This is a genomic window from Lentibacter sp. XHP0401 (assembly GCF_025751535.1).
GTDB lineage: Bacteria > Pseudomonadota > Alphaproteobacteria > Rhodobacterales > Rhodobacteraceae > Lentibacter.
On sequence record NZ_JAOWLC010000011.1, the window covers coordinates 1 to 55,942 of the forward strand.

60 protein-coding genes and 1 tRNA gene (1 of these 61 cut by a window edge) are annotated in these 55,942 nt (G+C 55.3%); 28 read left to right on the forward strand and 33 right to left on the reverse strand.

From position 1 onward, the window contains the following. Nucleotides 1-168 precede the first annotated feature (168 nt). The 4 genes from OE750_RS13870 to OE750_RS13885 all read right to left on the reverse strand — a co-directional run bounded on the left by OE750_RS13870 (nt 169) and on the right by OE750_RS13885 (nt 7,866). Nucleotides 169-1,806 (reverse strand): ABC transporter substrate-binding protein, encoded by a 1,638-nt coding sequence (locus tag OE750_RS13870; RefSeq protein WP_263764872.1) that lies wholly within the window; start codon nt 1,804-1,806, stop codon nt 169-171. A gap of 187 nt (nt 1,807-1,993) precedes the next feature. Next, complete coding sequence (locus OE750_RS13875; protein WP_263764873.1) at nt 1,994-2,899, reverse strand: LysR family transcriptional regulator; 906 nt, start codon at nt 2,897-2,899, stop codon at nt 1,994-1,996. Nucleotides 2,900-3,302: 403 nt separating this feature from the next. Then, a complete protein-coding gene (smc, locus tag OE750_RS13880; protein WP_263764874.1) occupies nt 3,303-6,758 on the reverse strand; it encodes a chromosome segregation protein SMC in 3,456 nt (1,151 codons plus the stop codon). A gap of 133 nt (nt 6,759-6,891) precedes the next feature. Continuing rightward, nucleotides 6,892-7,866 carry a glutathione S-transferase family protein gene (locus OE750_RS13885; RefSeq protein WP_263764875.1) on the reverse strand — a complete coding sequence of 325 codons (975 nt, stop codon included), beginning with the start codon at nt 7,864-7,866 and terminating at the stop codon, nt 6,892-6,894. Nucleotides 7,867-8,064: 198 nt separating this feature from the next. Between OE750_RS13885 and OE750_RS13890 the strand changes: the two genes are divergently transcribed. Then, the gene (locus tag OE750_RS13890; RefSeq protein ID WP_263764876.1) at nt 8,065-8,430 is read left to right on the forward strand and encodes a hypothetical protein; all 366 of its coding nucleotides are present in this window, start codon (nt 8,065-8,067) and stop codon (nt 8,428-8,430) included. Here OE750_RS13890 and OE750_RS13895 read toward each other — a convergent pair whose 3' ends face one another. Further along, nucleotides 8,431-9,600, reverse strand: coding sequence for a MalY/PatB family protein (locus tag OE750_RS13895; RefSeq protein WP_263764877.1), 1,170 nt, complete (start codon nt 9,598-9,600; stop codon nt 8,431-8,433). A gap of 99 nt (nt 9,601-9,699) precedes the next feature. Between OE750_RS13895 and def (OE750_RS13900) the strand changes: the two genes are divergently transcribed. Genes def (OE750_RS13900) through OE750_RS13925 form a run of 6 tightly spaced genes read left to right on the forward strand, consistent with a single transcriptional unit; the run spans nt 9,700 to nt 12,588 of the window. Beyond that, a complete protein-coding gene (def, locus tag OE750_RS13900) occupies nt 9,700-10,218 on the forward strand; it encodes a peptide deformylase (RefSeq protein ID WP_263765033.1) in 519 nt (172 codons plus the stop codon). After that, entirely contained in the window at nt 10,215-10,709 is a 495-nt protein-coding gene (gene def, locus OE750_RS13905) for a peptide deformylase (RefSeq protein WP_263764878.1), read from the forward strand. The genes def (OE750_RS13900) and def (OE750_RS13905) overlap by 4 nt, the downstream gene beginning before the upstream one ends. Then, nucleotides 10,706-11,200, forward strand: a complete 495-nt coding sequence (gene def, locus OE750_RS13910) for a peptide deformylase (protein WP_263764879.1) — start codon at nt 10,706-10,708, stop codon at nt 11,198-11,200. Before def (OE750_RS13905) ends, def (OE750_RS13910) begins: the two co-directional genes overlap by 4 nt. Then, entirely contained in the window at nt 11,197-12,105 is a 909-nt protein-coding gene (fmt, locus tag OE750_RS13915) for a methionyl-tRNA formyltransferase (protein ID WP_263764880.1), read from the forward strand. Before def (OE750_RS13910) ends, fmt begins: the two co-directional genes overlap by 4 nt. A gap of 11 nt (nt 12,106-12,116) precedes the next feature. Beyond that, nucleotides 12,117-12,353: a hypothetical protein gene (locus tag OE750_RS13920; protein WP_263764881.1), complete on the forward strand. Its 237-nt coding sequence runs from the start codon at nt 12,117-12,119 to the stop codon at nt 12,351-12,353. A 1-nt stretch (nt 12,354) separates the two neighbouring features. After that, complete coding sequence (locus OE750_RS13925; protein ID WP_263764882.1) at nt 12,355-12,588, forward strand: GlsB/YeaQ/YmgE family stress response membrane protein; 234 nt, start codon at nt 12,355-12,357, stop codon at nt 12,586-12,588. Here the strand turns inward: OE750_RS13925 and OE750_RS13930 are convergent. From OE750_RS13930 to OE750_RS13950, 5 genes are all read right to left on the reverse strand, one after another. Then, nucleotides 12,585-13,208 (reverse strand): trimeric intracellular cation channel family protein, encoded by a 624-nt coding sequence (locus OE750_RS13930; protein ID WP_263764883.1) that lies wholly within the window; start codon nt 13,206-13,208, stop codon nt 12,585-12,587. The two genes, OE750_RS13925 and OE750_RS13930, sit on opposite strands and share 4 nt — an antisense overlap. Beyond that, nucleotides 13,205-13,672 carry a ribonuclease HI gene (gene rnhA / locus OE750_RS13935; protein WP_263764884.1) on the reverse strand — a complete coding sequence of 156 codons (468 nt, stop codon included), beginning with the start codon at nt 13,670-13,672 and terminating at the stop codon, nt 13,205-13,207. The genes OE750_RS13930 and rnhA overlap by 4 nt, the downstream gene beginning before the upstream one ends. Beyond that, nucleotides 13,665-14,258, reverse strand: a complete 594-nt coding sequence (locus tag OE750_RS13940) for a class I SAM-dependent DNA methyltransferase (RefSeq protein WP_263764885.1) — start codon at nt 14,256-14,258, stop codon at nt 13,665-13,667. The genes rnhA and OE750_RS13940 overlap by 8 nt, the downstream gene beginning before the upstream one ends. Beyond that, the gene (ispH, locus tag OE750_RS13945) at nt 14,255-15,205 is read right to left on the reverse strand and encodes a 4-hydroxy-3-methylbut-2-enyl diphosphate reductase (RefSeq protein WP_263764886.1); all 951 of its coding nucleotides are present in this window, start codon (nt 15,203-15,205) and stop codon (nt 14,255-14,257) included. The genes OE750_RS13940 and ispH overlap by 4 nt, the downstream gene beginning before the upstream one ends. A gap of 116 nt (nt 15,206-15,321) precedes the next feature. Next, nucleotides 15,322-15,894 carry an NYN domain-containing protein gene (locus tag OE750_RS13950; protein WP_263764887.1) on the reverse strand — a complete coding sequence of 191 codons (573 nt, stop codon included), beginning with the start codon at nt 15,892-15,894 and terminating at the stop codon, nt 15,322-15,324. A gap of 141 nt (nt 15,895-16,035) precedes the next feature. On the opposite strand from OE750_RS13950, the gene folK reads away from it, so the two are divergent. From folK to OE750_RS14010, 12 genes are all read left to right on the forward strand, one after another. After that, entirely contained in the window at nt 16,036-16,605 is a 570-nt protein-coding gene (folK, locus tag OE750_RS13955; RefSeq protein ID WP_263764888.1) for a 2-amino-4-hydroxy-6-hydroxymethyldihydropteridine diphosphokinase, read from the forward strand. A gap of 75 nt (nt 16,606-16,680) precedes the next feature. Further along, on the forward strand, nt 16,681-17,034 hold the full coding sequence (rpoZ, locus tag OE750_RS13960) for a DNA-directed RNA polymerase subunit omega (RefSeq protein ID WP_263764889.1): 354 nt from the start codon (nt 16,681-16,683) through the stop codon (nt 17,032-17,034). 24 nt (nt 17,035-17,058) lie between these two features. Then, nucleotides 17,059-19,227, forward strand: coding sequence for a RelA/SpoT family protein (locus OE750_RS13965; protein WP_263764890.1), 2,169 nt, complete (start codon nt 17,059-17,061; stop codon nt 19,225-19,227). 3 nt (nt 19,228-19,230) lie between these two features. Further along, nucleotides 19,231-19,866, forward strand: a complete 636-nt coding sequence (locus OE750_RS13970; RefSeq protein ID WP_263764891.1) for a DUF2062 domain-containing protein — start codon at nt 19,231-19,233, stop codon at nt 19,864-19,866. Nucleotides 19,867-20,024: 158 nt separating this feature from the next. Then, a complete protein-coding gene (locus OE750_RS13975; RefSeq protein ID WP_263764892.1) occupies nt 20,025-20,777 on the forward strand; it encodes a pyridoxine 5'-phosphate synthase in 753 nt (250 codons plus the stop codon). A gap of 9 nt (nt 20,778-20,786) precedes the next feature. After that, nucleotides 20,787-21,197 carry a holo-ACP synthase gene (acpS, locus tag OE750_RS13980; RefSeq protein ID WP_263764893.1) on the forward strand — a complete coding sequence of 137 codons (411 nt, stop codon included), beginning with the start codon at nt 20,787-20,789 and terminating at the stop codon, nt 21,195-21,197. A gap of 86 nt (nt 21,198-21,283) precedes the next feature. After that, entirely contained in the window at nt 21,284-22,123 is an 840-nt protein-coding gene (gene lepB, locus OE750_RS13985; protein WP_263764894.1) for a signal peptidase I, read from the forward strand. Next, the gene (gene rnc, locus OE750_RS13990; RefSeq protein WP_263764895.1) at nt 22,120-22,806 is read left to right on the forward strand and encodes a ribonuclease III; all 687 of its coding nucleotides are present in this window, start codon (nt 22,120-22,122) and stop codon (nt 22,804-22,806) included. Before lepB ends, rnc begins: the two co-directional genes overlap by 4 nt. Continuing rightward, nucleotides 22,803-23,669, forward strand: coding sequence for a DMT family transporter (locus OE750_RS13995; protein ID WP_263764896.1), 867 nt, complete (start codon nt 22,803-22,805; stop codon nt 23,667-23,669). Before rnc ends, OE750_RS13995 begins: the two co-directional genes overlap by 4 nt. A 47-nt stretch (nt 23,670-23,716) precedes the next feature. After that, complete coding sequence (era, locus tag OE750_RS14000) at nt 23,717-24,625, forward strand: GTPase Era (RefSeq protein WP_263764897.1); 909 nt, start codon at nt 23,717-23,719, stop codon at nt 24,623-24,625. Next, on the forward strand, nt 24,622-24,954 hold the full coding sequence (locus tag OE750_RS14005; protein ID WP_263764899.1) for a DUF1491 family protein: 333 nt from the start codon (nt 24,622-24,624) through the stop codon (nt 24,952-24,954). Before era ends, OE750_RS14005 begins: the two co-directional genes overlap by 4 nt. A 24-nt stretch (nt 24,955-24,978) precedes the next feature. After that, complete coding sequence (locus OE750_RS14010; protein ID WP_263764900.1) at nt 24,979-26,382, forward strand: FAD-binding oxidoreductase; 1,404 nt, start codon at nt 24,979-24,981, stop codon at nt 26,380-26,382. Between the two features lie 10 nt (nt 26,383-26,392). Here the strand turns inward: OE750_RS14010 and OE750_RS14015 are convergent, their stop codons facing one another. Genes OE750_RS14015 through OE750_RS14025 form a run of 3 tightly spaced genes read right to left on the reverse strand, consistent with a single transcriptional unit; the run spans nt 26,393 to nt 27,742 of the window. Beyond that, nucleotides 26,393-26,809: a VOC family protein gene (locus OE750_RS14015; protein ID WP_263765034.1), complete on the reverse strand. Its 417-nt coding sequence runs from the start codon at nt 26,807-26,809 to the stop codon at nt 26,393-26,395. 1 nt (nt 26,810) lies between these two features. After that, the gene (locus OE750_RS14020) at nt 26,811-27,440 is read right to left on the reverse strand and encodes a class I SAM-dependent DNA methyltransferase (protein WP_263764901.1); all 630 of its coding nucleotides are present in this window, start codon (nt 27,438-27,440) and stop codon (nt 26,811-26,813) included. 38 nt (nt 27,441-27,478) lie between these two features. Further along, the gene (locus OE750_RS14025; RefSeq protein ID WP_263764902.1) at nt 27,479-27,742 is read right to left on the reverse strand and encodes an accessory factor UbiK family protein; all 264 of its coding nucleotides are present in this window, start codon (nt 27,740-27,742) and stop codon (nt 27,479-27,481) included. 100 nt (nt 27,743-27,842) lie between these two features. Between OE750_RS14025 and lgt the strand changes: the two genes are divergently transcribed. The 4 genes from lgt to OE750_RS14045 all read left to right on the forward strand — a co-directional run bounded on the left by lgt (nt 27,843) and on the right by OE750_RS14045 (nt 30,855). Next, the gene (lgt, locus tag OE750_RS14030) at nt 27,843-28,748 is read left to right on the forward strand and encodes a prolipoprotein diacylglyceryl transferase (protein ID WP_263764903.1); all 906 of its coding nucleotides are present in this window, start codon (nt 27,843-27,845) and stop codon (nt 28,746-28,748) included. Next, nucleotides 28,745-29,812 (forward strand): class I SAM-dependent methyltransferase, encoded by a 1,068-nt coding sequence (locus OE750_RS14035; protein ID WP_263764904.1) that lies wholly within the window; start codon nt 28,745-28,747, stop codon nt 29,810-29,812. Before lgt ends, OE750_RS14035 begins: the two co-directional genes overlap by 4 nt. Next, nucleotides 29,802-30,560 (forward strand): peptidoglycan editing factor PgeF, encoded by a 759-nt coding sequence (pgeF, locus tag OE750_RS14040; protein WP_263764905.1) that lies wholly within the window; start codon nt 29,802-29,804, stop codon nt 30,558-30,560. Before OE750_RS14035 ends, pgeF begins: the two co-directional genes overlap by 11 nt. Nucleotides 30,561-30,711: 151 nt before the next feature. Next, on the forward strand, nt 30,712-30,855 hold the full coding sequence (locus OE750_RS14045; protein ID WP_263764906.1) for a hypothetical protein: 144 nt from the start codon (nt 30,712-30,714) through the stop codon (nt 30,853-30,855). On the opposite strand, the gene OE750_RS14050 is transcribed toward OE750_RS14045, so the two are convergent. From OE750_RS14050 to OE750_RS14080, 7 genes are read right to left on the reverse strand one after another with little or no spacing between them, the layout of a single operon-like run. Next, complete coding sequence (locus OE750_RS14050) at nt 30,852-31,787, reverse strand: AEC family transporter (RefSeq protein WP_263764907.1); 936 nt, start codon at nt 31,785-31,787, stop codon at nt 30,852-30,854. The genes OE750_RS14045 and OE750_RS14050 overlap by 4 nt on opposite strands. 1 nt (nt 31,788) lies before the next feature. Continuing rightward, the gene (locus OE750_RS14055) at nt 31,789-32,589 is read right to left on the reverse strand and encodes an MBL fold metallo-hydrolase (protein WP_263764908.1); all 801 of its coding nucleotides are present in this window, start codon (nt 32,587-32,589) and stop codon (nt 31,789-31,791) included. Continuing rightward, nucleotides 32,586-33,380, reverse strand: coding sequence for a TatD family hydrolase (locus OE750_RS14060; protein WP_263764909.1), 795 nt, complete (start codon nt 33,378-33,380; stop codon nt 32,586-32,588). The genes OE750_RS14055 and OE750_RS14060 overlap by 4 nt, the downstream gene beginning before the upstream one ends. After that, nucleotides 33,377-34,522 carry a DNA polymerase III subunit delta' gene (locus OE750_RS14065; RefSeq protein WP_263764910.1) on the reverse strand — a complete coding sequence of 382 codons (1,146 nt, stop codon included), beginning with the start codon at nt 34,520-34,522 and terminating at the stop codon, nt 33,377-33,379. The genes OE750_RS14060 and OE750_RS14065 overlap by 4 nt, the downstream gene beginning before the upstream one ends. After that, on the reverse strand, nt 34,522-35,148 hold the full coding sequence (gene tmk / locus OE750_RS14070; protein WP_263764911.1) for a dTMP kinase: 627 nt from the start codon (nt 35,146-35,148) through the stop codon (nt 34,522-34,524). The genes OE750_RS14065 and tmk overlap by 1 nt, the downstream gene beginning before the upstream one ends. Further along, nucleotides 35,145-36,317, reverse strand: coding sequence for a D-alanyl-D-alanine carboxypeptidase family protein (locus OE750_RS14075; RefSeq protein WP_412176231.1), 1,173 nt, complete (start codon nt 36,315-36,317; stop codon nt 35,145-35,147). The genes tmk and OE750_RS14075 overlap by 4 nt, the downstream gene beginning before the upstream one ends. 25 nt (nt 36,318-36,342) lie before the next feature. Continuing rightward, nucleotides 36,343-37,209 carry an SPOR domain-containing protein gene (locus OE750_RS14080; protein ID WP_263764912.1) on the reverse strand — a complete coding sequence of 289 codons (867 nt, stop codon included), beginning with the start codon at nt 37,207-37,209 and terminating at the stop codon, nt 36,343-36,345. Nucleotides 37,210-37,457: 248 nt separating this feature from the next. Between OE750_RS14080 and OE750_RS14085 the strand changes: the two genes are divergently transcribed. Beyond that, nucleotides 37,458-37,547, forward strand: a tRNA-Ser gene (locus tag OE750_RS14085). 73 nt (nt 37,548-37,620) lie between these two features. Here the strand turns inward: OE750_RS14085 and OE750_RS14090 are convergent. Continuing rightward, entirely contained in the window at nt 37,621-38,994 is a 1,374-nt protein-coding gene (locus OE750_RS14090) for a sensor histidine kinase (protein ID WP_263764913.1), read from the reverse strand. A gap of 160 nt (nt 38,995-39,154) precedes the next feature. Between OE750_RS14090 and OE750_RS14095 the strand changes: the two genes are divergently transcribed. Further along, nucleotides 39,155-39,895 (forward strand): acyl-homoserine-lactone synthase, encoded by a 741-nt coding sequence (locus OE750_RS14095; RefSeq protein ID WP_263764914.1) that lies wholly within the window; start codon nt 39,155-39,157, stop codon nt 39,893-39,895. 105 nt (nt 39,896-40,000) lie between these two features. On the opposite strand, the gene OE750_RS14100 is transcribed toward OE750_RS14095, so the two are convergent. Then, nucleotides 40,001-40,990 carry a response regulator gene (locus OE750_RS14100; RefSeq protein ID WP_263764915.1) on the reverse strand — a complete coding sequence of 330 codons (990 nt, stop codon included), beginning with the start codon at nt 40,988-40,990 and terminating at the stop codon, nt 40,001-40,003. A gap of 367 nt (nt 40,991-41,357) precedes the next feature. Between OE750_RS14100 and OE750_RS14105 the strand changes: the two genes are divergently transcribed. From OE750_RS14105 to OE750_RS14115, 3 genes are all read left to right on the forward strand, one after another. Next, nucleotides 41,358-42,404, forward strand: a complete 1,047-nt coding sequence (locus OE750_RS14105) for a response regulator (protein ID WP_263764916.1) — start codon at nt 41,358-41,360, stop codon at nt 42,402-42,404. A 369-nt stretch (nt 42,405-42,773) separates the two neighbouring features. Continuing rightward, a complete protein-coding gene (locus OE750_RS14110) occupies nt 42,774-43,754 on the forward strand; it encodes a response regulator (RefSeq protein ID WP_263764917.1) in 981 nt (326 codons plus the stop codon). Further along, nucleotides 43,754-44,077, forward strand: coding sequence for an Hpt domain-containing protein (locus OE750_RS14115; RefSeq protein ID WP_263764918.1), 324 nt, complete (start codon nt 43,754-43,756; stop codon nt 44,075-44,077). Before OE750_RS14110 ends, OE750_RS14115 begins: the two co-directional genes overlap by 1 nt. 44 nt (nt 44,078-44,121) lie before the next feature. Here OE750_RS14115 and OE750_RS14120 read toward each other — a convergent pair whose 3' ends face one another. The 11 genes from OE750_RS14120 to OE750_RS14170 all read right to left on the reverse strand — a co-directional run. Beyond that, the gene (locus OE750_RS14120; RefSeq protein WP_263764919.1) at nt 44,122-44,499 is read right to left on the reverse strand and encodes a response regulator; all 378 of its coding nucleotides are present in this window, start codon (nt 44,497-44,499) and stop codon (nt 44,122-44,124) included. Continuing rightward, the gene (locus tag OE750_RS14125; protein WP_263764920.1) at nt 44,496-45,608 is read right to left on the reverse strand and encodes a sensor histidine kinase; all 1,113 of its coding nucleotides are present in this window, start codon (nt 45,606-45,608) and stop codon (nt 44,496-44,498) included. The genes OE750_RS14120 and OE750_RS14125 overlap by 4 nt, the downstream gene beginning before the upstream one ends. A gap of 200 nt (nt 45,609-45,808) precedes the next feature. Then, entirely contained in the window at nt 45,809-48,847 is a 3,039-nt protein-coding gene (locus tag OE750_RS14130; protein ID WP_263764921.1) for a CHASE domain-containing protein, read from the reverse strand. Between the two features lie 70 nt (nt 48,848-48,917). Beyond that, nucleotides 48,918-50,000, reverse strand: coding sequence for a DUF1513 domain-containing protein (locus OE750_RS14135; RefSeq protein WP_263764922.1), 1,083 nt, complete (start codon nt 49,998-50,000; stop codon nt 48,918-48,920). A 1-nt stretch (nt 50,001) separates the two neighbouring features. Next, nucleotides 50,002-51,018 (reverse strand): imelysin family protein, encoded by a 1,017-nt coding sequence (locus OE750_RS14140; protein WP_263764923.1) that lies wholly within the window; start codon nt 51,016-51,018, stop codon nt 50,002-50,004. Next, the gene (locus OE750_RS14145; RefSeq protein WP_263765037.1) at nt 51,019-52,536 is read right to left on the reverse strand and encodes a di-heme oxidoredictase family protein; all 1,518 of its coding nucleotides are present in this window, start codon (nt 52,534-52,536) and stop codon (nt 51,019-51,021) included. It lies immediately after the preceding gene. Continuing rightward, nucleotides 52,523-53,008 carry a bacterioferritin gene (bfr, locus tag OE750_RS14150; protein WP_263764924.1) on the reverse strand — a complete coding sequence of 162 codons (486 nt, stop codon included), beginning with the start codon at nt 53,006-53,008 and terminating at the stop codon, nt 52,523-52,525. The genes OE750_RS14145 and bfr overlap by 14 nt, the downstream gene beginning before the upstream one ends. After that, nucleotides 52,983-53,249: a bacterioferritin-associated ferredoxin gene (locus OE750_RS14155; protein WP_263764925.1), complete on the reverse strand. Its 267-nt coding sequence runs from the start codon at nt 53,247-53,249 to the stop codon at nt 52,983-52,985. Before OE750_RS14155 ends, bfr begins: the two co-directional genes overlap by 26 nt. Nucleotides 53,250-53,253: 4 nt before the next feature. Then, the gene (locus OE750_RS14160) at nt 53,254-54,264 is read right to left on the reverse strand and encodes a porin (protein ID WP_263764926.1); all 1,011 of its coding nucleotides are present in this window, start codon (nt 54,262-54,264) and stop codon (nt 53,254-53,256) included. A 76-nt stretch (nt 54,265-54,340) separates the two neighbouring features. Beyond that, nucleotides 54,341-55,603, reverse strand: a complete 1,263-nt coding sequence (locus OE750_RS14165; RefSeq protein WP_263764927.1) for an imelysin family protein — start codon at nt 55,601-55,603, stop codon at nt 54,341-54,343. Between the two features lie 11 nt (nt 55,604-55,614). Beyond that, a protein-coding gene (locus tag OE750_RS14170) for a hypothetical protein (protein WP_263764929.1) crosses the window boundary here: on the reverse strand, nt 55,615-55,942 show its 3' portion. It continues 152 nt past the right edge of the window; only the last 328 of its 480 coding nucleotides appear in the window; its start codon lies beyond the right edge, outside the window — the gene reads right to left on this strand; its stop codon occupies nt 55,615-55,617.

The following is a 55,942-nucleotide window of genomic DNA, read 5'->3' on the forward strand; positions in this document are numbered from 1 at the left end:
CGGATACATATCAGCGACTTCCTGAAGACGTGCAATTGAACACTTGCGAACAGCAGCCGGTACATACATCTGGGCTCAAACCCGCCCTTCGCCGCAGTAGCGCCCGCCCCCAAAAGCAAAAGCCGCCGAAGTCTCCCTCGGCGGCTCTCTCTACTTTCAAGTCAAGGCTTACTCGTCCAGCCAGACATTTTCCAAATGCATCTCGCGGAACTGGTGGCGCTCGAGGTTCTTCACTTCGGCCACATGATGCAGGCTCGTGTTATACCAATACGGCTGTACGATCGCTCCGCTGTCTTGCAAGATCATCTCCAGATCCTTCATGATTTCACGGCGTGCATCATCATCAAAAACGCCTGTCGCCTTCGCCAGAAGCGCGTCATACTCAGGGTTCTCGTGGCCGCTTTCGTTCCACGCGCCGCCCGTTTTATAGGCCAAAGCAAGCACCTGGATACCCAAAGGCCGCGGCCCCCAGTTGGTTGTCGAGAAGGGGTATTTTGTCCAGTCGTTCCAGAAGGTGCTGCCCGGAATAACCGTGCGTCTGATGTTAAAGCCCGCATCGCGCAACTGCGCTGCAATCGCGTCGGTTGTCACTGTGCGCCAATCGCCATCAATCGAGATAAGCTCCATCTCGGTGTCGCCGTGCCCCGCCTCATCCAGCATCGCCTTCGCCTTCACAGGGTCCGCCGTAATTTTGGGCAGCTCGTAATATTCAGGGTGCATCGGCGCAACATGGTGGTTCTCCGCCACGATCCCTTCGTTGGAATATCCGATCTCGAGCACAGTCGCGTTATCAACAGCCAGTTGCACAGCATTGCGCACCATCTTGTTGTCATAGGGCGGTGAGTCCGCCCGCATCCGCGCCACAATCGTGTTGGCCGTCGGCTTTGATTTCCGCTCAAGCCCGAGCGCATCCAGAATTTCGAGATACTCCGAACCCGTTTCATCGTTCATATGAATCTCACCCGCTTCAAAAGCTGCGATGATATTGGACTGATCCGTGCCAAAATCGGTAAACTCAAGCCCGTCCAGAAGCGCCTGACCGCCCCACCAGCCGCTCTCGCGGCGTTTGAAAGAAGCGCTCACGCCCACTTCATACCCCGTCAGCTCGAACATCCCTGTGCCAATCGCATTCGAGGCAAAATCAGCCTCGGGATCATAGCTCTGGTGCACAATCATCGCAGGATAATCAGACATCCCCGCAATCAGCGAAATATCAGGAACCGAGAGGTTCAACTGCACAGTCATATCGTCGATCTTCTCAATCGCACCGTCACGGGCCTTGCCTGTGGCCTCGTCAATCAGCGGGGTAAAGCGCGCCGCCATAGAGTTGCCTTCCGCAGTGCTGTCACACCAGCGAGTGAGGTTGAAAACCACATCATCCGCAGTGAAAGGGTCCCCGTTGTTCCACAGAGCATTCTTGCGCACATTAAGCGTATAGGTCTTGGAGTCGTCGCTCACGCTCCAACCTTCAAGCAACAGGCCCGAGAAGGTAAAGTCGTTGTTCCAGCGCACAAGCGTTTCGCCGAATTGCCGGAAGATATTGCCATGCTCGCTCCAGTCAAAAGTGCGCGGGTCTTTCATCGCCAGAATCTGCATCCCGATCTTGAGAATGCCGCCTTTCTTGCCCTCGGTTTGAGCCATCGCGGGGGCAGCTTGCCCCAAAAGCCCATACGCCACAGCCGCACTGGCCCCGAAGGTACTCGCCAGAGCCAGAAACTCGCGGCGCTCCATCTTGCCCGCAAGCGTGCTCTCGGCCCACTTTTTTACAAACGGACGCACCGCTTGGCCTTGAATATCGTTCGTCATATCCCGTCTCTCCCGTTGGATCAGCGCTGTATTACTCAGCATCACAACGCGGATTAAGACACCAAAAACGATTCGCGGAAAGCCTTTTGGACAGGCCTGTCTAGAAAGAGCGCCTCACGAAAAAAAAGGCCCCGAAGCAATTCGGGGCCAGTTGCGGGAAAACCGCGGAGAAAATGAGGGGGAGGCGTCACCAGTCGCTCGGGCCTTTGTCGCCAAACGAATGCACCAGAAAGTCGATAAACGCGCGCACCTTGGGCTGCGTAAAGCGCCCGGGTGGATAAACCGCATAGATGCCCTGCGTCTCCATCGGCAGATCAGGAATAGCATCCTCAACCAGCCCCTTCTCAAGCGCATCCGCATAAAGAAAGCTCGGCAGATAAGCGATGCCAAGGCCAGACACGGCCGCGTTCAAAAGCGATTGTCCGTCATTCACAGTCAGCCAGCCTGCCGTGCGCACCTGTCGCTTCTCACCCGACGGCGCCGTGATTTTCCAGACGTTACCGGCCGAGTGGTTCGAGTAATGCAAAAGCTTGTGATCATTGAGGTCATCAATTTTCTGGGGCCGCCCGTGACGCTGGAAATAGCCTGGGCTCGCAATCATCCGCATGCTCGTCTCGGTCAGCTTGCGCGCTCTGAGCGAGCTGTCTTCAAGGTCGCCAATGCGGATGGCCATATCAAAGCCCTCCGAAATCAGCTCCACATAGCGGTTGTTGAGCACCATGTTCACGGTGATATCAGGGAAATCAGCGAGGAACTCACCCAGCACAGGCGAAAGATGGTTCACACCAAAGTCCGTCGCCACAGAAATACGCAATAGGCCCGAAGGGTCCGACTGCATGGAAGACACCAAGGCATCTGCCTCGCCCGCATCATTCAGGACGCGGCGCGCACGGTCATAATATGCAAGGCCGATCTCGGTCGGGCTCACCCGCCGCGTCGTGCGGTTCAAAAGCCGCGCTCCAAGACGCGCCTCAAGGCTCGACACATGCTTTGAAACGGCAGATTTCGAAATCCCCATCTTCTTGGCTGCATCCGTAAACCCGCCTTGGTCCACGACCATTGCAAAGGCTTCCATTTCGGTTAGTCGATCCATACTCGCTCGTCCCTCGGTTTTTCTTTTCAAGGGATGGTATCGCCCCACATTCAGGCAACTTCTGGGCGCTGGTGAGATAATATCAGGGTTTTACCACGGATCGTTCATGGCAGCGAAACAACGAAACAGATGTTTCCAATACGCTCGCGCCTTGCCCTGAGCTTCTTCTTTTTGCCTTAAATACCCAAATCGCGCTGAGCACTCTTTAGGCCGGGCAACACCCCACCGCTCACGCCCCACCGAACGCCCCATTACCTAATTTTGCGTTAACAAGGCCCCGTTTCAGGCGGTGCACGGGTGGTGCACGTATCGTGCACGCTTATCACCCCTCTAGAATCAGGCCGTTCTGCCCCCCGTTAACCCGCCGGTGCGCAGCGTTAACCAGAGCGCTCCGCAAAACGCGTCAGGCCACCATTGCCTCGGCCTTTTTCAGGTCCACAGACACAAGCTGGCTCACGCCCCGCTCCTGCATCGTCACCCCATACAAACGGTCCATCCGGCTCATCGTCACAGCATGGTGGGTGATGATCAAAAACCGCGTATCCGTCTGGCGGCACATCTCGTCGAGCAGGTCACAAAAGCGCGTGACGTTGGCGTCATCAAGCGGCGCGTCAACTTCGTCAAGCACACAGATCGGCGCAGGGTTCGCAAGGAATACCGCAAAGATAAGCGCCATCGCCGTCAGCGTCTGCTCCCCCCCTGACAGCAGCGAAAGTGTCGCCAGTTTCTTACCCGGAGGCTGGCACATAATCTCAAGGCCCGCGTCCAGAGGGTCATCACTTTCGACCAGAACAAGGTTCGCATCCCCGCCGCCAAACAAGTGTTTGAACAGCATCGAGAAGTTGTCATTCACCTGCTCGAAAGCGGTCAGCAAACGCTCGCGTCCCTCGCGGTTGAGGCTGGCAATGCCGCTGCGCAAAGCCCGAATGGCTTCCTCCAGATCGGTCTTTTCTTTTAAAAGATTATCATGCTCTTCCGAGACTTCCTTGGCGTCTTCCTCGGCGCGCAGGTTCACTGCGCCAAGTGCATCGCGTTGCCTTTTCAAGCGGTTCACATCCTGCTCGATCATCTCTGATGCAGGCATCTTTTCAGGGTCCGCGCCAAGGCTTTCAAGCAGCGCCTCTGGCGTGGTTTCCTGCTCTTCCTCAATCCTGTCAGCGGCATAAGCCACAGTCTCGCCTGCCGCATCTGTGCGCGCTTCCGAGCGGGCCCGCGCCTCACGCGCCTCACTCGCCGCTCTCTCCGCATCACGCTCTGCTATGGTTGCGTCCCGCTCCGCACCCTCCGCTGTCGAAAGCGCGTCCGAAGCCACAGCTTTGCGCGCCTCGGCCTGCTCGATCGAGTGGCCCAGCTCCTCACGCTTCGCCGCAATTTCCTCGGGCGCGGCAGTGGCTTCTTTCAGCTCGGCCTCGCTCTCGGTTTTGCGTTCGGCCAGCTCGGCAATCCGCTTGCCCGCCGTCTCCAAACGGTGGCGCCAGCCCGAAAGCTCCTTGGTTACTTCCTGCCCCCGCCGCGTCCGTGCCTCACCCTCACGGCGCAGCTCGTCATGGCCGGACCGCTTCGCCATCATGGTCATCCGCGCGGCCTCAACCGTCATCTTCACATCTTCAACTTCAGCCCTTGCAGTGTCCAGATCTCCGAGCTCTTTCAGCCCCCGTTCGGCCTCCTGCAAAGAGCGCCGCGCCGCCATGGCTTCGTCCTCATGGCGCTTCACAGCAAGGCCCAGAGAGTCGAGGCGCGATTCTGCTAAAGTGCGGTCTGCCTCCGCACGGCTCAAGGCCCTTGCCGCCTCGGCCACAGCCGTATCGGCAGCGCGCCGCGCCTCACGTGCCGCCTTGTCTGCCTCGCCGTCACGCTTAAGCTGTTCAGTCAACGCAACATGCGCCATCCGCGCACCCTGTGCCTTGGAGTTGGCCGCTTCCATCTGCTGTTTGAGGGCTTCCAAACGGTTGAGTTGCTCAAGCCGCAAAGCCGCCGCACTCGGCGCATCCTCGGCCCACGCGCGGAACCCGTCCCAGCGCCACAAATCCCCGTCGAGGCTAACAAGCCGCTGGCCCGGTTTCAGCGCGCCCTGCAAGGCACCCGCCTCATCCGCATCCACCAGCCCGATCTGCGCCATACGCCGCGTTAGAACCGCAGGCACATTCACATGGGCCGACAAAGGCGTGACGCCCTCGGGCAAAGCCTGTGCTTGCGTATAAGCAGGCAATGATGCCCAGCCGGAAGGCCCGTCATTATCCACTTCAGGCGCGCGCAAATCATCGGCCAGAGCCGCGCCAAGCGCCTTCTCGAAGCCGGGTTCGACCTGCACCTGATCAATGATCTGCCCGCCTTCGGCAGTGTCACGCTCGACAAGCCGCGCCAGCGCTGTGGCCTCGGCTGAAAGCGCATTCACTTCACCGTCCGCCTCGCTCAACTCGGCTCTTGCATCCGCCTCGCGCGCCTGCGTTGCGGCCCGTGCATTTTCTGCTGCCGTAAGCGCGTCCTCTGCCTCAGCCGAGCGCTTCGTGGCAAGTCCCTCTGCCTGCTGTGCAGCTTCAAAATCCACGGCGGCTTTTTCAAGCAAGGCCTTCGCCTCGCCCGCCGCAAGCTTGGCCTTTTCCGCTTCTGCGGTCGAGCGCGCCTCGGTCTTGCGGCTGTCTTCCAGCAAGCGCTGCGCCGACTGATGCCTTGCCGCCAAACGGGCCACATCTTCGGTCAGCTCGGAAAGCGCGTTCTCGCGCTCGTGCAACACCTGAGCCGCATCGTGCGAAGCTTCCGAAGCTGCCGCAAGTTTGGCCTCATGGCCCTCGCCCGCTTTCTTCAGCTCGCCCGCTTCCCACTCCAGACGCGCAATCGTCTCGCCTGCGTCGCGGTTCAGCGCATCTTCACGCTCCATATCCGCAGCCAGCTGACGGATACGTGCCTCCAGCGTCTCGATCGTGGCGAGCGCGCGCTTCTCCTGATCAGCCAAGGTATCGCGCTGCACAGTGAGACGCTGCAACACCGCTGCCGCAATCGCCTCTTCCTCGCGCAATGCCGGCAAAGCATCTTCACGTTGCTGGCGCAGTTTTGTCGCCTCACGCGCCGCCGATTCGGCCTGCGCCGCAGCCACCGTGCGCTGCTTTAGGACATCCTGTTCTTCTAGCAGCGATACTTGGGCTTCTTTCCAACGACGATAAAGGAGCAACCCTTCCGACCGCCGCAACTCCTCCCCGATCTCGCGATACCTCGATGCCTGACGCGCCTGCCGTGCAAGCTGAGAAAGCTGGGCTGCCAGCTGCTCCAGCACATCGTCTACGCGGGTGAGGTTTGTCTCGGCCCCTTTCAGCTTCAGTTCCGCCTCATGGCGGCGCTGATACAGCCCCGAGATGCCAGCCGCTTCCTCAAGGATACGGCGGCGATTCTTGGGTTTGGCGTTGATAAGCTCACTGATCTGCCCCTGTCGCACAAGGGCGGGAGAATGGGCGCCCGTCGAGGCATCGGCAAACAACATCTGCACATCACGCGCGCGGGTGTCTTTGCCATTCGCCTTATAAGCGCTGCCCACATCGCGGGTGATACGGCGAACAACTTCAAGGTTGTCCATATCGTTGAAACCCGCTGGCGCGAGGCGGTCCTGATTGTCGATATGCAGGGACACTTCTGCAAAGTTACGCGCAGGCCGCGAGGAGGCACCGGCGAAAATCACATCTTCCATCCCGCCGCCGCGCATAGCAGTGGGGCGGTTCTCGCCCATCACCCAGCGCAGGGCTTCCAGCAGGTTCGACTTACCGCAGCCATTGGGCCCGACAACACCGGTCAGACCGTCCTGAATGATCAGATCGGTCGGATCGACGAAGCTTTTAAACCCCGTAAGTCTGAGCTTGTGAAACCGCACTGCCTAGATTGCGCCTCTTGATTCTTGATTTGAACCAGTCTGGCTGGCGCGCAGGCGGCTTGTCAACGTGGCTTACACCCCATATGGGGTATCCCGCCGAGTTATCCACAAGATATCGGCGTATTACCCCTTTTTAGCCCCGTCCATGCGGCTCCATAAAGTCGATAACAGGGTTGATAGGGATTATACGGCTCGGGTTAATAGTCTCGTGGCTGTAGTGGTAGTGCCGCACAATATGGGCAAAATTCACAGTCTCCGCCACGCCTTCCACCTGATAAAGCTCACGCGTGTAGGCCCACAGATTGGGATAATCAATCAACCGCGCACGATTGCACTTGAAATGTAGATGATAAACCAGATCAAAGCGGATGAGCGTGGTAAACAACCGCCAGTCCGCCTCGGTGATCTGCTCGCCCATCAGGTAGCGCTTGCTTCCAAGCCGCGCCTCAAGCCAGTCAAGAGTGTCAAACAGCGGGCCGGCCGCTTCATCATACGCCTCTTGAGAGGTGGCAAAGCCCGCCTTGTAGACTCCGTTGTTGAGCGTGTCATAAATCCGCGCATTCACCTCTTCGATATCGTCGCGCATCATCTCGGGCCAGTAGTCGTCCGTGTTCCCTGTAAGGCTATCAAACGCACCGTTAAACATGCGGATGATCTCGGAGCTTTCGTTGCTCACAATCGTCTCGCGGGTTTTGTCCCACAAAATAGGCACCGTCACACGGCCTGAAATGCGCGGATCAGCCTTCAAATAAATGTCGCGCGCAAAAGGCAGGCCATAGAGCGTGTCGCCCGTAGCGCCATGCACATCTGTCTCGAATGTCCAGCCGTCCGACAGCATATCAGGATGAACAACCGAGACGCTGATATGTGCCTCAAGCCCTTTTAAGGCCCGAAAAATCAGCGTGCGATGCGCCCAAGGACAAGCATAGGACACATAAAGATGATAACGTCCGCTTTCGGCCGCAAATCCCCCCTCACCCGACGGCCCTGCCGCACCATCCGGCGTAATCCAGTTGCGAAAGGCGGCTGTGGAACGCTTAAAAGAGCCGCCAGTGGACTCGGTATCATACCACTCGTCATGCCATGTGCCCTCTACCAAATGTCCCATCAGAGCCTCCTGTTTCTATCCAATAGGCAAAACTTAGGGCGATGCACCTTTCATATAAACACCCGCTCCCGCGCAGCCCCCCTGCGCAGGTGCACATCCAGCGTCACATGACTGCAACATTAAGCAGTCAGAAAGAAATCGTTACTTGTTTATCAACCAAGCTATGCAAATCTTGCGGGTATTAGGAAGGTGCGCACCATGACAGACTATTTATCTCCAGAGATAGAAGAAGCCCTCAAAGCCGCTCGCAAAGCGGCAATGAAAAAGTCATCCCGCCTGCGGGTCCATGTAGGGGATGCGCAATATCCTATCCTCAAACTCTGGGACAAAGGCTTCGCACTCGACATTACCAATGCTCCCAAGCTGCGCGGATTGGTCGATATTTATGATAGCGCCAAGCATCTGATGAATTGCCTCATAATCGCCGCCGAAGAAGAGGGTGACGTAATGCACTACGAATTCAAACGCGCGACGCAGGCTCACGAAACGCCCCCGCTCGACTATGAGCGCGACAAAGATGCGCCCGTTGCCCTCATAGGCAAAACCGCTCCGTCACTGCACTGATCACTGCAAATCGCCAAAGGCTTCCTTCAACCGCTCCACCGCCAGTTCCACATTGGCGCGTGGCGTGGCCAGATTAAACCGCAAGAAATTTTCGCCGCCAGTGCCAAAGGTTGGTCCGTGGTTGGCCGCGATCTTGGCATCTTCCTCAACACGGCGGGTAAATTCCTCGCGGCTCATCCCTGTGCCTTCAAAGTCAACCCAAGCCAGATAAGTTGATTGCAGCGGCATTGATTTGAGGCCCGGAATGCTGTTCACGCCCGCGTCAAAAATCTTGCGGTTCCCGTCAAGATACTCAACCAGTTCATCAACCCATGCCGCTCCTTCGGGAGAATAGGCCGCCTCGGCCATCTCGATGCCAAAAGAGTTGGCCGATATTCCCAGCCCCATCATCTTGTCGTTGAACTCACCCCGTAGCTTTTCATTTGGCACAATCACATTGCCCGAATGTCCGCCCGCAATATTGAAGGTCTTGGTCGTCGCCGTCATCATCACAAGACGGTCCTCAACACCCGCAATCTTCGCCATCGGAATATGTTTGGCTCCGGGCATCACAAGGTCATGGTGTATCTCGTCAGATACCAAAATAAGGTCGTGTTTCTTGGCAAACTCCGCCACCTGCTTCAGTTCAGCCTCACTCCAGACCCGCCCACCGGGGTTATGAGGGGAGCAAAGAATAACCATCTTCTCCGAGCCATCCAGCAGCGCGTCATAGCTGTCAAAGTCCATCTCGTAGCGCCCGTTTTCAAGCACCATAGGACATTCGACAACTTTACGCCCATTGGCCTTAATCACCTTGGCAAACGCGTGGTAAACAGGCGTAAACAGCACAACACCATCGCCCTTTTCCGTCCATGTATCAACACACAGCGCCGTGCCATTCACCAAGCCATGCGTTGTGAAGATAGCCGCTGGATCAACGTCCCAGCCGTGGCGCTCTTTCATCCACCAACAAATCGCAGCGCGATAGCCTGTATCACCGCCGTAGTAGCCATAAACCCCTTGGTCCAGCATCTTCTGTAAAGCGCCCTGCACGCAGGCAGGCGGGCGAAAATCCATATCCGCAACCCACATGGCAATCCCGTCACCGGCAGGCACATTATAAAGTTTGTCCATCATGTCCCACTTCGCCGAATGGGTTCCTTTACGGTCTATGATCTCGTCAAAATTCATGAAGGCTCTCCAATGTTATTTTGCGTCAAAAGCTAGCCATTTATATTTCGAGCGCAAGGCCATGTTGCGAAGCCTTGCCGCATCGCCTAAATGAGCCTTATGAAAAGGCCAATTCTGATACACCCCGACCCACGCTTGAAGAAAGTCTGCGCCCCGGTGCCGGACCTTTCAGATGATCTGCGCAAGCTCGCGGATGACATGCTCGAAACCATGTATGATGCACCGGGCATTGGCCTAGCTGCACCTCAGGTAGGCGTGCTCTCACGCCTCATCGTGCTTGATTGCGTCAAGGAAGAGGGCGAAGCACCCAAACCTATGGCCATGTTCAATCCCGAGGTCATCGCCTCATCGGACGAGACAAACACCTACGACGAAGGCTGTCTTTCCATCCCTGATCAATACGGCGAAGTAACCCGCCCCAAGGCTGTCGATGTCCGCTGGATAGACCGTGACGGACACGAGCACACAGATACCTTCGATGGCCTCTGGGCCACCTGCGTTCAGCATGAGATCGATCACCTTAACGGCAAGCTTTTCATCGACTACCTCGGTGCAATGCGCCGTCAGATGATCACCCGTAAGATGCAAAAGCTCAAACGAGAGATGATGCGCACATGAGCGTTTTGCCCATCGTTCAATGGCCAGACGCGCGGTTGAGCGAGGTTTGCGCACCTGTAGGGTCTGCCGATCTGGGCAGCCTTATCAGCGACATGTTTGATACCATGTATGCCGCCAAAGGCCGAGGCCTCGCTGGCCCCCAAGTTGGCGCAATGCTACGGCTTTTTGTGATGGACGCGGGCTGGAAAGAAGGCGCACGCACCCCTCTGGTAATGATCAATCCCGAGATCATGCCCCAAGGCGATGCCCTCACTATAAAAGAAATGTGCCTCTCCGTCCCCGAGATTATCGTTCCAGTCTCACGTCCCGAAAGCGTCATTGCGCGCTGGACTGACGCGGGCGGCAACCCCAAAGAAGCACGCTTTGAAGGGGCCGAATCCCGCATTATCCAGCACGAGTTTGACCACTTGGAAGGCAAGCTGCATTTTGACCGCGTATCACAAAGCACGCGCGAAGCCCTGGAAGCGCCCTACCTGAAAGCACTCGCATGACAGCCCGCACCTGCATACCATGGCCCGACAAATGCCTGCGCAGCAAAGCCGCGCCAGTCGAGTCCATCACCGACGAAATCCGTAGCATTTGGCAGGACATGATCGACACCATGGAAGCCATGCCAGGCGTCGGCCTCGCCGCACCCCAGATCGGGGTGATGCTGCGCCTTGCCGTTGTTGACGCCAGCCAAGAGCGCGGCAAAGCCGTTCTCATGGCCAACCCCGAGATCATCAACGCCAGCGGCATCTTTCGTGAGCATGACGAAGCCAGCCCCAACCTTCCCGGCGTTTCGGCTGTGGTCAAACGTCCCCGCGGTGTCAGCGTGCGCTTCCTGAATACCGAAGGCAAAATCGAGCAACGCGAGTTTATCGGCCTCTGGGCCACGTCCATGCAACACCAGATTGATCACCTCAACGGACGCATGTATTTTGACCGCCTCTCCAAGGTAAAACGTGACATGCTCCTGCGCCGCGCGAGGAAGCTGTCATGAGGTTGATTTTCATGGGCTCGCCCGATTTCAGCGTGCCAGTGCTCGACGCTCTGGTTGCAGCAAACCATGATATCGCTGCTGTCTATTGCCAGCCGCCCCGCCCAGCAGGTCGCGGAAAAAAAGAGCGCCTCACTGCCGTGCACACCCGCGCCTTGGAGTTTGGCCTCGAGGTGCGCCACCCCGCCAGCCTCAAGACGGAAGAGGCGCAAAAAAACTTCGCCAGTCTCGCGCCAGAGGTGGCCGTAGTTGTCGCTTATGGGCTGATCCTGCCTCAAGCGGTACTAGATACGCCAACGTATGGCTGTCTCAACATTCACGCCTCCCTCCTGCCCCGCTGGCGGGGCGCTGCGCCCATTCACCGCGCGATCATGGCAGGCGATGCCGAAACTGGCGTCTGCATCATACAGATGGAAGCGGGTCTTGACACAGGCCCGGTCTTGTTACGTGAAAGTACTCCTATCGGCGCAGAAGAAACCACGCTCCAGTTACACAACCGGCTCTCCTCTCTTGGTGCTAAAGCCATTGTAAAAGCATTGGAAACCCTACCGGGCCTCACCCCTTCCCTCCAAACGGACGAGGGAGTCACCTATGCCGAGAAGATCAGAAAAGACGAAGCACGCATTGACTGGACCCAACCCGCTGAAGTGATAGACCGACAGATAAGAGGCCTCTCGCCCTTCCCCGGGGCATGGTGCGAGCTTGAAGGTGCACGCCTCAAAATTCTGGCATCGCGCCTGGCAGCAGGCAGCGGCAACGCAGGTGAAATAATCAATACGCCAGCGTATGTCGCCTGCGGATCAGGCGCGATAGAACTGCTCCGCTTGCAAAAAGCGGGCAGTCAAGCGCAGGATATATCGGAATTCATACGCGGCACACCGCTCCCTCTCGGAACGCGCCTCACTTAAGGAAAAGCCCCATGTTTCCCTCCATGATCGGCACTGTCATCATCGCAGGCATCGTTGGATACATCAGCGAGCGTTCGGGCTTCACCCGCAACGGCATCTTACAATCCATAATCATCTGCGTTGGCGGGGCCTTTGTTTTTTACTTTATCACCCTTATGTTCAATGTAGGTTTCAGAAGCCACGGGATGAACGCCATCGCTGCCTCTGTTGGCGCGCTTGTGATCGTTCCGACCCATTGGAGAAAGTGAAATGGCGCTCTATCTCATCATCATCGGAGCGGCTGCAGGCTTTCTTGCAACTCGAATGATGCGGCTTGAAACCGATATCGTCACAACGATGGCCATCGGCATCGCAGGTGCGCTGATCGGCGGATTTCTCCTACGCTTTCTGCTCAGCGTCATGGGCATGCTCGGTGGGCTCATAGGCGCTGTCATGGGCGCGATGCTGGTCATCTGGGTTTGGCAAAAATATTTTAAGCGCTAGGGCTTAGGCGGTCGGGCCTTGTAGACAGGCAACCGCCATCCAAAGACTATCGACCCCGCGCGCAGAACAAATGTGCTGAGCACACAAGAGCCGAACACGACGAGCGGGGCTGCTGAAACCGTAGCGGCCAAAAGCGCCACACAAGCGCCGCCAAAAGCCGCCGAAACATAAAGCTCACCCTGTCGCAGCACCATCGGCACCTCGTTGGCCACCACATCGCGCATGAGCCCTCCGAACGTGCCCGTCATCACGCCCATCAGCAGCACAACTGGCGCGCCATAGCCAAGCGACATTGCCACACCAACACCCGCCGCGACAGCCACACCAAGCGCGAGCGCATCAAGCCAGATCAGAAGCCGCGCGCGGCTTTCAAACAAATGCGCCGTAAAAAAAATAAGAACAGCCGCAACACAGGCAATCGCAATATGCTCGGGCTGGGCAATCCAGAACACCGGGTTTCTGTCAAGTAAAAGATCACGTAATGTGCCGCCGCCAACAGCCGTAAGCGAAGCCATGAAGACAAAGCCGATGATATCAAGCTGCGCCCGACTGGCCGTTAAAGCGCCTGTCAAAGCAAATACAAAAACGGCTGTGTAATCGAGCAAAGCGAGAGCTGTCATGCCCCACCCCTCTTGGGCTTGAACGGCTCCATCCCGGCGCGCGCAAGCTCATCAGCACGCTCGTTTTCCGCGTGGCCCGCATGGCCTTTGATCCACTTCCAAGTCACCGAATGGCGCTCTTGTGCTGCGTCAAGACGCTGCCACAAATCGACGTTCTTTACTGGCTTTTTATTCGAGGTTTTCCAACCATTACGCTTCCAACCAAATATCCAGCCCGTCACGCCGTTCTTCACATACGCACTATCAGTCACGACAGTCAGTGTTGACGGTTTCTCTAGTGTTTCCAAAGCGTTGATTGCCGCCAATAGCTCCATACGGTTGTTGGTCGTATCCGCTTCCCCACCTTGCAAACAGCGCTCCTTGACAACCGTTTCACCATCAACAGCACGTAGTAAAACACCCCAGCCTCCGGGCCCCGGATTGCCCGAGCAGGCCCCGTCGGTATAGGCAAAAAGCTCAGCCATGCGCGCGTACCAGGATAAATTTGTCGACAGACCCAGACAAGCCGGCCCCCTCTCCTTTGAAAATATCGTAAGGTTTGAGGCCTGCCTCAGTGAGCAGCCCCAAAAGCTCGCCCTCACTCACATATGTATAGGCACGCCCGAGCGTGTCACGCGACGAGCTATCGCCCAGCTTCATGCCGATGTGAAACACTCCCCTCGCCTTTATGGCGCGCTTGATCTGGCCCAAATGCTGCGGCAGCTTTTCTCGCGGAGCATGCAACAGCGAAAAACTTGCCCATATGCCATCATAGATATCGACAGCATCGAGATCATCAAACAAAGCCTGAGCCGCATTCAGCCCCTCAATTTGACTGGCCAGTGCAACCATGGCGGCAGAGCCATCCAACGCATCAACACTGCACCCGCGCTTCAGCATTTCGGCAGCATAATGCCCTGGACCGCAGCCTAGATCGAGCACATGCGCGTTCTCGGGCAAATCCTTTACAAAGGCTTCAAGGCTCTGGTGCTCAGCTTTGCTCACCACTATCCGCGCATAGTCTGCCGCATTGGCATCGTAGATCGCCAGTGTTTCAATATCGGCGCTCATGCAGGCAACCTCAACACGCGCGGGACTTTGAACTCGATATTTTCCTGAGCCGTTTCAAGCACCTGCACATCAAGCTCATATCGCTCTGCCAAAGCGTCAATCACTTCCTGCACCAAAAGCTCGGGCGCCGAAGCCCCCGCTGTAATACCGATCGAGGCAATCCCCTCAAGCGCGCGCCAGTCAATATTGGTAGCCCGTTGCACGAGCTGCGAATAGCCACAGCCCGCGTTTGAACCAACTTCAACAAGCCGTTGCGAGTTTGATGAATTGGGCGCCCCAACAACCAGCATCGCGTCAACCGTTGCCGCCATGGCCTTCACGGCTTCTTGCCGGTTGGTTGTAGCATAGCAAATATCTTCTTTGTGCGGCCCGACAATCGTGGGAAACCGCGCCTGAAGTGCCGCAACAATCCCCGCGGTGTCATCCACAGAAAGGGTCGTCTGCGTCACGAAGGCAAGCTTCCCCTCATCGCGCACACAAACCTCGCCCACGTCAGCTTCCGTCTCGACAAGCAAGACCTCTCCTTCAGGCAACTGCCCCATCGTTCCGATGGTTTCAGGATGCCCCTCATGGCCGATCATAATGATTTGCAAGCCAGCCTCATGGTGGCGCTCGGCCTCGATATGGACCTTGCTAACAAGCGGGCAGGTCGCATCCACAAAGACCATCTCACGGCGCTCGGCCTCGGCAGGAACGGCCTTTGCCACACCATGCGCCGAGAAGATAACGGGGCGGTCATCGGGACAGTCATCAAGCTCTTCGACAAAGACAGCGCCTTTGCCACGCAAGTCATCAACGACATACTTATTGTGCACAATCTCGTGGCGCACATAAACAGGCGCGCCCCATTTCTCGATCGCCATCTCGACAATCTTGATCGCGCGGTCGACTCCCGCACAAAAGCCGCGCGGGGCGGCAAGAACAACTTTGAGAGGTGGTTTTGTCATTGGCGCGCTCCTCGTGCACTTGAGCTAAGCGATGCGCCTGCGCAGGTCCAGACCCCAAGGCAGAAAAAAGGCGCGCAAAGCCCAAGCCCGCGCGCCCGCTTGCATCACGTTACAGTTCAGTCCAGATCAACATAGCTCCGCTCCGCCCCAGAAGGCTCTTCGCGCGGAGGGCGGCCAATTACATCTTTCAACTCGTAAAGCTCTATGAAATTGTCCACCTGACGACGCAACTCATCGGCGATCATCGGTGGCTGACTCCGGATTGTTGATACAACCGATACCCGCACTCCCTGCCGCTGTAAGCTTTCCACCAGCGGGCGAAAATCGCCATCACCCGAGAAAATCACAATATGGTCCACATGAGGCGCAAGCTCCATGGCATCGACAGCAAGTTCGATGTCCATGTTGCCCTTCACTTTGCGGCGGCCCATGCTGTCGGTAAATTCCTTGGCTGGCTTTGTCACCATGTTGAAACCGTTGTAGTTCAGCCAGTCCACGAGTGGTCGGATAGGTGAATACTCTTCGTTCTCTAACAGCGCGGTATAATAAAAAGCGCGCAAAAGCTTGCCACGGCGCATAAATTCATGCCGCAGCAGCTTGTAGTCGATGTCAAACCCCAGTGACTTCGCCGCTGCATATAAGTTTGATCCATCGATGAACAGCGCAAGCCGTTCGTCTTTGTAAAACATTAATTATCCTTCCTCGTTAGCCCTTCAGCGCCTGCCATTGAGTGAGTGGTTGAGTGGTTTGGCAAGCTAGGCTAATGCGCCTAGATATTCGTTAACAATACCTCGATCAAGGGTGTGATCAAGCGAAGGAAGAATAGGGCGATGCCGACCAAAGAGCAAACCTACCTCATCGCCCTCGGCGGTAACATGCCGTCAGAATTGGGTGGCCCCGAACTGACCCTGCGCGCGGCACTTCAGCGGCTGGCGCAAGCAGGTGTGCAAATTGAGGCCGTCAGCCGGTTTTTCCAAACCCCCTGCTTCCCCTCAGGTGCTGGCCCCGATTACGTCAACGCCGCCGCAAAACTGCATACGCAACTGGCGCCAAAGGCACTCCTTACTCTTCTACACGAGATCGAAGCAGCCTTTGGCCGCGAGCGCGTGCAACGCTGGGGCATGCGCAGCCTTGATCTTGATATAATCGCCGCCGACAACCGTATTCTGCCCGATGTGGATACCTATCACCTCTGGCAATCTCTACCTCCCGAGATCCAGCGCATTGAAGCGCCGACACAGCTTGTTTTACCGCACCCGCGCCTAGCAGAGCGCGCCTTTGTGCTCATTCCATTGGCCGAAATAGCGCCCGACTGGCTCCATCCCGTCACAGGCCAAAGCGTCACAGCCATGCTGAACGCCCTGCCCGAGGGTGAAAAAGAGGCGGTTATCCCCCTCTAAACGGCCTTTTCGGCTTGTGTTTACTCCCGTCTGCTCATAGATACAGGCCTTCATTAGACTGATCTGGAGTATCCCATGGCCCGTGTGACCGTTGAAGATTGCGTAGACAAAGTGCCAAACCGCTTTGAACTTGTCATGCTCGCCTCACATCGTGCGCGTGAAATCTCCGCTGGAGCCGCCCTCACGATCGACCGCGACAACGACAAAAACCCTGTCGTTGCCCTGCGTGAGATAGCTGACGAAACTCAAACAGCCGACGAGCTGCGCGAGCGTCTGATCGAGAGCAACCAGACCCAGATCGAAGTGGACGAACCTGAAGATGATGCCATGGCGCTGCTCATGGGGGCGGAAGCCGACAAGCCTTCTGATGACGACATGTCAGAAGAGCAGCTCCTGCGTCAGCTGATGGAAGCACAAGGTCAGGGCTGACCTTTTTACAAGGCACTGTAGCCAATGATCCCTCCTGTCGACGAGCTCTTGGATCTCGTCCGCGCGTATAACCCGAAGACAAATGCAGCCCTCATCACAGAGGCCTACGAATTCGGCAAAGCCGCGCATGAGGGCCAAAAGCGCCACTCTGGTGAGCCATATTTCTCGCATCCCGTTGAAGTTGCACAAATTCTAGCGGGCCAGAGACTTGATGACAGCACGCTGATCACAGCCCTTTTGCACGACACTATTGAAGATACTGGCGCCTCCTATGAGGTCGTCTCCGAGAAATTCGGCAGCGAAATCGCCGATCTTGTCGACGGTGTCACCAAGCTGACCAACCTTCAGCTTTCCTCGACCGAGACAAAACAGGCCGAGAACTTTCGCAAGCTCTTCATTGCCATGTCACGCGATCTGCGGGTCATCCTCGTGAAGCTCGCCGACCGTTTGCACAACATGCGCACCATCAAGGCCATGCGTCCCGACAAACAGGCGCAAAAGGCGCGCGAAACTATGGATATCTACGCGCCGCTTGCGGGCCGCATGGGGATGCAATGGATGCGCGAAGAACTCGAAGACCTCGCCTTCAAAGTGCTCAACCCCGAGGGCCGCGCTTCGATCATGCGCCGCTTCATCACCCTGCAAAACGAAACCGACGATGTAATCGAGCGAATCACCGCCGATATGACACTTGAGTTGGAAAAAGCCGGTATCGACGCCAAAATCATCGGTCGTGCAAAAAAACCATACTCGATCTGGCGAAAGATGCAGGAAAAGGAACTCGCCTTTTCGCGACTCTCCGATATCTACGGCTTCCGCATCATCACTAAGAATGAAGCCGATTGCTACCGCACCCTCGGGGTGATCCACCAACGCTGGCGCGCCATTCCCGGCCGCTTCAAAGATTACATCAGCCAGCCCAAATCCAACGGCTACCGCTCGATCCACACCACCGTGTCGGGCCGTGATGGCAAGCGCGTCGAGGTGCAGATTCGCACGTGGCAAATGCACGATGTTGCCGAGAGCGGCGTGGCGGCGCATTGGTCATACCGTGACGGTGTGCGCACTGAAAACCCCTTCGCCGTTGACCCTGTCAAATGGGTCTCGGGCCTCACCGAGCAGTTCGAGCCCGAAGAAGACCACGACGCTTTCCTTGAAGCTGTAAAGCTTGAAATGTATGCCGACCAGGTCTTCTGCTTCTCGCCCAAAGGTGATGTGATCAAGCTGCCACGCGGCGCGACACCGCTTGATTTTGCCTATGCCATTCACACCCGCATCGGTGATGCCTGTGTGGGAGCGAAGATTGACCATATGCGCGTGCCACTATGGACCCGTATCCGCAATGGCCAGTCTGTCGAAATCATTACAGCCGAGGGACAAACCCCGCAAGCCACGTGGCTTGATATGGCCGTCACGGGCAAAGCCAAAAGCGCCATCCGCCGCGCCCTGCGTGAAATGGACCGCGAGCGTTTCATCAAACTGGGCCGCGAAATTGCGCGCGCCGCCTTTGAGAACCTCGGCAAAAAATCAACCGACAAGGTGCTTGGAACTGCAGCAAAAAAACTGCGCCTCGAAGACTTTGAAGAGTTGCTCGCCCAGCTTGGAAGCGCCGAAATAACCGCCCGTAGTGTGGTGCAGGCAGTCTACCCCGACCTTGTCGAGGTGCAGGCCGAATCTGTGCCGCCCGAGCGCGCTGTGATCGGCCTCTCTCCTGACCAGCATTTTCAGCGCGCGCGCTGCTGCCAACCCCTACCTGGCGAGCGAATCGTTGGTATCACGTATCGCGGCAAAGGCGTTGTTGCACATCGGATTGATTGCGACAGACTGAGTGACCTGGAGGATCAACCCGAGCGGTGGCTAGACCTTCACTGGCAATCCGGCAACCATCCTGCCGTCTACCCTGTCACCTTGGAACTCACGATTGGCAACGATGCGGGAGTGCTCGGGAGGGTCTGCACACTCATTGGTGAAAGCAAGGCCAATATATCTGACCTTGAATTTCTGGATCGCAAACCCGACTTTTTCAAACTAAGAATAGACGTCGACTTGAGAGATGCTGAGCATTTGCACTCTCTCAACTCGGTGCTGGAAGCGGAAAACGATGTGGTTCACCTCGAACGGGTCATTGACCCCGAGGCCAGTATTGCGGACAACGTGTCAGAGGCAGAGGCGCAAGTGACGATAAGGAACTAAGGTTTGGTCTTCAAACGGCGAGACAAACGGGCTTGGTGGAAAGTCGTCGCAGATCTCATCTACCCCAAGGGGGGATGGACTCGCGCGTTTCATTATATACGCCACCGTCTTCACCGCCTGCCAGACCCGCCCCACAAAATCGCCCGTGGCATATGGGCTGGTGTTTTTACAACTTTTACACCCTTTTATGGCATTCACTTCGTCGTTGCGGCCCTTGTTGCACGTGTCATGCAAGGCAATATCATCGCAGCACTACTTGCCACCTTCTTTGGAAACCCGCTGACTTATATTCCTATTGGGGTCGCCGCACTCAAAACAGGCCATTGGCTTCTGGGAACGGAATTTGAAGTTGCCGAACAAAAACTGGGCAGAAAATTTACCGAAGCAGGCCATGATTTGTGGCATAACTTCATGTCAATGTTCACCGATGCGACAGCCGACTGGCATGGGCTGTCTGTGTTCTATGACGAAGTGTTCTTCCCATACCTCATCGGTGGGATTATCCCGGGCATTGTGACGGCCTCGATCTGTTACTACATCTCTGTCCCGCTCATCCGCGCCTACCAAAACCGCCGCAAAGGCCGTATCAAGCAGAAGTTGGCGGCCCTGCGCAAGAAAACAGCGAATAGCGGGAAATGATCTGGTTTCGAATTGCACTACGTGCGATCCGACACGTTGAGAAGGCGAGCATTCTTAAATGCCCCAAATTATTTATCGCAAAAAGAAAGATGTTGGGGTTTCTTGGGAAATTTGATCAAATCAGCTAAGCGTCGCGAATCGATGGAGCAGAGGTGCCTATGACAAACCCATCAAAACTCCGCCTTGGTGTGAACATTGATCATGTTGCAACCGTGCGCAATGCCCGTGGCAGCGCCTACCCCGACCCCGTGCGCGCCGCCAAACTCGCCGAAGCCGCGGGCGCGAATGGTATAACCGCACATCTTCGTGAAGACAGGCGGCACATTCGCGATGCAGATATCGACGGCCTCATGGCCGCTCTTACAACTCCGCTCAACTTTGAAATGGCTGCGACAGAAGAGATGCAGGCCATTGCCCTGCGCCACCGCCCTTATGCTGTTTGTATCGTGCCTGAAAAGCGCGAAGAACGGACAACAGAAGGCGGGCTTGACGTTGCGGGCGATGACAAGCGCCTCGCTCGCTTCATCGCCCCCCTACGCGAGGCAGGCTCCCGCGTTTCGCTCTTTATTGGCCATGAAGCATCTCAAATCCGCGCGGCAGCACGCATTGGTGCTGCCGTGGTTGAACTCCACACAGGCGCTTATTGCGATTACCACTACGCTGGAGAAGTTGACCAACGTGATGCAGAGCTCGCCGCTTTGAAAGAAGGCGCAAAACTGGCACGTTCGCTCGGACTTGAGGTCCATGCAGGCCACGGCCTCACCTATGAAACAGTTGCACCAATCGCCGCAATCCCAGAGGTGATGGAGCTTAATATCGGCCACTTCCTCATGGCCGAATCACTTTTTGTAGGGATGGAATTTGCCATTCGTGAAATGCGCCGCCTGATGGATGCAGCCCGCAATGCTTAAGCCCGCAGCATGATCCTCGGCATTGGAACCGATCTCGCCAATATCGAGCGCATAGCCGCCACGCTCGATCGCTTTGGCGACCGTTTTCGCAATCGTGTGTTTACCGAGACTGAACAACGCAAGGCAGATCGCCGCCTTGATACTCCCGGGACCTATGCCAAACGCTGGGCAGCCAAAGAGGCCTGCTCCAAGGCGCTCGGCACGGGCCTACGCATGGGTATCGCTTGGAAGGATATGCGTGTCAGCAACCTACACACAGGGCAGCCTGTGATGGAGGTGACTGGCTGGGCCAAAGAGCGACTTGATGAAATGACACCGGAAGGCCATGAGACCGTCATTCATGTCACCCTTACTGATGATCACCCATGGGCGCAGGCCTTCGTGGTAATTGAGGCGCGACCTCTCCACGCAAAACCATAGGCGCAAAGCCTCCCGAAGCGCGCCCGCCGGGTTGACAGCCCCGCCCCCGCACCTCATGTAGCTCCTAGCTTTCAGGGATAAATTTGATGACAACAGAAGTGAAAAAAAGTGGTGGCGGTTTTGTCGAAACCATCAAGACAATCTTCTACGCGCTGCTCATCGCAGGAGTGTTCCGTACAATTTTCTTCCAGCCCTTCTGGATTCCCTCAGGTTCGATGAAAGACACGCTTCTTATTGGCGACTTTCTTTTCGTAAACAAAATGGCATATGGGTATTCATACGCCTCCTGTCCCTCGGTGCGCATCCCTGCCGTTGGTATCAATATTGATGCCGAAGACATCTGTGGCTGGTCACGTGGTGAAAACGGCCGCCTCTTTGGCGGCGAGCCCGAGCGCGGTGATGTTGTGGTCTTCCGCCACCCTGTGAACGGCTCGGATTTCATTAAACGCCTCATTGGCTTGCCGGGCGACACAATCCAACTCAAAAACGGAGTGCTCCAAATAAACGGCACGCCTGTGAAACTCGAAGATGATGGTATTTTCGCCGAAACATTTGAAATGCAAGGGCCTCAGCGTATGCAGCCCGCGTGCGAAAACGGCTCTGTCGGCATCGGCGCTGAGTGCACCAAATCGCGCCAGACCGAAACCCTGCCCAATGGCCGTTCTCACAGTATCCTCAATATTGGTGAGCGCCGCGCCGACAATACCCCCCTCTTCACTGTCCCCGCGGGGCATTACTTTTTTATGGGAGACAACCGTGACAACTCGACAGACAGCCGGTTTGACCAGCGTGTCGGCGGCGTTGGCTTTGTGCCATACGAAAACCTGATCGGCCGTGCCGACCGTGTCATGTTCTCCTCTGCGGGCAGCTCCATGCTCTATTTCTGGACATGGCGCAGTGACCGTTTCTTCAAGAAAATAAATTGAAGCTCTCAGGTGATCTTCAAGCCTTCGAGGCACGGATAGGGCATGTCTTTACACGCCCCGAACTACTAATCCGGGCACTCACGCACAGCTCTATGTCTTCGCCAACCCGCCCCGACAACCAACGCCTCGAATTTTTGGGCGACCGTGTGCTCGGCCTCGTCGTTTCAGAGGCTCTGCTGAAAGACGACAAAAGCGCAAGTGAAGGCCAGCTTGCCCCCCGATACAACGCCCTCGTCCGCAAGGAAACCTGCGCCGATCTCGCGCGCGAGCTTGATATCGGCGCGGTCCTTAAGCTTGGCCGCTCCGAGATGATGTCTGGCGGGCGGCGCAAAACCGCGCTTTTGGGAGATGCTATGGAAGCAGTCATCGCTGCGGTCTACCTTGATGGCGGCTTTGAGGCAGCCAAAGCCTTTATCCTTAGGTTATGGGCCAGCAATATCAACTCTGTCGAAAGCGACGCACGCGACCCCAAGACGGCCTTGCAAGAATGGGCCCAAGCGCGCAAGCAACAACCGCCAAAGTATGTCGAGACTGCCCGCACAGGACCCGACCATGCTCCCGTTTTCACAATTGAGGCACAGCTCGAAAGCGGCGAAACCGCCAGCGCCACAGCCAGTTCCAAGCGTGCCGCCGAGCAAGGCGCAGCCGCGGATCTGCTGGCCAAGCTTGAAAGCAAAGGATGAGCGCCAACCGTTTAGGCGCGACCTTCATGGTGCTCTCCATGGCAGCCTTTGCCCTTGAAGACAGCTTTTTCAAAGCCGCCACCCAAACCATCCCCATCAGCACAGCGCTGTTGTGCTTTGGCGGCATCGGATTTTCTCTCTTTGCCGCCCGTTCAGCCCTCGCACGTGAACCGGTATTTCACCCCGCCTGCCTCAAGCGCACCATGCTCATCCGTTCCGCCTTCGAGCTGATGGGCCGGCTCTTCTTTGCGCTCGCGCTGGCCTATGCACCGCTCTCCAGCACCTCAGCCATCCTTCAGGCCGCGCCCATTGTTGTCACCTTCGGGGCCATCCTCGTCTTTAGCGAGGCCGTCGGCTGGCGACGCTGGCTCGCCATGACCGCAGGCTTCGCAGGTGTGCTCATCATCATCCGACCGGGTTTTGAGAGCTTTCAGGTTACATCGCTTTACGCCCTCCTAGCCACCATAGGCTTCGCGGGCCGCGATTTGGCCACACGAGCCAGTCCGCCAGCCATGTCCACAGCCCAACTCGGCAGCCTTGGCTTTTCGGTGCTCATTCTGTCTGGCCTCATCATCAGCCTGTTTGAAACAGCGCCAACAACCCTGCCCGATGCCAGAAGCCTCGCGCTCACAGCAGGTGCCGCCTTTATAGGCGTGCTTGCTTACTCTGCCCTCACCCGCGCCATGCGCTCAGGCGATATCGGCTTCGTTGCGCCCTTCCGTTACACACGGCTCCTTTTCGCCCTCATTATCGCCTTCACCGTCTTTGGCGAGCGCCCCGACAGCTTCACCCTCCTCGGTGCCGCTGCTATCGTCCTCGCGGGCGTCTACAGTTTTGCCCGTGCACGCGGCGCTGGAAGCTGACGTCGAAACAAGCTAAACAACCCGCAGCCTTTACTGGAGCAAATGACATGACCACACGCGCAGGCTTTGTTGCCCTGATCGGAGAGCCAAATGCTGGAAAATCCACCCTGCTCAACCGCATGGTCGGTGCCAAGGTCAGCATTGTCACCCACAAGGTTCAGACAACCCGCGCCCGTATCCGTGGTGTGGCGCTTGAGGGCGATGCGCAAATTGTTTTTGTAGACACCCCGGGCCTCTTCAAACCCCGCCGCAGGCTTGATCGTGCCATGGTCGCCGCCGCATGGGGCGGGGCAGCTGATGCCGATATCGTCGTGCTGCTCATCGAGGCACACCGTGGTATTTCCGAAGGCGTCAAACACATCATCGAAAGCCTGAAAGGCCTCAACCCCGGTCAGAAAGTCGCCCTCGCAATCAACAAGATCGACAAAGTGAAGTCCGACTCGCTCCTGCAACTCACTGAGCAGATGAACTCGCTCCACCCCTTTGTCAAAACGTTCATGATCTCTGCCGAGCGCGGCCATGGTGTGCCTGACTTGCGCAAATGGCTCGCCGCCGAACTTCCCGAAAGCCCTTGGCTCTACCCCGAAGACCAGATCGCCGATCTCCCCATGCGCATGATAGCCGCCGAAATGACCCGCGAAAAGCTCACCCTTCGTCTACACCAGGAGTTGCCCTACCAGCTCACAGTCGAAACCGAAGCCTGGGAAGAGCGCAAAGACGGTTCCTGTCGCGTAGATCAGATCATCTACGTTATGCGCGACGGCCACAAAGGCATCCTCTTGGGTAAGCGTGGCGAAACCATCAAAGCTGTCTCCAAAGCCTCCCGCGAAGATCTCGAGGAATTTCTCGGCCGCAAGGTCCACCTGTTTCTGCAGGTCAAAGTGCGGCCCAACTGGCTCGATGAAGCCGAGCGCTACTCCGAGATGGGGCTTGATTTCAAGGACGGCAACGCGTGACCCGGCTCACATCCGAATTCTGGGTGTCCGCCTACCTCACACGTTTGCGCTTACATGATATACCCGCCTTCGTTGTCAAACACGGCGACGATACGGCGGGCGCAGTCCTCGTCAAGCTCAACACTCTTGATGGCCAGGCACAGGCCTTCCAGCGCCGCTTTGACTTCATGACCGACAGCCGCAACTGGGAGTGTCTGGCCGAAGGCGAGGAAGCCGCCGTCGATGCCTCCCTCACCAAACAGCGCGCAATGGATCCGGACCTCTGGGTCATCGAGGTCGAAGACCGCCAAGGCCGACATCTGCTTGATGAGGCCGGGCTGTCCGACTAACCTTTTGTCAAAGAGGAGCGCATTATGCTGGACAAACTCAAAGTCATCGTCGGAGACGCACACGTCCTAACTGGAAAAGACATGGCCAGATACAGCCACGACTGGAGCCAGGAATTCAGCTGGACCCCCCTCGCCGTTGTCCGTCCCGCCAACACGGCGGATGTCTCCGCCATAGTGAAACTCGCCAGCGAGACAAATACACCAGTCGTCCCCGTTTCGGGCAACACAAACCTCGCCGCTGCCACAACAGCCGAGGGCGCACTGATGATCTCGCTGGAGCGGCTCAACAAAATCCGCGAAATCCGCCCCGAAGCCAAACTCGCCATTGTCGAAGCAGGTGTCATCCTGTCGACACTACGCGAAGCCGTCGCAGACCACGGGCTCATTTTCCCGCTTACCTTTGGCGCACAAGGTTCCGCGATGATCGGCGGCAACCTTTCAACAAACGCAGGCGGCTCAAACGTTTTGCGCTACGGAAACACGCGTGATCTCTGTCTGGGGCTAGAGGTTGTGCTTCCGAGCGGCGAAATCATGGACATCATGAGCGAGTTGCACAAAGACAACTCGGGCTACAACCTCAAGCACCTCTTCATCGGCGCGGAAGGCACGCTCGGCATCATAACGGCAGCCGTGCTCAAACTCTCCCCCAAGCCCCGTGCCTACGCCACAGCCATGGTCGCTGCCCGAAGTGTCACAGGTGCGCTTGATCTCCTGAACCGCCTCCAAGCCGCCACAGGAGGAAGTGTCGAGGCGTTTGAATACATGCCCCGCCCCTATATCGACATCCACATGAGCACCATTCAGGGGGGGCGCGAGCCTTTTGATGCGCCCCATGACGTGAATATCCTGCTCGAAGTTGGTGCAACCTCCGAGCAAGGCGCAGCCTTGGGCGAAGACGGGCGGCCAATGGTTGCGATCCAGCTTGAAGATACGCTCGCCGCGCTTTTTGAAGACGGCATCATCCACGACGCCGTCGTGGCCCAAAACGAAGCCCAACGCCGCGAAATGTGGGCCCGCCGCGAAGCCGCCGCCGAGGTGATGTTTGCGCAAGGTCCGATCATTAACAACGATATCGCTGTGCCTGTCGACAAGGTAGATGCCTTCATCACCATGGCGGATGAGGCGATCAAACAAGCCGACGCGCAAGCGTATCCCCTCATCGTCGCGCACCTTGGCGATGGCAATGTCCACTACGCTGTCAAAGCGCCAAACTATTCAGCCGCTGTCAAAGCGCGAACCGTCGAAATCGTGGAAGAATGCGTGCTCTCTTTCGGCGGCAGCTTCTCGGCCGAACACGGCATCGGAACCTACAAGCTCCCCTCAATGCAGCGGCGCAAAAACAAAGCCGCGCTCGCCACCATGCGCGCTATCAAACTGGCGCTCGATCCGAAAAGCATCATGAACCCGGGCAAGGTTATTCCAGAGTAGGGCGGCCGCTTTACCCGCCCCGCCCCGGCTCAGCCTGATCATTCGAGAAAAGGGCAATCTTATTGCCCTGCGGATCGCGCAAATAGCCCACATAAAACTGCGACCCATAGCTGGCACGAAAGCCGGGCTGGCCCTCGTCCGTTCCGCCTGCCGCCAGTGCCGCCGCATGAAGTGCGCGCACCTGCGCCTGATTGCGGGCCTCAAAGGCCACCATATTGCCATTGCCCGCCGTGGCAGGCGCACCATTGAAAGGCGCTTTCACATAAAAGTCGGGCGAGGTAGCGCGCTGCCCCGTCTCGACAGGAAGAATGTAGCTCAGATCCCCGCGATACTCTTCAAGCCGATAACCAAGCTCAGGCAGAAACGCCGAGTAAAACCGCTCCGCTGCTGCGATGTCGTCGGCCCCGACAGTGACATAAGCAATTATCCTACCCCTTCCTGAACAACACAACATACCCCTCATCCAGCGCATGTGCACCTTCGGTCTTGTCGCCATAAATCCGCACGGTTTTCAGCTTCAGATCAGCAATCTGCCCCGCAAGCTCCGCAAACTTCGCGGCAAACCCCGCCGCGTTCCAATGCGCCTTGCTCACGGAAATCGCGATCTGCGCGCCCGTTGCCGCCACCCGCAGCACTTCGTCCAAAGCCTCTGGCCCAACGTGGCCTGTGGTAAATGTCCCTGACGAAATCACAGCCCCGTAAGCGCCATCCACCACATCCAGCCGCCCTGTCATGTCGCCCAGAAACAGCAACCGATACACCCCGCGCTCTGCGGCCACATCCAGCATCTCTTGGCAGATGTCCACGCCGTCCACAGGCCCAAGCCCAGCCGCCGCCATATGCGCCCCTACAAGTCCTGTTCCTGCGCCAATGTCCAAAACAGGCCCTTGAGGGCAGCACCCAACGAACGCCTTAACAACCCGCTCGGGTAGGCAATAATCCATCCGCGCGGCAAAACCCGCATCATAGGTCTTGGCCCAAGCCGCATAAAGCCGCTTGCTGTCATCTGGGGTTTTCAGCCCATAGGCTGCATCAAGGTCTGGCTCCTCATCACTCATGCTCCGAGTGAAACAGCCTCAAGGCCTCCGAGCAAGCCTTACTTTTTCTTTGTGGTGGCCTTCTTCGCCGTCTCCAGCGCATCCAGCCGCGCCTTCAGCGTCTCGTTCTCTTCGCGAGCCTTCTGTGCCATGGCGCGCACCGCATCAAACTCTTCGCGCGTCACAAACTCACGGTCCGCCAACCAGCGATCCATCATGGATTTCATCGCCGTCTCGGCTTCGGTTTTCGCGCCTTGGGCCACACCCATCGCGTTTGTCATCAACTGGGAAATATCATCCAGAACTTTATTGCGTGTTTGCACGGGTCTTGTCTCCTTGGCACATTGCTTGCTCCCTATATGGGGCAGCGCGCGCGCATTCTCAAGCTTGACCGCACCCGCAAGGCAGGCAACAACGTGACTTATGTTAGCACAAATCCCCTTCCCCGAAGTTTCGCCCGAAATTTTCACGCTCCCCATCGGCGGCATGGAGTTCGCCCTGCGCTGGTATGCCCTCGCCTATATCGTCGGAATTATCATCGCATGGCGCGTCAGCATCCGCGCAGTGAGCCGTGAAGACCTTTGGGAAGGCGCTCCGCCCGTCACAAAACAACAGCTTGAAGACCTGCTGACTTGGATCATCATCGGCATCATCCTCGGAGGCCGAATCGGCTTCGTTCTATTCTATGAGCCCGCCTATTACCTCACCAACCCGTCCCAAATCCTCAAGGTCTGGCAAGGCGGCATGGCTTTTCACGGCGGCTTCCTCGGTGTGGTCGTCGCTTCATGGATGTGGTGTGCCCGCAATGGCGTGAGCAAAATCGCAGCTGCCGATACCATCGCACTTGGCGTGCCCTGGGGCCTTATGCTCGGCCGCTTGGCTAATTTTATCAACGCGGAGCTTTGGGGAAGACCGTCAGATGTGCCATGGGCCATGAAATTCCCGACCATGTGCCAAAACACCATGCTTCAAGGTTGTGAAAAAGCGGGCGAGTGGTTTTACACAGGCGGCGAGCTTACGCGCCACCCCTCGCAACTCTACCAGGCCGCCCTCGAAGGCGCGCTGCTCGGCCTCGTTCTGCTCTACCTCGCCTTCGCGCGCAGCGCGCTCAAAATCCCTGGTTTGGTCACTGGTATCTTCATTGCTGGCTACGGCACAGCGCGCTTTATCGTGGAGCAGTTCCGCCAAGCCGATGCTCAGTTCATCACATCTGAAAACCCCTTCGGCCATGTTTTCCTTGGCCTCACGATGGGTCAGCTCCTCTCGCTCCCCATGGTTCTCATCGGCGTCGCCATCATATTCTGGGCGCGCCGTCAGCGGGCGCCATGAGCGCACTTGAAAAGCATATCACCGCGCTCATCCGCACAAGCGGCCCGCTCACGCTTGCCGAGTTCATGGCGTTGTGCCTCCAACACCCCGAGCACGGCTATTACACAACCCGCGATCCCTTGGGCGCAGGCGGAGACTTCACCACAGCTCCCGAAATCAGCCAGATGTTCGGTGAACTGATTGGCCTCTGCCTTGCGCAAACATGGCTCGACATGGGCGCGCCTGCTCCCTTCACACTCGCCGAGCTTGGCCCGGGGCGTGGCACTCTCATGGCCGATATCCTGCGTGCCACACGCGGCGTCCAAGGTTTCCATACGGCTGCCGAAATCCTGCTTGTTGAAACCTCGCCAGCCCTGCGCGCGCGCCAAGCCGAGGCCCTCACAGGCCACGCACCGACGTGGGCCAACACTTTCGCACCCAAACCCCAACCTCTCTTGCTCATCGCCAACGAATTCTTCGATGCGCTTCCGATCCGCCAATTCATCCGCGATGAAGCCGGCTGGCGCGAGCGCGTTGTGGGCTTGGAAAACGGCGTTCTCGCCTTCGGGCTTACCGAAGCGACGCACCTCGCTGCCCTCGAGCACCGCCTCAGCGACACGCAAAAAGGCGATATCGTCGAACTCTCTGGCCACGCCGAGGCCATGGCCTCCGACATGGGCGCGCATATCGCCGCGCACGGCGGAACCGCGCTGATTATCGACTATGGCAACTGGCGCTCCTGTGGCGACACCTTTCAAGCCGTCAAGGCGCATAAAAGCGTCAGCCCGCTCGAAGCCCTCGGCACAGCCGACCTCACAGCCCATGTTGACTTTGAGGCACTCGTCCGCGCCGCTCAGCCTGCCGTGCACACGGCGCTCACGCCCCAAGGCGTCTTTCTTGAGCGCCTCGGTATCACCGCACGCGCGCAAGCCCTGGCCAAAAACCTCACAGGACAGGCCCTTGAAAGCCACATCATGGCACATCGCCGCTTGACGCACCCCGACGAAATGGGGACGCTCTTCAAAGTCATGGCGCTCACGCAAAAAGGTGCGCCCAGCCCCGCAGGACTTGAGAATGGTGCTTGAAATCATAACCGACACGGGCCTTGCGCCCTTTGCTCACGGGTTCTTCACCCGTAAGGGCGGCGCTTCGTCGGGTATTTTTCAAGGCCTCAACTGCGGTCACGGCTCCTCCGATCAAAGTGAAATTGTCGCTCTCAACCGCGCCCGCGTTGCGGAAGCGCTTGAGCTTGCCCCCGAATCTCTCGCTTCGGTGCATCAGGTCCATTCGCCCGATGTGATCCACATCACCGAGCCATTCACCGAAAAGCCGAAAGCTGACGCCATGGTCACCGCGACAAAAGGCATCGGTCTTGCAATCCTCACAGCCGATTGCCAACCCGTGCTCTTTGCCGATCCACATGCTGGCGTCATAGGTGCAGCCCATGCAGGTTGGAAAGGCGCGCAAACCGGCGTGTTAGAGGCCACCGTAGATGCCATGGAAGCCCTCGGCGCCAAAGCTGAAAATATCACTGCCGTCATCGGCCCCTGCATCTCGCAGCGCGCCTATGAGGTGGGTCAGGAGTTCTTCGAGCGCTTCATGGATGAGGACCCCGAAACAACCCGATTTTTCACCAATGGTGCCGCGCCCGACAAATACCTGTTTGATCTGCCAAGCTTCGGCCTCGCGCGCCTGCGCGCCCGTGGTGTAGGCGCGGCCGACTGGACAGGCCATTGCACCTACGCCGATGAAGAACGCTTTTACAGCTATCGGCGCACCACCCACAGGGGCGAAAAAGACTATGGCCGCCTCGTTTCAGTCATTCGCCTGTAAAGAAACAATCCCGCCCCAGCCTCGGTTTCGTTTCCCAATTACCGCGGTATTGTCCTCAAGTTGCCCAATCTGCGCCCCATTTGCAGGCTTTATTCACTCCTGAGCAACAATGAAGCCAGCAACGAATGGCACGTCACGAGGAGTAGGACACATGCAGGCAACCCCAAAGCGCAAGCGCTGGCTAGAGAACGTAATCAAAGCCGCCCAAAGCGAAACAACAACAATGCCGTGGGAGCGCGGATCACGCCGCGCGGTGTTTATCTCGACACGTAAACCCATTTCTGATGCGGCTTAAGGCAACCAGCCAAGCCACAGCCAGACACTGAACAACGACAAACTCGTCGCGACCAAAACAGAGGTCGCGGCGACTTTTTGTGCTTTGCCATAAATGCTTGCAAAAATATAGGCGTTCACACCCGGAGCCATAGCTGCCGTAATCACAGCAGAGCGATACTGCCCCACATCAATCTGCATCACCTTCCCCATGTTCCACACGACCGTTGGGTGTAAAAACAGCGAAACAACGCAAACAAACGCGACGATCTTCGCATCGCCCTTGATCTTGTAGCGCACCAAAACGCCCCCAAGCCCGAACAGTGCCAGCGGCAGCGCCGTGCTCACAATCATATCCAGCGCATCCCGCCCGACCTGCGGCAAATGAAGCCCCGTCAGATTCGCCGTAAAGCCAAGCAAAATACCCACCACAAGCGCATTGCGAAACATAGCTTTGCCCACAGTCGCAGGTAGCGTGCGCGCAGGCTGCCCCGTGGCATGTGCCCGCGCTATCTCCATCGCAGTGATGCCAAGCCCGTAGCAAAACGGCGAATGCACCGCGATGATGGCATAGTTCGCAGCCAGTGCATCCGCGCCAAATGCGCGCTCCGTTATTGCAAGGCCCATCATCACCGAATTGGCAAACAGGCAGCAAAAGCCGATGGCCACACTATCTTCCCAATCGCGCCTGAACACATATCGCGCCGCCAATAGTCCTACAAAAAAGCAGGTCGCCGAGCCTGTGTAAAAGCTAAGCAGCAAAGCCGGATCAAAGCTTTGCCCAAGGTTCAGCCCTGAAATCGCCTTGAAAAGCAAAGCAGGGATCGCAAAGTTCTGGGTAAACTTCATGACCGAGTCGATCACGTCGTTGGAGAACAAACCAAATCTAACCGTGCCATACCCCGCTCCAACAACAAGGAAAACTGGCAGGATGACATCCAGAAGCGCCTGCATGTTACGCCTTCAACTCAATCACCATACCGTCAAACGCGGGGGTGATATGCTCGGGCGTCTCCGCCTCAAGCGTGTCATAGTCGAGATCGTTGTGCATGTTCGTCAGAACAGCCCGCTTTGGCGCAGCCTGCTCGATCCATTCAAGTGATTTGGCCAAATGAGCATGGGTCGGATGCGGTGTGCGGCGAAGGGTATCCAGCACCCACACGTCCAAATCCGCAACAGCCAGCCAAGCCTCCTCGTTCATCGCCGCCACATCAGGCAAATAAGCCAAGTCGCCAATACGAAAGCCCAAAGCCTCAATGGAGCCGTGGTTCACCTCAAAGGGCAAAAGGCTGATCACTCCGCCCTTACCGCTCACCTCGATAGGTCCATCAATCGTGTTCATCTCGAGGATCGGCGGATAAGGGCTGTCTTTCGGCTGCACAAAAGCATAACCGAACCGCGCATAGAGATCGCGCTGCGTGTCGCCATCCGCCCAGACCTGCAGCCGCTTGCGAATGTTGAAAACAACCATCCGCAAATCATCAAGCCCATGCACATGGTCCGCGTGAGAATGTGTCCAGACCACAGCATCAAGCTCGCCCACACCCGCATCCAGAAGTTGGCTGCGCAAGTCGGGCGAAGTATCAATCAGCACCCGCGTTATGCCTCCGGCCCCCACACGCTCCACCAGCATTGAACAGCGGCGGCGCGCGTTCTTCGGGTTCGCAGGGTCGCAATCGCCCCAATGTCCACCAAGGCGCGGCACACCGCCTGACGAACCGCAGCCCAGAATGGTGAAGCGCATTCTGTCGTTCATGAAAATACCGCTTTACTAAACAAACGCTCGAAGTTTTGTTCACACTGCACCGCAAAACTTTCATAGCTCATGCCAAACACCTCGGCTGCAACCTTGGCAGTGTGCACAACATATGATGGCTCATTGCGCTTGCCCCTGAAGGGCGGCGGCGCAAGATAGGGCGCATCGGTTTCCACCAAAATCCGCTCCACAGGCGCGCTGGCAAAAATATCGCGGATCTCCTGGCTTTTGGGAAACGTTCCAATGCCTGACATTGACAGGTAGAACCCCAGGTCAAGCGCAGCTTCTGCCAACTCGCGGCTGGAGGAAAAGCAATGCATCACACACCCGAAGCCCGCGTTTTTATGCTCCTCCGCCAAAATCTGCACCATATCCTCATCCGCCGCGCGCGCATGGATGATCAGCGGCAAGCCCGTTTCGGCAGCTGCCGCACAATGAATGCGCAGGCTCTCCTGCTGCACCGCCTTGCTCTCGGCGGTGTAATAATAGTCCAATCCAGTCTCGCCAATCCCGACCATCTTGGGGTGCTGCGCAATGCGGCACAGCTCGTCTACAGAGGTCATCGGCTCCTCAGCCGCACTCATGGGGTGCGTGCCCGCCGCATAAAAAACAGGCGCAAACTCTTCGGCAATCGTCCGCACACTTGGCTCGTTCTTAAGACGCGTGCATATAATCACCATACGATGCACACCCGCCTCAACCGCGCGGCTCACAAACTCGGCGCGCTCTTCATCAAAATCGGGAAAGTCTAGGTGGCAGTGGCTGTCTGTTATCTTTATCTGTGATGTCATCTTGCGCTCTGCTCAGCCACTGATCGTTGAATACGCAAGAACGTATCAAGGATCAGCGCGGCAGGGTCAAGGTTCACCGCCCGCCCGTGACGCGCCCGCGCCAAAAGCTCGTCAGAAAGCTGCGCCCAGCGCTGTGCTGCATACCCATTGGGCGAAAGTCTCGCAAAAAGCTCTGGTTCGGCAGCGTGCGCCAAATCCTGCGCGCCCGGTCCCATCGCACCAGCTCGGGCGAGGCGAAACAAAAGTGTCTCAAGCAAAACCAAAAGCAAATCCAGTTTCTGCTCGCTCCCTCGCGCCGCAAAGGCCTCCGAAAGCCGCATCACGCGCGAACGATCGAGCTTAGGCAAGCTCTGGAAAATCGCGATTAACTCACCGTAAAGCACCAACCCCTCAAGGTCCAGAATGCGTGCTGCCGCACCCACAGAGCCACCAGAAAGCGCGCTCAAAGCCTTTGCCTCGTCCTGGCCTAGCGCCGCCTCAATGCCTGCCGCCAGCAAGGCCTGCGCCATATCTTCAGGCGCCAGCGTCGCCAGCCGAAGCTCTCGACACCTTGAGCGAATTGTCGGCAATAGCCCCGCTGGCTGATGTGCAATCAGCAAAAACGTGGTCAGTTTGGGTGGCTCCTCCAGCATCTTCAAAAGCGCATTCGCCGCCTGCGTGTTCATCTCGTCCGCTGCATCAAGAATGACAACACGCCGCCCACCCTCAGCCGCTGACATCGACAAAAAATGCCCAAGCTTCCGGACATCATCCACAACAATCACATCGCGCAGTCGCTTGCTCTTTTCCTCTACCGATCGGGTGATACGAAACAAGCGCGGCTCCGAGCCTGCCAGAATACGCTGCAAAACAGGATGATCGACACGCACATCCAGCCGCTCGGGCTTTGCATCCGGCATGTCACCAAACATTCCCGTCTCGGCCTCTTCTTCTGTCAGCAAAAATCGCGCGATCCGCCATGCCAGTGTCGCTTTGCCAACACCCTTTGGCCCAGTCAGAAGCCACGCATGGTGCAAGCGTCCTGCGTTATAGGCCTCCAAGAACCGCGCTTCGGCACCTGCCTGCCCGTAAAGCTGCACCGTGTCACGCGGATGCGGTGTACCGTCCAAACGGTCAGGCTCGACAAGTGCTTCTTCCACCATCAGAGCGCCGCCCTGACAGCCGCTAAAATATCCACCGCAATCGCCTCAATGTCGCGCCCCGCATCAATCACGACAAAGCGCTCGGGCGCAGCGGTCGCCAAGTCGAGGAAACCTTTCCGCATTGCGACTTGCATCTCAAGCCCCATGTCTTCAAAGCGCTCTTCGGTTGTCTGGCGCGCCTTGGCACGCGCCAATCCAAGTTTCGGGTCCATATCAAACAACAGTGTCAGGTCCGCCTCCCGCCCGATCATAAGCGCATGCAACTTGTCGACTACTTCCCGCAAATCACCGCGCGTGAGGCCTTGGTAGATACGCGTTGAGTCAACAAACCTGTCACAAATTACAATCGTTCCCGCCGCCAAAGCCGGCTCGATGGTGCGCTCCAGATGGTCGCGCCGCGCAGCTGTAAAAAGCAAAATTTCTGTCTCGGCAGACCAACGGTCAGGGTCGCCCTCAAGCACAAGGCTGCGTATTTCTTCTGCACCCGGAGATCCCCCGGGCTCGCGTGTGAGCAATACTTTGTAGCCAGCCGCTTCCAGCGCTTCCTTCAAAAGCTTCGCCTGAGTCGATTTGCCAGACCCGTCCACTCCCTCCAGCGTAATAAACAGCGCTTTTGTCTTGCTCAAAGCGCGCCCTCGGCCTCGGCCAAAAGTTTGCTCATAGCCCGCTGCGACGCCGTGCGCAGTCGTACCATCACACCGCCCTGCGCCACATCAGAAGCCGCAATTAAAGGCACTTCTGTTGCCTCTAGTCCCTCGGGCCGGATAATCAGCTTGCCCACTTCATCCCCCGCTTTCACAGGCGCTTTCAGTGGACCATTGTAAACAACTTCAGCCTCGACTTTACCATCGGTACTACCCGTGGGCACAAGGGTGTTCAAAGGTTTTGCGGCAGTTAGCGCAACACGGTCAACCTCGCCCATCCAGACTTCGGCTTCCGCCACGACCTGACCTTCTTTCAAAAGCTCGGCAGTGGTAAACTGGCGAAATGCCCAGTTGGTAATCGCCTCCGCCTCACGTGCGCGGGCCTGTTCGGTCTGTAATCCCGAGATCACAAAGACAATCCGCCGCGATCCCTGCTTGACGGAGCCGACGAGGCCATAGCCAGCCTCTTGCGTATGCCCCGTCTTCAAACCGTCTGCGCCAATGCCAAGGCCCAAAAGCGGGTTACGGTTAAAGCGGTTCTGGCTTTCCGTCTCGTCAAACAAAAATTCTTTCTCCGCAAACATCTCGTAAAATTCGGGAAAATCATCGATCATCCGTGTCGCCAAAATCGCGAGATCACGCATCGACATGCGATGCCCGGCATTAGGCCAACCGTTCGAGTTGGCAAATGTCGAATGGGTCATGCCAAGCTCTTTGGCCCGCTCTGTCATAAAACGCGAAAAGCCCGCCTCTGTCCCGTCCGGGCTGAGCGCCTCGGCGATCACGACACAAGCATCATTGCCCGAAAGCACGATGATCCCGCGCAACAAATCGCCCACCTTTACACGCTCTCCCGCCTGCAAAAACAGAGTCGAACCGCCATAGCTCATCGCATGCTCCGAGACACGTAATGTCTCGTCCATTTTCAGCCGCCCGTCACGCACCGCTTCAAACGCCACGTAAAGCGTCATCAGCTTGCTCATGGAAGCAGGCGGCAAAGGCACGTCCGCATCCTTGGATAGCAAGACAGTCCCAGTGGTATGATCAAGCACAAAAGCCGAGGTGGCCTGCGTCTCAAAGGCTGAAAGCCTGGCAGGCTGCCCTAAAAGGACAACCGCGAATCCAAGCATAAAAAGGGCTGCGCGCAGCATAAGCGCCTCCATCCGTTTAAGTATGTTAGTTCTTGACCGCGTAAGCATCGTTAAAGCCCTGTGATTTGACCTTCTTGATCAGCTGGGCCAGATCAGACTTGCTCTGCGCAGGCCCAACGATAACCCGCCAGAAAGTTTTGCCGTTAAGGCTCTGCTGTTTCACTGTCGGAATCATCCCCGCCGTGCGCATCGCTGTTGCAGTGTTGTTGGCGTTTTTCTCAACACTGAAAATCCCGATCTGCACATATGGCTTGGCCAGCGTAGAGCTGCCAGGTGTCGCCGCTACAGGTTTCGGCGCTGGCGTCGATGCAGGTGCGGCCGCTTCAGCAGCTTCGATAGCTGCCCCCGCGCTATCGATCGGATCAAGCGAAGTCTCCGCGACAAATTCAGGCTCGCTCAGGCCAGCGGCCTCATCCGCTTCAACGGCAACATCCTCCCGCCGAAGCGCCGTCACATTCAACTCTTTTGGAGCCCCCGCCAACATGCCCAGCGCGTCCGCGGCATCCGACGATATCTGCAAACGCGGCCCAGGGTTCTCACGCTCGCGTCGGAACAAAGCCCCCACAACAAATTTACCATTCGCTGGGTTGCGAATAATCACCCGCTCCGGTTCCTTCACCTCAGGATGTGCAACCCAGACACCGCCCAGAGAAGGGCGGCCATCCCATAAACCAGCTTCAGTGACCTGGAATACTTCTGGCGCCTCCACATCGCGCTCGACAGTCTTTTGTCCAAGCGTTTCAGACATTGCCCCCGCCGCAGCCTCCGGCTTCGGTTTGAAAAGGTTAAATTCCCGCCCCTCTTCACAGCCTGCCAGCGCTAAAGACGCGCCAAGCACAAGCCCCAAGCGCCGCGTAGTCCCGAACTTACCGAACTTAATTTGTTTTTGCATACTGCTCTCTGCCAAAATAACACTGGCCACCTGTTTCAAAGGCCCGTGCCCACCACATTGCACGCTTTTCCATGCGTATTGCTTTCCAGCTTAGCGTTTTGGGGCGCTTATGAAAAGTCTACCCTTCACAATCGGCGTAATTTCGTCACCCACGAAAGCCGTGCTTATGTCACTTCTGTAAAAATCTCGCGCGTAACTGTATTTTTGAGGTTTTCACGGCCGCAAACACAGGCTAAGGAAGCCGCGTCGGAGGAGTGGCAGAGTGGTTGAATGCACCGGTCTTGAAAACCGACGAGGGTTAACGCCCTCCGTGGGTTCGAATCCCACCTCCTCCGCCATTTTCTGGCATCCAATGCACGTAGTTGAAAGTTGCTGACAACGGCGCCCGACAAAAGGGCCCGTTAGGTTAGGTTAGCTTAACGGCATATCTTCGCGCAAGAATTCCACATAAAATGTTGAGCCTTCGCCCAATACACTCGTGAAATCAATCTTGGCACCGTGCGCTTCGAGAATACGCTTTGAAATGTTAAGGCCAAGCCCCGTCCCCCCAAAGCTACGGGTATCCGAGGAATCAATTTGCCCAAATTCTTCGAATATTTTGCTATGAGACCCCTCAGCGATGCCAATGCCTCTGTCTGCAACTAGAATTCGGACATAATTTCCGCGCCCTTCAAGGGTCACGTAAATTTCGTCCTGCTCATCGGAAAACTTCGCGGCATTGGACAACAGGTTTGTAACAACCTGCTCTATCCTTCTGGCATCACACCGCACCCAAAACTTGTTTCGCTTAACATCAGTGTTAATTTTCACTCCTGCACTTTTGGCAAACGGCTGGAAGCGATCGACGGTTTCTGCAACCAAATCCCCAATATCTATTGTCTCCAATGAGAGATCCAGCTTCCCGCTTTCTGCCCGTTGTAAAAGCAACAGGTCGTCAACAAGGTTAGCGAGCCTGTGCGTGTTACGAGACGCTATTTCGAGCGGTTTGCGCATTTTTTCGGGGATGTCACCCAATGCTCCTGAATTCGCCAAATCCAACCCGCCTTTAATAGAGGTCAAAGGCGTGCGTAGTTCATGGCTGACTGTAGAGAGAAATTGGGTTTTCGCGATATAAGCGGCTTTGGTCTTTTCATGCTCTGCCTCAAGCAGAAGTCGACTCTGTTGAGATGCGGAGTACCCTGCGAGAAAGTTCCTTGCCAACTCGAAAAGAAAACCCAGAACAAACAACACTGTAAAGAAATTCAGCCACAGCTCCGAAGATAGCGGAGGCTTTAAAGTCCACAGATTGTAAGTCGGGATAAAAATGATTGCAGCAACATAGATTGTTAACCGGACAGCAAGCACGGGTAGAAAATGATGATTGTTCATCGTAGCAAAAATCGAAGCTGAAACCAGGATAAACATAGGCATAAAATGCCCTGATTCAGCATGCTGTTGCAGGGCGAACGAAATGGCAAAAAGCGCGATTGCGACAGAGCTAAAGAACGTCCCAATATATATTTTCCGCATAGAACTGCGAATATCGTCAATGCCCCATTTTCTGCGCGCTATGATGCTCCGAAAAACGCAGGCATCATAAACTTCACATATCATCACAAGAACATAGAAGGTTCCGGCTATAACCCAGTTGTAATACGCGCCAGCTAAACATGTTGCCGCAGTGTATATGAGCAGCCGTTGCGCATAAAGTTGCAACCCGACCTTGGCGTAGTCACGAATTCTACGCCTGATCGGCTTAAGGTCGCTGGCTGCTAAAGATTGGCCAATGTTTGGAAACCCGGTCAAATCCAGCGCCCTCCGCTAAGTAATCCACACCAATAGGTTGCATTCACTCAGCTTCACTATAGATTTGATTGAGTGAAGGCGAAAGTGTGTCAATTTTGTGTGCTCCATTCGAAGTTCAGTTCAAAAAAGAAAAAACGAAACGCTCGAGGCAAATACAAACATGGGATATTCTTCTTCCACTCAGCAAACTACGCTTGCAAGAGATGTTTTTCCTAACATTACAGAAACCGCGGGAAAAAGCGACAAGTCACCATCAAAAAATATGTCCAGTCCCACCAACCGTGTTCTCCGCTCAACAAATAGGGAACCCAACGACCGCATTCGTAGCACAATTCTGTCTGTCAAAACGGCGCACCTATACGGCGAACTCTATGGAGATTTCCTCCGTGCGCGAAAACGCGTTTTCATTGACACGAAGTCTTGGGATCTACCTCAAGTCGACGGAATGGAATTTGATCAATATGATACTCCACAAAGCCGGTCTATCGTGCTCCATGAGTATGGTGAAATCCTGGCAGGCATCAGGTTATTGCCAACCCAGGCACGTTGCGGATGTTATAGCTACATGTTGCGTGATGCACAGCTTAGTATCATCAACACCATCCCACAGCATGTTCTCTATGAAGAAGCACCCAGCGCCAATTATATCTGGGAGGCGACACGGCTTTTCATTTCACCCGATGTCCCGGCCAAACGCCGCCTAATGGTCCAGTCAAGGCTGATGCAAGAAATGGCAAGGGCGGCCAAATCTGAGGGTGCGACACATGTTATTGGTATCGTTCCATACGTTTTCAAGCGTTGGTTAGAGCGAATAGGAATGGGAGCTCTCCCTATTGGCCCGAAACTGACAATGGACGGAGATACCTCGCAGGCAGCAATAATGCATGTTGCGGCTTTTTAAGTTCCTCCTCGAACACTCAGCAAAAGCCGAAACATCACTCGTCCTATTCTACTGGTTCTTTCTGCCTTCAAGCATCCAACCGAGTTACGATTGTGGTGAACCAATTCAACCAACGAGTGCGGCAAGGCCTAGCCCGCCCAGCGCCTTCTCGCGCTTTTCCATACGGGCTATAGCTGCTTTGCTTGCTCTTCTGAAATTCAGTTTCGCCATTGCGGTTAAAGGAAGGGGCGTGCCCACAATCGGTTCGGGTTGAGCACCAGGCCGCCACATGAGTGGCAAACCCTCATTCTCCATGCTGCGCAAAATCTCTGTCTCTGCTGTCAACGCATCGAAGTCCTTTAGGCCACGAGTTGCCCCCAAAAACACGCCATTTCCGGCATGGGTCATGAATGTCTTGTCAGACTTGAGAGCATAGTGCATCGCGTCGGCCGCAGCCTTCAGGAAGTCCACAAATTCCAAAGCTTTCGTTTGTTCAAAAATCCTGTCGATATTGCCAATCTTCATAGCAATTAGATTGATATCACAGTCATCACTTCGCGTGGCGCGCTCCAAGTAGTTTTGAAAGAACGAATGCGGCAATAGATATTCACCGGTTACCTGAAACTGCCCCTCAGATAGAACCGTATCGAGCTTGGATTTCGACAAGGTCTCGGTTTTCTTCTGCTTCTCGCTCGAAAGACGCTGAACGGCAATGTAGCTATCGATTGCAGCTTGCCGCTCCTGAACAAGACGTTCGGCTACTCTGATACGGGTCAACACCTCAAAGAACTCGAACGGCTTGGCAATATAGTCGGTCGCACCGCTGGCAAAAGCCCGCTCGACGGCTGCGTGGTCCTGATGCTTTGTAATCATAAGGATTGGCGTGCTATGATAGCGCGCGAGCCTCCGGATATCCGCGCAGAGCTGAATGCCGTTTCTTTCCGGCATTTCAACATCAAGAAGAATGCAATCATATGCAATCTCAGCTTCACTAATGTTTCGCAACGCTTCAAGCGGTGAAGACATCAGTGTCACCTGCTCATAACCACCTCCAGTGAGACACAGCTCCAAAAGGTCCAATGAGACGCGATCGTCATCGACAGCTAAGATTTTCATAGTGATCCTACTCTTTCGTTTTCTTGCTCTAACGTTGACCATAGAAGGCCCAACTACCCGCTCGAGGGCTGCCAAAGCCTACTCACCTATAAGTAGTAAATCCGAATATTGTTCAAATTGTGAAAACTCTTCAGGAAGTCGAACCCGACAATGGAATTTATAGAGAATTCCATAATAATTACATGCTTCAGAACACCGCATAACCTTATTTTACTTGGGGATCAGGCAAGTCCCGCTTGCAATAAGCGAGAATTCGCCTCCCTTAAAATATGAGCTTTCCACCTGACTTTCCGGGATGGGAAATTTTTTACCTGAAATCAGATTGAAGCCTCCAAAATGCCATCTTCACACAATATTCAACTATAAGATGAGACAACAAAGCATTCATTCGGAGGCTGTCACCATGCGTATCCTATTGGTCGATGACGACCCTATTTTCACCGCCCTGATTACAGAAAAACTGGCGGAAATGGATCTCGACGAAATTACCGTTGCATATTCGGCAGAAGATGCGCTTGATTTGGTGGCTCGGGAGCGTGTTCCGTTTGATTGCTACCTTCTCGACATCATGCTTGGCGGAATGGACGGCATCGAGCTTTGCACGCAGTTACGAAACCGGCGCGAATGCAGGGCAGCTCCGATCATTATGATCACATCGGGAACCGAAGAACGATTCATGGAACGTGCGTTCGAGGCCGGTGCAACCGACTTTTTGAGAAAACCGATCGAGCAGACAGAAATTGTTGGCAGAATAAAATCCGCAATGCAGCTTGTCGAAACGCTAAAAAAAGAGAAGCAGGGGCGACATGCCTTGCGGGCTCTTATTTCTTTCGCATCAGATTTCGATCTCATCGACCTGACAGAGCGAGTGCGCTTTCCCGAAGTCGATGGCATGGTCGATTACTACCAAATCGAGAATAGCTTCTTGAGAATGAAGGAAGGGCTGTATCAAATGCACCTCTTCCGCGTTCGGGTGCGAAACTTCACAGCCCTGAATAACAAATCCAAACGTGCCGATATCCTGCAACAGCTGCAAGCGATCAGCGCCACAATTTCCCAAACAGCCACAGCCCAACGGTTCCAATTTGCATATATCGGGCGGGGATGCTTCGTCTGTTGTGTGATTGGCCGGCACTATATGATCCCTGATCTGTTCCAGCTTCGGTTGCGCCAAAACGCAACCCAAGCACTACAGAATTTGCCCGCCTGTGACAGCTTGGACGTCAAGCTGGATGTTTCGGAAATATCATCAAAACGCATCCTGTCACGTGAGGATGCGTTGACCCTGCTATCCAAAGAGCTTCAAGCCGTTACCGCCGGCGCATCTGCTATCTTACCCAATGTTGATACAATAGAGCACCAGATCTTCTCCTTGATAAAAGAAGAAGGGCAGAAGCTTTTGGTTGATCGTTGAGCAAGGCAACATCCGACATTTCCGAAGCATGTTCCCGAGCCACGTTGCACACAGATTGCTCCACCTCTAGAGCAGTTGGCGTGCGGCTGATTGCAAACAAACAAGACGCGGAGCGATCATGGTATTTAACGCCCTCAATAAGTAACGTATGCTTATCAAACAGCCAGGCTCCACTTAAGGATAAGTGTTATCCAATATAAAACCGGAGTGGTTTACGCCCCAAATCCGAGACAAAAACAATTCTACTTTTCTTAAGATAATCGGAATTCGCCATATTGCCGCCAGATTTCTCGCTCAGATTGTATTGTGAAAGCGCTGAACACCCCGATGGGTAAATAATAAGAGCGCAGCAGTTTTCTGGAGCAACCGATGCACATTCTAGCCGTAGACGACGACCCCATCATACTCGAAATCCTGAGTGCTTTTGTAGAAACGATGGACGACCATGAGATCGTCACAGCAGAGAGCGTTGCGGATGCCCTGAACATCATCGAGCATCAGGAAAAACACTTCGATTGCTTCCTGCTCGACATTCAGATGCCGGGAACCGATGGTATCGAATTCTGCGGTATTTTACGCGAGATGAACGCTTATCTGCGGACACCGATTATCATGCTGACCGCGATGTCCGAGAAAAGTTACATCGACAAGGCCTTTAATGCGGGGGCAACTGACTACATCACAAAGCCCTTTGAGTTAAACGGCCTCAAGGGCCGGTTGAGTCTGGTTGAAAAAATCGCCATCGAGGCGCGCAACACTTCGAGCAAGCTGACAAACGCCAGCCCACTGCGTCGGAACCGGGACCTTGTGCAACAAGAACTTAATTTGCACAGCCCGATACCAATCTTTGATGTTGATGGTGTGATCGAAAATCACGCTATGGAAAACTACGTCACCAAGCTGTCTCGCTCAGAGCTTTGTGGCTCGGTTGTAATAGGTTTCACCATCCGACATGCCGCTGATCTGTTCTGCAACCTGTCTGATTTCGATTTTTCTTGCGTCATTACAGATGTAAGCGAAGCCATTTCTGATTGCTTGCTTCCAGCGCAACGTCTTGTATCATATGCTGGCAACGGCACATATGTAGCCGTCGTTGAAGGAGTCACGCATATTGATCTTGAACGCCTGGTCAATCAAATGAATCGCTGCATTCATGCTATGGAGCTATGCACCAGCGATGGCATGAGCCTAGATGTGCGCATTTGTGCAGGCCGGCCAAATCGCCTCGTCTGGAGAAAAGGCACCGCCGCAGTAGAAGCATTGCGCGAGGCACATATCAGTGCAGAAGACGCGGCCGAACAGCTTGAAAGAGAGCTCAGCTGCATCTGGTCAACAGAAATGACAGCGTGATGCAAGCCGGTCTGGCCGCAAATCTTGAACCGATCCGCGCGCGCTTTCTGAAGCTGCTTCAAGAGCGAAAAGCTGAAATACAGCATAATCTGGAAGTTGCAGCCGAAGCACCGGATCAGGCCGATCAGGCTCTCTTAAACATTGCCGCCGTTCTTCACAAAATAGCAGGCACGGCGGGGACGCTTGGGTTCGAACAACTTGGCACGCGGGCGCGCGAGATTGAAAATCTGATCCTAGAACATAATGGTGATCAAAGCGTGCAGCACAGTGAACTCTATCCAGTGATCAACGCGTTTCTGGACCAGCCTTTACAAGCAACATAGGCGGCCCAGTAGCTTTCATCGTATTTTCCAACACGGACGAGCTATTACGCATCAGCTCCAGCAGCCACGATATCTAGAATTTGCTGCCCCAAGGTAACCGGATCAAACGGCTTAATAATAACCCCCAATGCTCCGGTTCTTGTAAATTCGTCTATCTCGTTGGGCTGAGCTCGTGCGGTCATGTAGATCGCAGGAACGGTCGCAAGATGGTCCATTTCACGCAGCTTCGATAAGGTTTCCGGCCCTGACATACCCGGCATCATCACATCCAGAAGCAAAACGTCAGGGGTGACATTCCCGGAGCCTACAATAGCAGCTTCACCGCACTCATACTGAACAACAGTGAAATCGCCGGTCATCTCCAAGGACATTTTCGCAATCTCGCGTATGTCCATGTCATCTTCCACATGAAAAACAATCATCCTAGTCTCCCTGTATCACTCTCGCGACAGTTGTCTTCGCTCGCGGCGTTTGGCAGATCGACGTGGAATGTTGTGCCAACACCCAAACGACTCTTGAAGCTTATAACGCCACCCTGGTTGTTAACGATCGCCTTCACAATGCTCAGGCCAAGACCGGTGCTACCGGTCGAAGCGCGGTTTTGTGCACCAATTTGCACAAAACGTCCAAAAAGTCTCTCCTGATCTTCAGTCGCGATGCCCTCTCCATGATCAATAACGCTCATTCTGTTCATATCACCATGGCGCATCAATCGAATCGTGACATGTCCGCCGGCAGATGAAAATTTGATCGCATTTGAAAGCAAATTTACCAGAACTTGCACCATTCGGTTCGGATCAACAAATGAAATCATGTCCGAATCAACGATATCAATATCAATCGTCACATCAAACCGGCTCTTGAAGCCCTCGATTGCCTCAACGGCATCGTTAACAAGCGAGACCAACTGCACATGGTCATTGTCAAACATCATGGCCCCGTTTGTAATCTTATCAAGGTCCAGAATGTCGTTGATAATAAGTATAAGTCGGTCAGCGTTCCTATGGCAGATCTGTACCATTTGCAGAGCCTTGGCGGGCATCTCGCCGGCAGCGCCAGAAAGGATCAAGCCCATTGCCCCCTTTATCGCAGTCAAAGGAGAGCGAAGTTCATGGCTTACGTTTGAAACCAGTTCCCTTTTCTGCCTGTCCGCCTCGAGTTGTCCGGTGACATCACGAAAGACAGCAATGGCGACCGGCTCTGCAAACTCGCCTTTGGCAAGCTGAAGGCTGACATCGAATTGAGAACCAAAAAGGCCAACATCTAATCTGACAGTTTCGCTCTCATGAGAGGTCAACTCTCCGAGATGTGCGCGCAAGTCCCGTTCGGGTAAGCCCATAATGCTTTGGACAAATTCCTGACTGGAACTGCGTATCAAAGACCGCTCCGTCAAACGGGCCGCGGCGCTGTTCATATGACATAGAATGAGTGATTCAGAGTGAAACACAATAATCGGATCAGTCAGAGCGTCTAAAGTCCCCCAACCATCAAACTGTGGAACTTTATTTTTAAGACTATCACTAAAAAGCATTGCAAAAACCTCACATAGTCACGTTCATTCGCAGCCATTATCAGGCTGCCAGCATTTAATTTATCGTTTCTTAATGAAGGAAGGGTTAACCCGTAAATGTGGTTTATTTCAGGAAAAGTAATGGCCTTAGTTTCATACAATCTCAAAAAAGTATCGTCAGCTCTGACGGCAATACACTAAAGAACGCTAGGTCAGGTTATTCACAAAAAATCGTTATCATCCTTGAGCTGCAAGACATTGTGAGACGCCCTGTTCTTTCTATTCACGGGCTTCAAACCTTGATCTGCCTGTTCCAATTGCGCCAGCGGCAAAGTGAACCAGAATGCCGTTGGTGAAGCTTCTTTGCTTGAAAAGCCGATCCTTCCATCCATTCGTTCAATAATCTGCTTGGTAATATTCAGCCCCAAACCGGTTCCGCCTTTTGCCCGTGTATCCGAAGCATCAGCTTGAGAAAACGGTTTAAAAATACGCGACTTAAATTCATCTGTAATTGTAGGGCCATCATTCAGAATGCAAACAAGCGCCTCCCCTTCGAGTTCCTCGAGATGAACCTGTACGACGGTATCACTAAACGAGTACTTACACGCGTTGGATAGCAGGTTCACGATAGCTTGCTGGGTGCGGTTTGAATCCATCAGAACCCTGACATCTTTCTCGGGAACCTTCAGAGAAATTGACGTCTTATGCTGCTCCGCAAAAGGATGCATTTGCTCGACACTATCACTCAACAACTGAGTCATACTGCTTGGTTCAACGTCAAACGCAACTTCTCCCGAGCTGATCTTCTCGAGATCAAGAATATCATTCACAAGAGCCGCCAGACGGTCAGCATTGCTTGACGCAATTTCGACAAGACGCGCCGCACCTTTGGGCATGTCTTTTATCATCGAGACCTGCATAAGTCCGAGCGCACCCTTTATCGAAGTGAGCGGTGTTCTCAATTCGTGACTGACAGTCGCTATGAACTCCGATTTCATTTTCTCGATGTTCTTTTTGTCGCTTATGTCGATCACTTGAACGATGAAGACATCGTCATTCTCAGAGGGATCATACGTCCAGGCCACACTGAGAAGCCCCCAAGTCGCAGGGCCAGTTTTAGGAAAGATCAGGTATTCCCCTTGAAGCGATGAATGGGTCACGTGATCAAGCTTTTCGAATGCATCCAATAATTCGGAAAAATCTTCATCGGAGATGAGGTCGCGAAAACGCAGACCCGAGAACATCTCCTCCTCGGAATATCCCGTCAGATCACACAGAGCCGCGTTCATACCTAAGAATTTACCGCGCTTGTTAAAAAGAGCCATCCCCACAGGCGCTTGCTCAATCAAGAATTCAAACCTTTTCTGGCTTGCTTTCAACGCATCACGCGCCTCGCGGAAGGCTGTAATATCTGTTTGCGCCCCAAGCAGGCGCAATGCGCGGCCGTTAGCATCGCGAGTGACAACGACAGCATCTGATTTCATCCACCTGACCTCCCCGTCGTCAAACACAACACGGTATTCCGCGACCGAGCGATCCAACACCCCATCAATGCACTTTCGGTCCAGCTCTCTCAGGCTTTCTCGATCATCAGGATGAACCAGAGACATGAAATACGCCTGAGTATCAAAATCAGAGACGGTGTCGGGAACCCTCATCAGTCTCAGCCAACTGTCAGATACAACCGACTTCTGGGTTTCAAGGTTAACATCAAACACGCCAATTTGCGCCCCCTCCAGCGCAAGGTTCCAGCGTTTTTCATTGGCTGCAAGTCGTCGGGCACTCTCCTCTCTTTCGCTGACGTCCTGTATCAGAAGCGTAGAGCGCGCCACGCCATCAGCAGTTGACCAATCATTTCGCTCAATCATGAGTCTTCGCTCAGGTTGCTCGGAAAGCCTTGCGGGTCTGGCGCTGCCATGGGGGGCTTCGACCTCATCGGAAAAGGTAATAATGCTGCTTATTTCCTTCTCCTGTGAGATATTCACCTCTCCCAAAAGGCTCTTGGCCGCTTGGTTTCCAAAAATGATCCGATCATTCTCATCCAGCACACAAATCGAAAAGACTGCGTTATCGATGATGGATTGGTTTTCTTCGTTTTTGGCGCGAATTTCTTTGGTTTTCAAAGCGACATCCGTTTCAATGCGCAATTCCCGTTGGGAAATTGTCTCCATTATGAGATGAAGAAGAAGCAGAATGGGCAAACCAGACAACAAAACCGCCCACTTCGCGATTGATGAACTGGCGCTCTCAAAGGCAGGCGTGCTTTGCCAAACCAAAGTCCATTTACGCCCGAATGCATCAATGTTGCGCGTCACCTCAAATAAAGGTTCCGCAGCGGAGCTCTCAGGCCCATCAGAAAATCGACTTGAAATTTCGTTTTCAGAAGAGCCGTCATATACATTCAGGGTAAACGCTCGCCCCTGCTGCTCGGACAAAGTCTCAAAGAGAATCTCACCGATAATCGGCATATAAGCCCAGCCCAAAAAGCCGTCCCCGCTTCCGGCCTCGGTCTCATATTCTGCTTGCTGCTTGTAAATAGGTCTCAAGAGAAGATAGGCGACCTTACCTTTTGTGTCTTGAACCAGTTCAATCGGCTGACTGAGCCTTACCTTGTTCATTTCGCGCGAGAGTTCCGCCGCTCTCCTGCGATTTTCCTCAAAAGCAATGTCCAAACCAAGAGCAGCACGGTTGGCCGAGATCGGCTCGATGAACTTAATGACATATCGCTCGTCACGGCCTGTATCTGGATGCACGGCGGGCAAAGAAACACCACTTTCAAGCGCCTCTTTCGACATATCATATCCCGTGGCTTCACTCACTAAAACAATATAGCCAAGCCCTAGAATTTCCGATTGCCGTTGCTCCAGATCAAGCTCTTCGACGTAGCGCTGCCAGTCCCGCTGGCTCACCTCATCTGAGGCTAGAACCAGAGCGGCCGCGCCATTCAGAGTGCCGACATAACCATCAAGCCGGTTTAATAAAACTTGAGCACTTTCATCCGCAAAACTTGTGAAAACAGCCGAAGCCCGGTTGCGCTCGACATGTTCAAAATAGGCCGTGAACGCGATTGTTATTGCAACAACCACTGCAAAAACAGACGCCCGATAGCCTTTCTTAGCAAACAATTTGGCCGCCTCCTCCTGCGCTTTACAGATTGCACCACTCACATGCTTACCTGCAAAAAACGAGAAACCCAGCATAGACATACACAGAAAGAATACAATCAGAAGTAGACCGTGGGTTTCTTGCCACGCTGACATTTCCGGATCGGATCAGGCTGTTTCGGGAACCATCACTGAAGTGCCGTATGCGACAGATATTTTACAGCCGTCAAACCGCAACCGGCATCAAGTGATTATCCCATTGAACCTGTTGCGTGACACTCTCTGATAACCCGCCGTGGGAAACATTCCCCCAAAGGCCCGTTCCCGTCGTGACATGAAATCCTTGCTGGCCCGCACTGATGCCACAAACATCTTTCAACTGAACCATGCTGCGCAACTGCCCTGTTTGCGTATTAAAAACCTGAACCACGCCGCCTTTGGGCGAGGTGATGGCAACTTCGCTCGTATCGACAGAAAGCGCGATACTCCCCGCATAGCCCATAAGGATGCGATGCTCATCAATGTTCGCTTGCAGCAGTCTGGGCGCCTGTCCGCGCCGGTGGAGACCAAGCAGCGCTGGGGCGCTTGTCAGGCTCCCCTGCCATTGCATCGCAAAGGCCACAAGGCCATCTGCGCTCACACTTAGATGTCGTATCGAATTTTTGTGCATTTCCGAAGGCAGCGCGACTTGCTCCAGGACATCCCCCGACAGATTCACATAGCTCAACCGAGGCTGCATCGTCGGGATATTAAGCTTGGCGCGGCCGCTGTCCGGGTGGGTTTCAATTCCCCCGTTCGCAACAACAAGCGAAGCACCGTCAGGCATCAGTTTTACATCATGTGGCCCTACGCCACCTGAAGCAAATTCTCCCATGCGCACATAACCCTCGGCAGCATTCCAGACACCGATGATGCCTTCACCGGTCTCAAGGTCGTTTTCCGTTGTATAAAGAACGGCGCCATCCGCCGAAAAAGCCCCGTGACCATAGAAATGCCGGTCAGGTGCTGCGTTAAGCTCGGCAACCTGCAGACCTGTTGTGCAATCCAGCACCACAGCAAACACACCGGGCCTGCGCGCAAAAGCAACGGCTTCAGGTCGCCTCGGGTGCGTTGCCGCAGCATGGCCCCGTGCCGGAAGCGGAACCTTGAAGAGAATGGACCCGGAGGCCTTTACCCCGAAAAGCGCATAACTCCCGTCAGGGTTTCGCGCCGCGGACAAATAACTCGGCGCACCAACATCTGCCCAAGTGAGCTGTGGGCTCATCCCCGAAGCAAGCAACCCCGCGATGAAATTACGGCGCGACGTCATATTAATCTCCATCCAGAGCGTTAAAGCCTTCACTCACCCCTAAATGAGCGCCCAAAGTTGCGTTGATCTTGTCACGCAGCAGGTTGATCGACTGCTGGAGTATCTCGACTTTGAGGTGACCTTGCGGTGCGCTGACCGAAGCAAAAGTGGGGTCATCAAGGCTTTCGGCAAGCGCCAGCGCTTCGTCAAAGGCGCTTTCAAGATCGCGTGCAAGAGTTGCATCCTCGCCTGAAAGGACCACGGCCAAATCACGAGTTGCCTCAAGCGAAATCATCACATTGCGCAGAGAGCGTTCAGAGCGCCGCGCCTCGGCGCGTTGAGGCCGGGGGCGCTCGAATGTGCCCAAGGGGCGCCCAAGCCGCGTCTCGGCGGTAAACTGCAAACCCGCAAGCAAAGCCTTGAACAGTTCTTGCACCGCCTCATCCTCCGAGCGGTATATCCTCCCCTCGGTCGGCTGCTTCAAAAGCTGCGCATATCCGTTGGTCCAGCCGTCAAGTATGGCATCCGCATTTGCGTCAATATCTGCGGCAATAGTCCGGATCAAAGCGCAGCGATAATCCGCGTCACCCAAGGATTGCATTGCATCATCATAGAGCATGAACTCAAGCGCAAAGTAGCCGCGCGCAGCGATGGAAACATGCGAATATGCTTCAGGATTCAGTCCGTCCGGGTCTTGCGCACGAATAAGCCCCGCCAGCGTCTTCGGAGTAAACCCTTTTGTGTCTGGCCAGAACGCCAGTGCAAACGCGCGGTCTTCAACCTCGGTCGGCCCAAACCGCAAATGGCTGGCCGCAATCCATGAATCAAAGCTCTCATGATAGGCGTCCAGCAATGTCCCCGAGGTGGGTATGCAGTCGGCAAGGGCCGCTGCTTTCAGCGCCTCGCTGCTTTCGGCGAGCACGCTGAAGGCAGGTAACACGTGGCCATCCACTGCTTTCGCAATAACAGCGTTCGGAGCTTCCGCACCAGTAACGCTGGGCAAAAGAGCAATGGCAAGCGCGGCGAGTGTTTGTCTCATTTATAGACTTTCCAAAAAGCGGATCAGGGCAGCGCGGTCATCCTTGGGCATGTTGACCACCGCATCTTTATTAGACTCGGCTTCGCCACCATGCCAGAGGATCGCCTCCAGAAGTGATCGCGCGCGACCATCGTGCAGAAAGTAGGTATGTCCGCTCACACGTTCCGTCAGCCCGATCCCCCAAAGCGGCGGGGTCCGCCATTCCCGCCCCGTAGCACGTGCCTCGGGGCGGTTATCTGCAAGCCCTTCGCCCATGTCATGCAGAAGCATATCGGTGTAAGGCCAAATCAGCTGGAAGCTCTGCGCAGGCTGCTCTTCAAGGCGATGCGTCACATACGATGGCGTATGGCAGCTTGTGCAACCCGTGTTGTAAAACAGCTCCTTGCCGCGCAAAACCTCCGGGTCATCCACATCGCGGCGCGCTGGTACAGCAAGGTTCTGGCTGTAAAAGGTGACAAGGTCGAGACCCTCGGCATCGATTTCATCACCCCGCACATCATCCGCCCCGTGTGGTGCATCAAGGCACGCCACCTGCAAATCCGTGCACTCGCCCTGCGGCGTGGGGAAAAGCGGATTCGAAATGCCGATGTCGCCGGCAAAAGCACTGGCCGACTGGTGCTTGACGGTTGGTGAGCCGGCTTTCAGGCCAAAGCGGCCCAGCATCGGCTGATCATATTCAACCGACCAGACAACATTGGCGCGTCCTGAAATACCATCACCGTTCGCGTCGTCAGGATCGGCTTGCGCCAGAATATCAGCAGCGGGAATGGCCTCAAGCAAGCCAAGCCCAATCATCTGCGGCGCAATGCGCGGGCTGAGCATAGCGTCAGGGTGAAGCGGGCCATAGCCCAAGTCTGCTGCGGTGTAAGTCGGCATCCGTAGAAAGGCAGTTTCACCGTCCGAGAGAGGCACTTCGATTTCCTCATACTCAATCTGGATCCGCGCTTCAGCCGCATGACCAGGCAAGGCGAAGTCTTGCAGTTGTTTGCCATAGTTCGGCTCTGCCCGCGTTGCGAGATATCCTTCGATTGCCTCTATCTCGTCCTCTGGCGTCCCTGGAATGGAAACCCGCAAAAACATCGAAATCGCACTGTCATCCGGCCCTTCCGGTGGGTGGCCGCGGCCGTCTTTGATGTGACAGCGCTGACAAGACCGCGCGTTAAAAAGCGGCCCAAGCCCGTCCGAGGCAAGTGTTGAAGACGGCGACGAAACCCAGACCTTGCGGAACAAACCGTTGCCGACTTTGAAGTTGAGCTCACCATCAAAGCCGACATTGGCCGAAGGTTGCGAAAACGCGTCGGCGTTGCGCCTCGTGCGCACCGTAGCGGCACCGGCAGGCAACTCTTCAAACTTGGAGGGTTTGCTAAAATCGTCCGTAAGCTGCGTAACAGCTTTGATCCGTGCAGCCTCTTCGGCTGTGCGTTGAACAATATTCAGATGTGGCTCATCGAAAGGTCCGCCGATAGCCGCCGAACCTGTGATCAATGCAACAAAAGCGAGAGCGTTACTCGGCTTCATCCATTTTTGACGCGTTGAGCTGCGCATATTTTTCTTCCCCGAGTTTTTCCACAAGATCGAGCTGTGTTTCAAGAAAGTCGATATGGCCTTCTTCGTCTGTCAGCAGTTCTTCAAAGATGTTCTTTGAAACGAAATCGCCGACTTCTTCACAATGCTTGCGCGCTTCGGAATAGAGCTTACATGCGTCATGTTCTCCAGCGAGATCACATTCCAGCGTTTCCTTGGGCGTCTGGCCGATACGCAACGGGTCTAGCTTTTGCAGGTTCGGGTGGCCGCCGAGGAACAGGATACGCGCTATCAGTTTGTCCGCGTGGTTCATCTCTTCGATGCTTTCCTCGCGTGATTTCTTGGCCATATGGCCAAGGCCCCAGTCTTCCTGCAAGCGATAGTGCAGCCAATACTGGCTCACGGCTGTCAGCTCGCTGCGCAAAGCAGCGTTGAGGTATTCAATAACTTTTTTGTCGCCGTTCATGTTGGGTTTCCTGTGTTGTTCCGCGTCTTAGTCCGCGGAGTTGCATGGGGACTTCCATGTTATCGTTTGAACGCATGGTCGAAAGGAAAAGCGGCATACACCCGCCGCAATCCGCTGCTTTACCAAGAGCATGGTAGATCTTTCCCGGGGTGATCAGGGCCTGACCATCCGCCGCGCGCATCCAGTCAATCGCCGCATGAATGTCGCGGTCGGTGATGTTGTTGCAATGGCAAATGATCATTTTTTCAGCCTCCGAGAGGGATCACAAACGCAACCCCGAGCATGGTGGATTTATCACCGCCCTCGTCGGCAAAGCCGAGGCCCGCTGTGATCATGCGCCCGTTGTTCAGCTCATAATCAACTCCCAGCGAAAGCAGTTTATCCTCACCGGTGCTGGTGATGTCGCGGTGTGTAAAGGCAGCGTTGTATGTCAAGGGGCCGCTGGCAAAGCTTGCACCGATGGTGGCGTAGGTCGCATCATCTGTTGAGCCGCCGTAGCCGTCAAACCGCGCGATCTCTCCCATGACGGACAGTTGGTCATTCACCTCATGAACCACCCCCAGAGAGAGGCCTTTCTCATCAGAGGCATCGCCAACACCTGCAGACAAATAGCGCGCACCGGCAGACAGCGTGGTGCTGCCAAAAGCCACATCATATTGCAGTGCGATATTGTCGAGCTTACCGGTGTTGCCGGCGCCTCCATCCGATGTCCGCACGCGGCCACGGCTTGTCCCGAGTGACTCGCTGAGGCCCGTATTGTCGGCGTAAAACACAGTTGCCGAAAGCGTCCCGTTGCCAAGTTCCGTCGATGTCGCAACACCGATCATCTCGCTCAGTTCGTAGTCCTCAGCATAGGAGGTTCCGTAAAAGCCCGGTGTTGCGTCCCACGCAATGCCGAAACTCGGGCTTATCTTACCCGCAGACAGTTCTGTGCGTCCGAGGTTGAAAGCAATCCCCAGTTCCCCGATATAAGCCCCCACATCTTCAAACACCCGGTCGTCGACCGGATCAAGAACCGACTCGATGGTGAACCCAGCAAAAAGACGCACATTGTTGCTGAAGGAATACTCAAGCGCGAAGTCAGCCACACCGTAGACATCTGTCAGCTCGCTTGCAACGTCGGACGAGACAACAGAATCAACCCCGAGTTCAAGCTCGCCTTCCCATGAAAATCCGGTGCTTCCTTCGGCAAAAGCCGCTGTAGACGCAAGCAGCAGGGCACAGGTTGATCCTGCGGTTTTAATTGTTCTTTTCATTGTATTTCCTAGTTGAGTTGGCCCTCTAAGGCCCGCTGGCATCTGGCTTGCGGGCCACCCGAGGAAGGTTCTTTTGTTACTCGAAAACAGCGGTTGGATTATCGAGGCTGTCGGACCCTTCAAAATCGATCTGATCCAGTTCCAGCTTGGCCACGATCCGCTCAATTGTTTTGGTCTGGTCAATAAGCCCGTTCACACCGCCCATAATCAGCGCTTCACCACCGGCATTGCCCTGCTCAAGCATCTGGTCATAAGCAAAGCCAGCCTCTGCGGCTGATTTGATCCGCCCTAAAGACATCATCGTTGTCGAGAGCTTGGCTTTCATTTCCATATCAAGAGCGGTGTCAGCACTTGCCACCAGGTCAGACAATGACGCGCCCGACACGAGCGTGCCGTCAACACGGACATACTCACCGAGGTAAACATTCTGCACACCGAGGCCATCGTAGTAATGGCTGTTGTGAGTGTTGTCCGAGAAGCAATCATGCTCTTCCTCGGGGTCGTTCAGCATCAGACCAAGGCGCATACGCTCGCCCGCCTGCTCACCGTATGAAAGCGAGCCCATACCTGTGAGCATGGTTGAAATGCCGGCGGCTTCATTTTCAATCAAGGCATCACGCCCCGCGCCACCTTCAGCCCATTGTGCAGCCATCCACTCAAGGTCAGACACAAGAAGCTCTGTCGCGGCTTTAAGATAAGCTGCGCGGCGGTCACAGTTGCCGTTCGTGCAGTCGTCGCCCTGCGCATAATCTGTCCAGCTGCGGTCCCCTGCGCCTGTTCCGTGGCCGTTCAAATCCTGCCCCCAGAGCAAAAACTCGATGGCGTGGTAACCCGTGGCAACGTTTGCTTCGACACCGTCAGCTTCATGCAGCGTCTCGGACAAAACCTCCGGTGTAATCTCGCTGGCGTCGATCTCTTTGCCTGAAAGCGTAAAGACAGGGTTGGCCACAACGTTCAACGCCGCAAGCTCGTTCTCGTCAGACGGGCCACCATAGGAAGCATCGACATAGTCGATCAACCCCTCGTCCAGCGGCCATGCATTCACTTTACCTTCCCAGTCATCAACGATGGCGTTGCCAAAACGATAAACTTCTGTCTGCTGATAAGGCACACGCGCAGCCAACCAAGCGGCACGCGCTTTATGCAGGTTGTTTGCCGAAGGCTCGGCGATCAGTGCGTCTACAGCAATTTGCAAAGTCTTGGCCGTGGTAACGCTATCGCCGAAAGCGGCTTCGGCGATGTTGGCGTATGTGTCGATGACAGCCGCTTTTTCAGCTGCTTCGGCAGGAGCCGAGAAGCCAAGACAAATTGCCGTTGTGAGAAGTAGAGCACGTTTCATGTGTCGTCCTTTTAGTGAAGTGAAGTGGAATGCGGTTTGATCGAATACATGGGCGTATTGTCCCGCGCCGATATACGTTTGAGCGCAAGGCCCAGATTTTCGGCGAGGCCGACAAGGCTTGGCGCAAAATCGTGGCGGATCAGAAGTGTCGCCATCAACATGGCGTCCTCACGCTCACCGTCTGCTGCCGCGCCGATAAAGTTTGCAAAACAGGCCTCATCCGCACCAAGGCACTTGCAGTCGACTTGGTGGCGCATCAAAGGGCGGCGGCCATATCGCGTGCACAGCTCACAAATCTGCTCAAGAGATTCAACCGCAGACAAGCCCTGTTCGTTGCCT

Coding starts and splice junctions, on each gene's coding strand:
- OE750_RS13870 (WP_263764872.1), bottom strand. CDS start 1,806: ATGACGAACGATATTCAAGGCCAAGCGGTGCGTCCGTTTGTAAAAAAG.
- OE750_RS14080 (WP_263764912.1), bottom strand. CDS start 37,209: ATGCAAAAACAAATTAAGTTCGGTAAGTTCGGGACTACGCGGCGCTTG.
- fmt (WP_263764880.1), top strand. CDS start 11,197: ATGAGGTTGATTTTCATGGGCTCGCCCGATTTCAGCGTGCCAGTGCTC.
- OE750_RS13890 (WP_263764876.1), top strand. CDS start 8,065: ATGACAGACTATTTATCTCCAGAGATAGAAGAAGCCCTCAAAGCCGCT.
- OE750_RS14160 (WP_263764926.1), bottom strand. CDS start 54,264: ATGAAAAGAACAATTAAAACCGCAGGATCAACCTGTGCCCTGCTGCTT.
- OE750_RS14020 (WP_263764901.1), bottom strand. CDS start 27,440: ATGAGTGATGAGGAGCCAGACCTTGATGCAGCCTATGGGCTGAAAACC.
- OE750_RS13895 (WP_263764877.1), bottom strand. CDS start 9,600: ATGAATTTTGACGAGATCATAGACCGTAAAGGAACCCATTCGGCGAAG.
- def (WP_263764879.1), top strand. CDS start 10,706: ATGACAGCCCGCACCTGCATACCATGGCCCGACAAATGCCTGCGCAGC.
- OE750_RS14095 (WP_263764914.1), top strand. CDS start 39,155: ATGGGATATTCTTCTTCCACTCAGCAAACTACGCTTGCAAGAGATGTT.
- OE750_RS14055 (WP_263764908.1), bottom strand. CDS start 32,589: ATGAACGACAGAATGCGCTTCACCATTCTGGGCTGCGGTTCGTCAGGC.
- rpoZ (WP_263764889.1), top strand. CDS start 16,681: ATGGCCCGTGTGACCGTTGAAGATTGCGTAGACAAAGTGCCAAACCGC.
- OE750_RS13950 (WP_263764887.1), bottom strand. CDS start 15,894: ATGTTTTACAAAGACGAACGGCTTGCGCTGTTCATCGATGGATCAAAC.
- OE750_RS14115 (WP_263764918.1), top strand. CDS start 43,754: ATGCAAGCCGGTCTGGCCGCAAATCTTGAACCGATCCGCGCGCGCTTT.
- def (WP_263765033.1), top strand. CDS start 9,700: ATGAAAAGGCCAATTCTGATACACCCCGACCCACGCTTGAAGAAAGTC.
- OE750_RS14140 (WP_263764923.1), bottom strand. CDS start 51,018: ATGAGACAAACACTCGCCGCGCTTGCCATTGCTCTTTTGCCCAGCGTT.
- pgeF (WP_263764905.1), top strand. CDS start 29,802: ATGGTGCTTGAAATCATAACCGACACGGGCCTTGCGCCCTTTGCTCAC.
- OE750_RS13875 (WP_263764873.1), bottom strand. CDS start 2,899: ATGGATCGACTAACCGAAATGGAAGCCTTTGCAATGGTCGTGGACCAA.
- def (WP_263764878.1), top strand. CDS start 10,215: ATGAGCGTTTTGCCCATCGTTCAATGGCCAGACGCGCGGTTGAGCGAG.
- OE750_RS13995 (WP_263764896.1), top strand. CDS start 22,803: ATGAGCGCCAACCGTTTAGGCGCGACCTTCATGGTGCTCTCCATGGCA.
- OE750_RS13885 (WP_263764875.1), bottom strand. CDS start 7,866: ATGGGACATTTGGTAGAGGGCACATGGCATGACGAGTGGTATGATACC.
- OE750_RS14145 (WP_263765037.1), bottom strand. CDS start 52,536: ATGAAGCCGAGTAACGCTCTCGCTTTTGTTGCATTGATCACAGGTTCG.
- OE750_RS14120 (WP_263764919.1), bottom strand. CDS start 44,499: ATGATTGTTTTTCATGTGGAAGATGACATGGACATACGCGAGATTGCG.
- OE750_RS13940 (WP_263764885.1), bottom strand. CDS start 14,258: ATGAGCGCCGATATTGAAACACTGGCGATCTACGATGCCAATGCGGCA.
- era (WP_263764897.1), top strand. CDS start 23,717: ATGACCACACGCGCAGGCTTTGTTGCCCTGATCGGAGAGCCAAATGCT.
- OE750_RS14045 (WP_263764906.1), top strand. CDS start 30,712: ATGCAGGCAACCCCAAAGCGCAAGCGCTGGCTAGAGAACGTAATCAAA.
- OE750_RS13925 (WP_263764882.1), top strand. CDS start 12,355: ATGGCGCTCTATCTCATCATCATCGGAGCGGCTGCAGGCTTTCTTGCA.
- OE750_RS14010 (WP_263764900.1), top strand. CDS start 24,979: ATGCTGGACAAACTCAAAGTCATCGTCGGAGACGCACACGTCCTAACT.
- OE750_RS13920 (WP_263764881.1), top strand. CDS start 12,117: ATGTTTCCCTCCATGATCGGCACTGTCATCATCGCAGGCATCGTTGGA.
- OE750_RS14135 (WP_263764922.1), bottom strand. CDS start 50,000: ATGACGTCGCGCCGTAATTTCATCGCGGGGTTGCTTGCTTCGGGGATG.
- OE750_RS14165 (WP_263764927.1), bottom strand. CDS start 55,603: ATGAAACGTGCTCTACTTCTCACAACGGCAATTTGTCTTGGCTTCTCG.
- OE750_RS14130 (WP_263764921.1), bottom strand. CDS start 48,847: ATGTCAGCGTGGCAAGAAACCCACGGTCTACTTCTGATTGTATTCTTT.
- ispH (WP_263764886.1), bottom strand. CDS start 15,205: ATGACAAAACCACCTCTCAAAGTTGTTCTTGCCGCCCCGCGCGGCTTT.
- OE750_RS14110 (WP_263764917.1), top strand. CDS start 42,774: ATGCACATTCTAGCCGTAGACGACGACCCCATCATACTCGAAATCCTG.
- acpS (WP_263764893.1), top strand. CDS start 20,787: ATGATCCTCGGCATTGGAACCGATCTCGCCAATATCGAGCGCATAGCC.
- lepB (WP_263764894.1), top strand. CDS start 21,284: ATGACAACAGAAGTGAAAAAAAGTGGTGGCGGTTTTGTCGAAACCATC.
- rnhA (WP_263764884.1), bottom strand. CDS start 13,672: ATGGCTGAGCTTTTTGCCTATACCGACGGGGCCTGCTCGGGCAATCCG.
- OE750_RS14155 (WP_263764925.1), bottom strand. CDS start 53,249: ATGATCATTTGCCATTGCAACAACATCACCGACCGCGACATTCATGCG.
- bfr (WP_263764924.1), bottom strand. CDS start 53,008: ATGAACGGCGACAAAAAAGTTATTGAATACCTCAACGCTGCTTTGCGC.
- folK (WP_263764888.1), top strand. CDS start 16,036: ATGCCGACCAAAGAGCAAACCTACCTCATCGCCCTCGGCGGTAACATG.
- OE750_RS14060 (WP_263764909.1), bottom strand. CDS start 33,380: ATGACATCACAGATAAAGATAACAGACAGCCACTGCCACCTAGACTTT.
- OE750_RS14035 (WP_263764904.1), top strand. CDS start 28,745: ATGAGCGCACTTGAAAAGCATATCACCGCGCTCATCCGCACAAGCGGC.
- OE750_RS14065 (WP_263764910.1), bottom strand. CDS start 34,522: ATGGTGGAAGAAGCACTTGTCGAGCCTGACCGTTTGGACGGTACACCG.
- OE750_RS14125 (WP_263764920.1), bottom strand. CDS start 45,608: ATGCTTTTTAGTGATAGTCTTAAAAATAAAGTTCCACAGTTTGATGGT.
- OE750_RS14050 (WP_263764907.1), bottom strand. CDS start 31,787: ATGCAGGCGCTTCTGGATGTCATCCTGCCAGTTTTCCTTGTTGTTGGA.
- OE750_RS13930 (WP_263764883.1), bottom strand. CDS start 13,208: ATGACAGCTCTCGCTTTGCTCGATTACACAGCCGTTTTTGTATTTGCT.
- lgt (WP_263764903.1), top strand. CDS start 27,843: ATGTTAGCACAAATCCCCTTCCCCGAAGTTTCGCCCGAAATTTTCACG.
- OE750_RS14075 (WP_412176231.1), bottom strand. CDS start 36,317: ATGCTGCGCGCAGCCCTTTTTATGCTTGGATTCGCGGTTGTCCTTTTA.
- OE750_RS13965 (WP_263764890.1), top strand. CDS start 17,059: ATGATCCCTCCTGTCGACGAGCTCTTGGATCTCGTCCGCGCGTATAAC.
- OE750_RS14105 (WP_263764916.1), top strand. CDS start 41,358: ATGAGACAACAAAGCATTCATTCGGAGGCTGTCACCATGCGTATCCTA.
- OE750_RS14100 (WP_263764915.1), bottom strand. CDS start 40,990: ATGAAAATCTTAGCTGTCGATGACGATCGCGTCTCATTGGACCTTTTG.
- OE750_RS13975 (WP_263764892.1), top strand. CDS start 20,025: ATGACAAACCCATCAAAACTCCGCCTTGGTGTGAACATTGATCATGTT.